We start from the raw sequence: 50,915 nt of genomic DNA on the forward strand, positions 1-50,915 counted from the left end.
AGGGCTTGCTTGACGTCGGGCTTGTTGCTGTAGCCTTGCTTGTCCGCTTCCTGCACCATCACTTCGCGGGCGATCAGGTCCTTCTTGATCGCATCGCGCAGCTGTGGGCTGTCCGGCTGCTTGTTCTGCGCGGTGACCTGCTTGACCACGGCATCCAGGCGGGAGGCCGGGATCGCCTTGCCGTTCACGGTGGCCACGTTCTGGGCAAACGCGGGAGCGGCGGCGATGCCAATGGCAATCATTGCGGTCAACAGGCGGGCTGGCTTCAAAATCATGTCACGTCCTATAAAAAAACTCGAGTTTGCCCCCCGCGATGGAGGGCCGTTTCAAACGGTGCCGGCACCGCTTCAAGGCGCCGGGTGCAATTTACTGGATCTTGGCCTTCTTGACCAGCTCTTCCTGGTAAGCCTGCAGCTTGCGCTGGGTCAGCGCTTCCTCGATCTGCGGCTTCACTTCGTCGAGCGACGGCAGTTTGGCCTGGCGAACGTCGTCCACCTTGATCACGTGGAAGCCGTTCGGCGTTTGCACCGGCTTTTCCGTGACCTGGCCTTTTTGCAGGCCGACGAAGGCTTTCGAGAACACTTCCGGGAACGCCGACGGCGTTGCCCAGTCCAGGTCGCCGCCATTGGCGGCGCTGCCCGTATCTTTCGACTGTTTCGCCAGGTCTTCGAACTTGGCGCCGGCTTTCAGCTTGGCGATGATGTCGTTGGCGGCAGCCTCGGTCTCGACCAGGATGTGGCGCACGTGGTATTCCTTGTCGCCCGTTTCCTTGACGAAGCGGTCGTACTCGGCCTTCACGTCGGCTTCCTTGACCGGATTTTTCTTGACGTAGTCGCCCACCATCGCCTGCACGACGAGGGCCTGCCGGGCATTTTCCATCTGCTGCTTCACGTCGGCGCTTTTCGCGTAACCCTGCTTTTCAGCTTCCTGCATCAGCACTTCGCGGCTGATCAGGTCTTTCTTGATCAGGTCGCGCAGCTCGGGCGAATCCTTTTGCTGGCCCTGGGCCACCACCTGCTTGACGATCGCATCGGCACGCGCGGTGGGAATGCCCTTGCCGTTGACCACGGCGATGTTCTGAGCGATTGCGGGAGCCGAGGCAACGGCGATCGATGCAACCAGAATGCGGAACGCTGGCTTGAAAGTCATTATTATTTCCTACGGGGAAAAGTTCTTGTCAATCGCGGGAGGAGAAGGGACTTAACGCAAAGAGTTATTCATTCCTACCAAACCGCACATTTCAAATTTCCGACGGTGCCACTGCAGTAATGGCCAATGCATGAATCTCTTTATGCATCATATCGTGCACGGCATCATACACCAGCCGATGACGCGTGACGAGGTTCAGGCCCGCGAATTTTGCTGAGGTGATCCTTAAGCGGTAATGGCCGCCTCCGGACGCCGCGCCGGCATGGCCGGCGTGCAGGGCGGATTCATCTTCAAGCTCAATCTCGGCCGGGCCGAGATTGGCCAGCAGCCGGTCACGGATCTTATCGAGTCGCGGATCGTTCATGCTTCATCCTTGATGTGTTTGGACAGGTAAAAGCCTTGCGCCACGAAGAAGACGAGCATCAGTCCGGTTACGCCGAATGCCTTGAAGCTGACCCATGCACCCGTATCGGACTTGAAGAGCACGAATGCCACGAACAGGTTCAATACGCCGAGCACGACCCAGAACATGATCCATGCGGCATTCAGGCGCTGCCATACTTCGTCGGGCAGCGCGATCTGTTTTTCCATGGCCATGCGGATCAGGTTCTTGGCGAAGAAACGGGATGCCACGATCATCGCGATCGCAAAGCTCCAGTAAATGATGGTGGGTTTCCACTTGATGAAATCATCGTCGTGGAAATAGATCGTGAGACCACCGAAGAACAGGAATACCACCATCGATACCCACAGGGCGCCGTCGACCTTGCGGCCGCGCAGCAGCAGGTAGCCGATTTGCGCCGCCGTGGCGATGATGCCGGTAATGGTGGCGAGGATGATCGGTGCCTGCGACGCCGTGATCGCACCGCCCGAGATAATACCGGACAGGTTGCCGTTGATCAGGGCTTGCGCCATCTCCTCGTTGCCGCCGGCCCATTTATAACTGCCGAAGAAAACCAGCAACGGGAAGATATCAAATAAGAATTTCATCATGGTGATTACGCTTCCGAACTAAAACGAAGCGCCGCGGAATTGATGCAGTAACGCAGGCCTGTCGGCGGCGGACCGTCCGGAAATACGTGACCCAGGTGCGCATCGCAGACGGCGCAAATGATTTCGGTGCGCAGCATACCATGGGAACGGTCGACTTTCTCGATCACATTTTCCGGGTCGAGGGCTTCGAAATAACTGGGCCAGCCGCAACCAGATTCGAATTTCGCATCCGAACGGAACAGCGGCGTATTGCAGCACACGCAGGTGTATACACCGGCTTCATGGTGATCCCAGTATTTGCCGGTAAATGCCCGTTCCGTGGCGGCATGCCGGGTGACCTGGTATTGCACCGGATCGAGTTGCGTGCGCCATTCGGCGTCCGATTTCACTACTTTCTTGGTTTGATCGCTCATGATTTCACAGGGGACTAATTCAGGATGAACAGCTGACTTCGAGACCGGCAGCCCAGTCGGGCGGCAGGGCTGCATATTTTTCATGTTCCGGCTGTTCGTCGAACGGACGTTCCAGCACGGCCAGCAGGCGGTCGACTTCGGAAAAATCCTTTTGCTGCGCCTTGTCGATCGCTACCTGGGCGAGGTAATTGCGCAAGACGTATTTCGGATTGACGGCGTTCATTGCCACCCGGCGTACGGCGTCGGTGCTGTTTTCGGCTCGCAGCCGTTCACGGTACTTGCCCGCCCAGGCGTCGAATGCGGGACGGTCGATGAACAGGTCGCGCAGCGGTTCGTCACCATCCGGCGAGCCGGCTTGCAAGCCACCCAGCCGGCGGAAGAACAACGTGAAGTCGGCATGGTTTGCCTGCAGCATGCCGAACATCTCGTCCAGCAATGCGCGGTCGGCTTCGCGCTTCTCCTTCAAGCCCAGCTTCGCATGCAGCAGGTCGTCGACCGTTGCGCCGAATACGCCCTGGTAGACGTCTAGCGCCGCCTGGGTCTGTTCGACCGAACCGATCAGCGGTACCAGCGCCTGCGCCAGCGCGTAGCAGTTCCAGTGGCCGATCTGCGGCTGCATCGCATAGGAATAGCGGCCGCCCTGGTCCGTGTGGTTGCAGATGTGCTGCGCATCGAACGCTTCCATGAAGCCGAACGGGCCATAGTCGAGCGTCTGGCCGAGGATCGACATGTTATCGGTGTTCATCACGCCATGCATGAAACCGACCGATTGCCAGTGGGCGATCATCCGCGCGGTGCGGCGCGTGACTTCTTCGAGCAATGCCGCATAGGGATTCTCTTCCTCGCGCAATTCGGGGTAGAAGCGCTCGATCACATAGTCGGCAAGGATGCGCAGGCGGGCTTCGTCGTTGCGGTAGAACCAGTGCTCGAAGGAGCCGAAGCGCACGAAGGTGGGCGCCATGCGCACCACGACCGCGGCAGTTTCGATGGATTCGCGGACGATGCCCTGGTCGGAGCCGACGACGGACAGGGCGCGCGTGGTGGGAATGCCCAGCGCATGCATCGCCTCGGAACACAGGAACTCGCGGATCGACGAGCGCAGTACCGCGCGGCCGTCGCCCATGCGTGAATAGGGTGTGAGGCCGGCGCCTTTCAGCTGCAGTTCCATCGGGCCGGTGGCGGTCGGCACGTCGCCGAGCAGGATCGCGCGGCCGTCGCCGAGCTGGCCGGCCCAGACGCCGAACTGGTGGCCGGAATACACGGCGGACAACGGCTTCGCGCGTTCGGGGACGCGATTGCCGACCAGGACGTCGAGCGCATCGGCGTCGATGGACGCGGGGTCGATGCCGATCAGCCGCGCGGCGTTGCCGCTGATGGCGACGGGGTAGGGCGCCGGCAGCGGCGTCGGCATCAGCCTCGTATAGAACTCGGGCGGCAGCGTGGCGAACGAGTTTTCCAGGGGTAGGGTGAAGGCAGCGATGGCAGTTCCTGACTGGGAAATGGGGACCAGCGCAGATTTTACCCCAGCGCGGAAATACCAGCGGACACGGCACCGGCAAATAGCACGGTCGGACGATTGCGGGTATAGTTCCCGGACCCATCCAACAGAAGAGGAAGCGAGACATGAGTGCGGAATATGCCCTGCACGGCGCCGTGGCCGTCATCACGTTCAACAACCCGCCCGTGAATGGCCTGGGCCTGGCGACACGCACGGCCGCCGTCGACGGCATCCGCCGTGCCCAGCAGGATCCGGATGTGAAAGCCATCGTCATCACCGGCGCCGGCAAGGTGTTTTCAGGCGGTGCCGACATCCGCGAGTTCAATTCGCCGAAGGCGCTGACGGAGCCGACCCTGCACACGCTGATCCGTACGGCCGAGGAGTCGGTGAAGCCGGTGGTGGCGGCAATTCACGGGGTATGCATGGGCGGCGGGCTCGAACTGGCGCTGGGGTGCCACTACCGGGTGGCGCTGCCGGGTGCCCAGGTGGCGCTGCCTGAAGTGAAGCTCGGCCTGTTGCCGGGCGCCGGCGGCACGCAGCGCCTGCCGCGCGCGCTGGGCCTGGAGCCGGCGTTGAACATGATCGTGTCGGGCAATCCGATTCCCTCCGAAAAGTTGCCGGCGCTGTTCGACGAGGTCTTTGCGGCCGGCACGGACCTGGTGCCGGCCGCGGTGGCGTTTGCGGAAAGCGTCGGCGACATGCGGCCTTTGCCGAAGGTACGCGACCGGCAGGCCGGCCATGCCGATGCCGCGGCCTTCCTGCAGGCTGCCCGCACGCGCGTTGCGGCAGCAGCTGGTCCCTTCCCCGCACCGCTCGAATGCGTCGAGACGGTGGCGGCGGCGGTTACCATGCCATTCGAGCAGGGCCTGGCGTTCGAACGTGAACGCTTCATGCACCTGATCCAGACAGCCGAATCGCGGGCGCTGCGGCACGCCTTCTTTGCCGAACGCGAGGCGGCGAAGGTGCCGGGCATCTCGGCCGAAACGCCCCGCCGTGCCCTCGAGCGCGCCGCGGTGGTCGGTGCCGGCACGATGGGCGGGGGCATCGCAATGGCCTTCGCCAACGCGGATATTCCCGTCACGCTGGTCGAATCGTCGAAGGAGGCGCTCGACAAGGGCATGACGGCGATCCGTGCCCATTACGAAGGCGCCGCCGCCAAGGGCAAGCTGGCGCCGGAATTGCTGGCGCAGCGCATGGCGCTCGTCGGGGGTACGGTGAACTTCGCGGACATCGCCGCGGCGGACATCGTCATCGAGGCGGTCTTCGAAGACATGAACGTGAAGGAAGCCGTGTTCCGGCAACTGGACGACGTGATGAAGCCGGGCGCGATCCTGGCGACCAACACGTCGACGCTGGACGTGGACCGCCTCGCCGCCGCCACGCGGCGGCCGCAGGACGTGATCGGCACCCATTTCTTCAGCCCCGCACACGTAATGAAGCTGCTCGAGATCGTGCGCGGGCGCGCGACCGGCGACGACGTGCTGGCCACGGTGCTGGCGCTGGCGAAGAAATTGAAGAAGACCGGCGTGGTATCGGGCGTGTGCGATGGCTTCATCGGCAACCGCATGATCGAGCAATACGTGCGACAGGCCGGCTTCCTGCTCGATGAAGGGGGCACGCCGGCCCAGGTGGATGGCGCGCTGGAACGGTTCGGCTTTGCGATGGGCCCTTTCCGCATGAGCGACCTGGCCGGCAACGACATCGGCTGGGCGATCCGCAAGCGCCGCGCCGCGGAACGCCCCGACTTCGCGTATTCGAAGACGGCCGACCTGCTGTGCGAGATGGGCCGGTTCGGCCAGAAGACAGGGGCGGGCTGGTATGACTACCGGCCTGGCGAGCGTACACCGCAGCCGAGCGCGGAAGTGGAAGCGCTGGTTGTGGCGCATTCGCGGGAGCTCGGCATCGAGCGGCGCCCGATCGGCGATGCCGAGATCGTCGAGCGGCTCGTGTATGCGCTGGTCAACGAAGGTGCACGCATCCTGGAAGAGGGGATCGCGCTGCGTGCTTCGGACATCGACATGGTGTACCTGACCGGTTACGGGTTCCCGCTGTTCCGTGGCGGCCCCATGTTCTACGCCGACACGGTGGGCCTGCCGGCCGTACTGGCGGCGATCGAGCGTTTTGCCGCGGGACGGCACGGCGATGCATGGCAGCCGGCACCCTTGCTGGCACGCCTCGCTGCCGAGGGCACGGGATTCAACCAGCGTTGATGCGCGGCCGTTGACACCCGGCGATCCTTCTCGTGGTGATCAGGCAAGCCGCTTGCGCATTCGCGCAAGCGGCACATTGACATCGCCGGGAAGGGCAAGCTCGAATTCCTCGACCGTTACATAGCCGGCCGACCGATACAGCGGAACGCCTGGCAGGGTGGCCGCCATCTCGAGCGCTTGAAAGCCCGCCAGCTGCGCTTCGGCTTCGCAGTGCCGGAGCAGCCTGGTGCCCAGGCCCTGGCGCGGCATGGATGGTTCGACGAAGAATGCGCGAATGCGGCCGGCCTGCGTGGCCGGGTCGAGCAGCGGGTCGGTGGCGCCTTTCGCGCGGTCCGCCCCGAACAGGGTGGCGCGCCTGCTCCAGCCGCCGCAGGCTACGGGTTTGCCATCGCGCTCGATGACGAAGTAAGTGCCATCTCTGATCAATTGGGTATCGACGCCGAAGATATGGTGCGTGACCGCCTGTGCCTGTTCTTCCGTGTAGAACCCCGCGCTGAGCGCGATGCCTGAGCGGGCGATCAGCGCTTCGAGCGCGGCAACGTCATCCTGCGTGGCGCGGCGCAGGATATAGTCTTCCGGCGCGTTCACTTGAGCGTCCACCTGCGCGTTCACCGGCGGTTCGGTGTGAGGATCGTCGGCAGGGCCTTCGGCAGCGTTTCCGGATAGTCCCGCGAGAAGTGCAGGCCTCGGCTTTCGCGGCGCTGCAGCGCGCTGTTGACGATCAGCGCGGCCACGTCGACCAGGTTGCGCAGCTCCAGCAGGTCGGCCGTGATGCGGAAGTTGCGGTAATACTCGTCGATTTCTTCCTTCAGCAGCGCAATGCGGTGCTGGGCGCGTTCCAGGCGCTTGGTGGTGCGCACGATGCCCACATAGTTCCACATGGAGCGGCGCAGCTCGTCCCAGTTGTGGGCGATGACCACTTCCTCGTCGGCGTCGGTCACACGGCTTTCGTCCCAGTCAGGCAGGTAGGGCGTGCCGTTCTTTTCCTTTGACAGGATGTCCTGCGCGCAGGCGCGGCCGATCACGACGCATTCCAGCAGCGAATTGCTGGCCAGGCGGTTGGCGCCATGCAGGCCGGTGTAGCCGGTTTCGCCAACGGCGTACAGGCCGGGCAGGTCGGTGCGCCCCTGCATGTCGGTGACGACGCCCCCGCACGTGTAATGGGCCGCCGGCACGATGGGGATGGGTTCCTTCGTGATGTCGATGCCCAGTTCCAGGCAGCGCGCATGAATGGTGGGGAAATGCTCGATCAGGAAGCCGGCTGGCTTGTGGGTCATGTCGAGATGGACGTAGTCGAGACCCCGCTTCTTGATTTCGAAGTCGATCGCGCGCGCCACCACGTCGCGCGGCGCCAGCTCGGCGCGCGGATCGTGCGCGAGCATGAAGCGCTGGCCCGCCGCCGCCCCCGCTTCTGGAGGGAGTTTCAACAGGCCGCCCTCGCCGCGCATCGCTTCCGTGATCAGAAACGATTTCGCATACGGATGGTACAGGCAGGTCGGGTGGAACTGGATGAACTCCATGTTGGCGACGCGGCAGCCGGCGCGCCATGCCATCGCGATGCCGTCACCGCTGGCCGTGTCGGGATTGGTCGTATACAGATAGACCTTGCCGGCGCCGCCGGTGCACATCACCGTGTGTTCCGCGGCGACCGTGTGCACCTGGCCGCTGCGCACGTCCTGCACGTAGAGGCCGTGGCACTTGGGCTGCGCATTGCCCTGCGAAGGGCGGGGGCCGAGCTTGTCGGATGTGATCAGGTCGATCGCGCAGTGATGTTCGAACAGGCTGATGTTCGGGTGTGCACGCACTTTCTCTTCCAGGGTGACCTGCACCGCGTGACCGGTGGCATCGGCCGCGTGGATGATGCGGCGCTGGCTATGACCGCCTTCGCGCGTCAGGTGGAACCCCAGCTCGGCCGATGTATCGCGGGTGAAGGGTACGCCTTGGGCAATCAGCCACTCGATCGCTTCGCGGCCATGTTCGACGATATAACGCGTGGCGCCTTCGTCGCACAGGCCGGCGCCAGCAACCAGCGTGTCGTCGATGTGCTCGGCGTGGCTATCGCCGGAATCGAGGACGGCCGCGATGCCGCCCTGGGCCCAGTTGCTGGCCCCATCCAGCAACTCGCGCTTGGAAATGATGGCAACCCGGCGCGTTTCGGCCAGGTGCAGGGCGACCGACAGGCCGGCCAGCCCGCTGCCGACGATGGCTACGTCAAATTTCATGGTGAGGAAGGTATTTTTTATAAAAAAGAATATGACTATAGACCATTTGCAAACAGGCGTCATGCATCGGCCTGTTTTGCGCGGTCTCAACGCCAGGCAGGCGCGGGTCCGGCATCATGGCTGAGCCATCCACAGCGTGATGGCGGTTGCGCCCACCGGACGGGCGAAGGAGCCTTCACCGTGATCCGGATCTTCAATCATTATGTCTCGCGAACCGGTTTCATCCTGCTGCTGTTTGAAATGCTGATCCTGCATGCCGCCGCCAGCGCGACGGCGCTGCTCTGGAGCAGCGCACCGGGCGGCAGCACCGATGCATACCTGACCGGGATGCTGTTCGCGCTCGTCAACGTGTTTTCAATGAGTGCACTCGGGCTTTATCAGCAGCAGTTGCGCGAGGACTTGCGCGGCGCGTTGGCCCGCGTTCCTCCTGCCTTCCTGGTCGGCTTCGTGCTGATGTCGGCATTGATGGAGGTCATGCCCGCGGTCGACCTGGGGCGTGCCACGAGCCTTGCGTTCTTGTCTGGTGGCGCCTGCGTGTCGGTGACGCGCGTGTTGCTGGTCACGTCGGCCCAATCCGATATATTGGTGGAGCGGCTGATCCTCATCGGCGCGGGTGCGCTGGCGCGCGATTGCCTCGAGCTGGCCGCCACGCGCGATGGCCCGCGACGCTTCGAGGTCGTCGGCTGCGTGCCGATGCCGGATGAGGAGCGCTGCGTGCCGGTCGCCAAGGTGCTGAAGCCGGGCGAATCGCTACTCGCCCTGGCGCGCCGCCATGGGGCGAACGAGCTTGTCATCTCCGTCGGCGATCGGCGCAACGGCGCGTATCCGGTGCGCGAGCTGCTCGACTGCGCACTCGGCGGCGTGCGCGTGACGGACGCCGCGGCGTTCTTCGAACGCGAAGCCAGCCAGATCAGGGTCGATTCGCTGCAGCCGAGCTATCTGATTCACGGCGGAGGGTTCAACCAGAGCTTCCTGCGTGCTTTCATCAAGCGTTCGTTCGATCTTGTGGCCAGCGCTGCCATCTGCGTTGCCACACTGCCGGTCATGCTGGTGGCGGTGCTGTGCATCGTGATCGAGGATGGCGGCCCCGTCATCTTCCGGCAGGAACGCGTCGGCAAGAACGGCCGCGCATTCCAGGTGCTGAAGTTTCGCAGCATGGGTGCCGACGCCGAGCGGGATGGCAAGCCTCGCTGGGCCTGTGCGGGCGATCCGCGCGTGACTCGTGTCGGCTACTGGCTGCGCAAGCTGCGCATCGACGAATTACCGCAAATGTTCAATGTCTTCCGCGGCGAGATGAGCTTCGTCGGCCCGCGTCCGGAACGGGCTTACTTCGTCGATCAGCTGGGCCGGGAGATCGCCTATTACGATGTGCGCCACAGCATCAAGCCCGGTATCACCGGGCTGGCGCAGGTGCGCTACCAGTATGGCGCCTCCGTCGAAGACGCCATTCGCAAGCTGCAATACGACTTGTATTACGTGAAGAACAACAGCCTGTTCCTCGACATGCTGATCCTGATCGATACGGTACAGGTGGTCCTTTCCGGAAAAGGCGCGCGGTGATGGCGGGGGTTTCTCTGGTGGCGCTGGCCAGCCATGGGATAGGCGCTCTGTCATTCGCCGTTTTTTCTCTTCTCCTTCTGGGGCGCCAAGCACGCGGCCAGCATCGCTCGCTGCTCGGGGCCTGCGCGCTCACGGCCCTGTGGGCGGCCGCAACGGCCTTTCACGACTGGCGCGTGCTCGGCGTGGACATGGCGCAGTTGGCATGGGTGCTGGAGACGCTGCGCAGCGCGGCCTGGCTCGTCTTCCTGCTGTTGCTCCTTGCGCCTGCCGGGATCCCGGCAAAGCGCCTGCTGGCGATCGTCGCGCTGCTGACGATGGCGCAGCTGGCAGCCGGCGAACTGGCGCCGGTGGCGGTCGTGCTGGCCGAAGGCGCGTCGCACCAATCGGCTGATCCGGCACTGATCGTGTCGGTCACCTCGAGCCTGCTGCTTGCCGTGGTGGGCATTCTGCTGGTCGAACACCTGTTTCGCACCACGCCGGCGCGCGAACGGTGGGGCATCAAGTTCGCGTGCCTGGGCCTTGGCCTGCTGTTCGTCTACGACTTTTACCTGTACAGCGATGCGCTGCTGTTCCGCCGCATCCAGCCGGATATCTGGGCTGCCCGGGGGCTGGTTGATGCGCTGTGCGTTCCGCTGCTGGCGATTACCGCCGCGCGCAATCCCGGCTGGAAGCTGGGCCTCGCACTGTCGCGCAAGATCATGTTGCGCTCGGCGGCGCTGATCGGATGCGCGATTTACCTGCTGGCCATGGCAGCTGGCGGCTGGTACCTGCGCAGTGTCGGCGGCGCATGGGGGCCCGTGATGCAGCTGATATGCCTTTGCGGCGCTGGCTTGCTGCTGGCGGGGATCCTGTCGTCCGGCGCTGCGCGGGCAAAGCTGCGGGTGTTCATCAGCAAGCATTTTTACCAGGCGCATTTCGACTACCGCGACGAATGGCGCCGCTTCACGCAAGCACTTTCCGAGGGCGGCCAGGCGCCCGGGGAGCGGGCTATCCAGGCAATGGCCGCGCTCGTCGAAAGCCCGGCAGGCGCCCTTTGGACGCAACGGGACGGTGTCTTCCATCCCGCCGCATGCTGGAACATCCACCCGCAGCGTGGCGTGGAACCGGCGGACAGCGCATTCTGTACCCTGCTCGAAGACCGCCAGTGGATCGTCGAGGCCACACGGCACGATTCAGCCGATACCCGGACCCTGTTACCGGCATGGCTGCATGGCATTCCGGGCGTGTGGCTCGTGGTTCCTTTGATACTGCATGGGCAGCTGTTCGGCTTTGCCGCACTGACGAGCCCGCGTACGCCGGTTGCACTGAACTGGGAAGTATTTGACCTGCTGCGGCTGGCTGGTAGCCAGGCGGCGAGTTGCCTGGCGCATGGCGAGCTGGCCGAGCGGCTGGCCGTGGCGCGGCAATTCGACTCCTTCAACAAGATGTCCACATTTGTCGTCCATGACTTGAAGAACTTGCTGTCGCAGCATTCACTGCTGCTGGCAAACGCGGAACGGCACAAGGCGAATCCCGAGTTCCAGGAAGACATGCTGGCCACGCTCGCTCATTCGGTCCAGAAGATGACCGCACTGCTGCAGCGTCTGTCGCGCGGCGAACACACCGCGCAATGTGCATCGCACGCCATTTCCGAAGTGCTGCGCCGGGCGGCGCGCCCCTACGACTCGGCCAGGCCGCGGCCCGTCCTTGAACTCGCGGATGAAACGCTGAGCGCGCTCGCGGATGGCCAGCGATTGGAGAGGACGATTGCGCACCTGCTGCAGAACGCGATCGAGGCCACGCCGCCGGATGGCCGTATCGTGGTCAGCCTGCGCCGGCAGCATGACTGCGCCGTCATCGAGGTGCGCGATACCGGCTGCGGGATGAGTGAGTCGTTCGTTCGCGAGCGGCTGTTCCGTCCGTTTGAAACGACGAAATCGGCGGGCATGGGAATCGGCGTGTACGAGAGCCGCGAGTACATTCGCGAACTTGGCGGCAGGCTCGAAGTGGAAAGCCTGCCGGGGCAAGGCAGCGCATTCCGCATCCTGCTGCCGCTACATACAGCAATGCGAAGCGTGCCGGCGACGGCATGAACGAACAGGGAGAGCGATATGCCGAAGCGCAAGCTTATGGTCGTGGAAGACGACGCAGGGCTGCAAAGGCAGCTGCGCTGGGGGCTGGACGCATATGACGTGCTGGCCGCGGGCGATCGGGAGATGGCGTTGACGCTGTTGCGCCGGCACCAGCCCACGGTCGTGACGATGGACCTTGGATTGCCGCCGGACGCGGACGGCGCAAGCGAAGGCCTGGCGCTGCTGCAGCAGATCCTGGCCATCGCGCCCGACACGAAGGTGATCGTGCTGTCGGGAAACCGTGATCGTGCCAATGTGCTCAAGGCAATCGCCATGGGCGCGTACGATTTTCACCAGAAACCACTGGACGCGGACTTGCTGCGGCTGGTCATCGAGCGTGCGTTCTTCCTGTACGCCGTGCAGCAGGACAATCGGCGCATGCTGCAGATCGAAGCGGAATCACCCCTCGCTGGCATCATCAGCCGCGATCCCGGCATGCTGAAGGTTTGCCGGAACGTCGAGAAGGTCGCCCCTTCGTCCGCCACGGTGCTGCTGCTGGGCGCCTCCGGCAGTGGCAAGGAGCTCGTGGCGCGGGGCTTGCACCGGATGTCGCCGCGCCACGACAAGCGTTTCGTGGCGATCAATTGCGCCGCCATTCCCGAGCACCTTCTGGAAAGTGAGCTGTTTGGTTACGAAAAGGGTGCTTTCACCGGTGCGGTTCGGCAGACACCCGGCAAGATCGAGCTGGCCCAGGGAGGCACGTTCTTTCTCGACGAAATAGGCGACATGGCGATGGCATTGCAAGCCAAGATGCTGCGCTTTTTGCAGGAGCGCGTGATCGAGCGTGTTGGCGGCCGCAGCGAAATCCCGGTCGACGTCCGCATCGTTTGCGCAACGCACCGCAACCTGAAGACGCTGGTCGACGAAGGTGCGTTTCGCGAAGACTTGTTCTATCGCCTCAGCGAGATCGTGCTCGTGATCCCGCCCTTGCGCGAGCGCGTCGGAGACGCCGTGCTGCTGGCGCAGCATTTCAAGAACCGGTTCTGCGCGAGCGAGGGCCGGGCGACGATGCATTTCAGCCAGGATGCCTTGATCGCCATCGAGGCTTATGGCTGGCCAGGAAATGTCAGGGAAATGGAAAACTGCATCAGGCGTGCGGTGATCATGGCGGAAGGTTCGCAAATCAGCACGGCCGATCTGGGCTTGCCGGAAATCGATGTCGCCGAGGAAAGCATCGATTTGCGCTCTGAGCGAGACGCCGCCGAATACAAGGTGATGGTGAAGGCTTTGGGCCGCTCCGCGGGGAATATCGCGAAGGCGGCGGAAATGCTCGGTGTCAGCCGTCCAACGCTCTATGACCTGATGGCCCACCATGGCATCAAGTAGGGGGCGCCACGCCTGGAGGAGCAATCAGGCGGGCCCAATGCCGGCCTGAGGTCAGTCCCGCCACTGTCCGGCGGCGGCGAGCTTGTTTTTCAGCCCCGGCAGGGGGATACCAAGTCCATAAGCGAGCTTGGCTGCTTCCCGGGCCTTGTCAAAATCTTTCTTGCGTACGTAAACGAGGCCAAGGTTGTACTGGTTCATCGCATTGCGTGGTTCCAGCCTGGCAGCTTCCTCCAATTGCGCCAGCGCTGAGTCTTCCTGGCCTAGCGCGAGCAAATATCCGCCCAGGATTGCACGGACCCTTGCATCGTCCGGCCGGAACCGGATGGCACGGTCGAAATAGCATTCGATCGAATACTTCGCTCCCTTGGGCCGGGACGATTTCTCGCGCAGCGCCAGCTTGGCAAGCGAGATCAAGGCGCGGTGATGGTTGGCGAAATGGTCCAGTGTGTAGCTGATGTCGTCGCCGATGTAGCCGGACTGGCCTCGCTCCAGGCGTTCGACCTGAGGGGTGAAGTGGAAGCGCCCGACGACGTCCAGTTTCTGGCGATGTTCGGGGTTGGTGTAATCGCCCCCGGTGATCGTGTTGTTGAAGGACGGGCAATCGGACACGGCATGGGCAGCCCCATGCATCAGCAGGATGGCGAGAATCAGGGTTGACCGGGATGACATAGGGGCTCCTGCCTTGGCGCGTGTTCCAGCGCATCGGTGTCGAAACGCAACTGCGGGACCGAGCCCGCGCTGAACGAGATGTGGACGAACGGCGCCTGCGTGGCGAACATGCACTGCCAGCGGCCCATCGTCACGAAGGTTGCACTGCCTAGCCGAACCGCACCAAGACGGGCATGGGAACGTAGCGAATCGGAATTGAACGCCGAAATCCGGCTGCAGGTCCAGCGCACGCCGCGCGCATGAAGGCGGCGGTGCGCTTCTTGCCACAGCCTGGAGAAGGTGGGGCCGAGCCGCAGGTGGGGCTGGACAAACACGTCATAGTCCCATGCCGAATGGGGCGACATCAGGCAGTACCGCACACGTACTTCATCCTCGCGATACGCACCGAACTGGTACCAGAGGAAGCCGGCAAGTTCGTTGTTGCGCCAGGCCGCGAGGCTGTAGCCGCCTTGCCTGAAGCGTGCCGCGATCACGTCGCGTGGGCGCGGATAACCCCAGGGTACATCCATGAGCGCTGAAAGGGGCTGAACATGGATTGCTCGTCCCCAACCAGGGCGCGCCGGATTGCAGGCGACGCGTTGCGCCACGAAGTAGTAGCGATGCAGGTGGCACCGGAAGTGTGAGAGCAAGCGCGCAATGCCGTACATGACGGCATCGAGGCAGCCAAGCTCCGCGAAGGTTTTCTGAATGCGATTGTCCATCGCTTCATTTAACCTCCAGCCCGCCTTGGTTTCCTTGTGGGGACTCAACGTTGGGGCCGACGGATGGCAGACGATGGCGGGTATGCGACAGGGGAGCCGGCAACGTGCCGAGCTGCTGGCGCACCACGGCGCGTGTGGCCATGATGGCGACCATCAGGTAGTACGGCACATCCCAATACAAGAGACTGAGGAATGCGCCGCCGACGGCAAAACCGATCAAGCTGGCCTGAACCATCGCGGCCAGCGAGGCCGCCCACTGCAGCTCGGCGTACCCGCGGCTATGCCGCACGATCCAGGCCGCGTAACGCCACGTAAGGAGCCCCAGCATCAGGTAGAGGGCCAGGCCGATGAACCCGTGTTCGCCAAGCGCCTGGAAATAGATGCTGTGAGCAGCATGCACGGCCGACGGATCCGGGGCGTACATCGCAAAGGTCATCGGCTCGTACATTGAAAAGCCGCCACCGAAGAAGCGGTCGCTGGCCAGGTTGAACGCCATGTACCAGGCGTTGATGCGTCCCATTGCGGAGCCATCGGCTTGGTACTCGGCAATCGTGTCCATCCGTTCACTCCACTGTTCGGGCATGAACAGCAGCGCGAGTGGCACGAGAAGCACCAGCATCGCGGCCCCCGCCAACTTGTGCCGGCTCTTTTTCCACATGAATGCGAGCATCGCGATGATGGCCAGGAAGCCGCCGCGTGAATAGCTGCCCAGTGCAGCGAGGGCACATAACCCCATGGACACCAGCATCAACTGCCGCATCCAGCGCTTGGGCAACTCCTGCATAAGGTAGTACATCAGTGGAATCGTCATGATCAATGCCAGCGCCAGCGCGTTATTGTCGCCAATGAAGGTTCCGATCGGACCCCACACCCGCTGGCTGCCGCCGCTGCGTACTGTGAAGATCCCGCCCTTGACGCCGTAATAGCCGAGCGAAATCACCAGGACCCAGATCAGGTCCCGTATGTGTTCACGCTTCTTGATGACCATCATGACCACTAAGGTCATCAACATGATCTTCATCACCTTGTTCCACTGGCCCCAGGCCGCATTGGGGATCAAGGCGAAAAGCGTGGTGATGTTCATCCAGATGACGAATGCGATCAGCGTGGTCGTGATGGGTGTCATTGGCAGCGTGTTTTTCTCGCGTGACTTGAGCAAACTGAGAAGCGTAACGCCGGCGATCATTTGCGCAAAAGGGAAAGTGGTCGCAAATCCCCAGCCTTGGGTATGGGGGTTCATGACGCTGATCCAGACCCACATCAGGCCACCGATGACAGGGCGTTGAAGAGCAAATGGAAGGCCGCCAAGGACCAGGAGGGTGACAAAGATATCGCGCATGGCTTCCTTCTTGACGGGGCTCAACGAAGTTAAAAGGCCCGCCAGTACACTGGTTCAGCCCGGCAGTCCATCATACGTCGCAGGAGGAGCGCCCTTGTTGACCGTTCTCATGGCAACCTTCAATGGCGCAGCCACGTTGCCGAAGGTATTGGAAGCATATAGCAGGCTGACCGTGCCACCCGGCGGTTGGCGCATTGTCGTCGCCGATAATGGCAGCAGCGACGGAACGCGTGCGCTCGTCGAGCGGTACGCCGATCGTCTGCCACTGCGATATCTTTGCGAGCCACGCCGCGGCAAGAATGTGGCACTCAATACTGCGCTGGCCGTCGCGCTCGAAGGAGATGACGCCGACGGCTTGTTCGTGTTCACCGATGACGACGCTGCGCCCGACGCCGACTGGCTGCTGCGGTTCGCCGAGGCCGCACAGGCACGGGCGGACTTTGACATCTTCGGCGGTGTTATCGTTCCCGACTGGGGCGCCGCACCGCCATCCTGGATCGAACGTCTCGTACCGCTTGGCCTCACGTTTGCCATCACTCCGGGTGACACGCCCGAAGGCCCCGTTTTCCCGGGTCTGGTGTGGGGCGCCAATATGGCCATTCGCCGCAGGTTGTTCGATAGCGGCCTGCGGTTCGACGAATCCATCGGTCCGGCCGCGGGTTCTTACGCGATGGGCAGCGAGACCCAGCTGACGCGCCGGCTTGCCGATGCCGGCCGCCGGGCATGGTTCTGCCGCGGCGCCCGGGTGGCGCACTTCATCCGTCCCCACCAGATGACGTACGGCTGGGTACTCGAGCGGGCAAACCGGTTCGGTCGCGGAAAGTATCGCCAGGAGTGCCGCGGGCAGTTCGCGGAATGGCTCGGCGTACCACGGTGGATGTACAGCCGTTTCGCGGTTGAACTGCTCGGTCTGGCAGGCGCCTGGATGCGCCGTGACAGCGACGGGGCTTTCCTGCGCCGCTGGGAACTGGCCTACCTGCGGGGCTATATGCGCGAAGCGTGGCGTGCCGGCCGGCCTGAGGGCCGGGGGCGCGTGCTGATCACCAGCTATTCCGGCGAGCTGGGCGGCATGGAACTGCGCATGGCCCAGGAGGCGCAGTTCCTGCGCGCCGGTGGGTATGACGGCGTCCTTGGCATTCGCCCTTTTCCCAGCAGCGCCATGTGGACAAGCGACTTGCGTCAGCGGCGCCTCCCCGTGCATCGGTTCGCTCCACCACCCGTGCTGGAGCAATGGCGCTGGCGGCGCCTAAACAAGATACGCGCGCTGCTCGGCAGCGTACGATCGTTGCGTCGCTTCCGGGCCGACCTCGTGCACGTTGCCTTCTGCTGGAATACCTATGGCGCCACCGCCTTATGGCTGGCCGGGCGCTGTGGCGTGCCCGCCGTGATCAGTGTCCACAACACGTTCCCGCATTGCGAGTTCGGCCGATGGCACCACCCGATGTTGCATGAAGCGTTCGCCGTGGTGCGTGGCATCTACGGCGCCACGGAGTCCGCCCTGCAGCATTTTCTCGCACTGTACAAGCCGTACCTGCGGGACGATATTCGCCTTGCCGTGATTCCCAACTGCGTCGACATCAGGCGGTTCCGCCCTTCCGCGGAAGTGCGCTACGCTGCGCGGCTGCGCTGGGGCATACCGGCCGATGCGCTGGTGATCGGATCGATCGCCCGCCTGTCACCGCAAAAGCGTCCGGAAGGCCTGGTAAGACTGCTGCACGTCTTGCGTGCCGACTTCCCGAGCTTGTATCTGCTGCTGGCGGGCACCGGTCCATTGGAAGGCGCAGTGCGCAAGCTTGTGGCGGACCTGGGGTTGGACCGTTACGTGGTTTTCACTGGCTACCAGGAGCATGTCGAGGAAGTGATGCCCATGCTGGACATTCACCTGCTTCTGAGCCAACGCGAAGGTTTCGGCATCGCCACCATCGAGGCGATGGCATGCGGTGTTCCGGCAGTTGCCAGCGACGTGCCCGGCAATACCGACGTATTGTCCGGCTGCGCGGGTGGCGTACTGGTCCCCCTCGATGACGATGCGGCAGTGGCGCATACGGTGGCCGATCTGCTTGCCGACCCCGACCGGCGCGCGCGGATGGGCGAGCAGGGCAGGGCGGATACGGTGCGCCGCTTCAGTACCGAGCACGTGCAGGCAATGGTGCATGCGTTCTACGACGGGCTGCTTTGATGCCGTCCGCCCGCCGCTCTCTGCTCGTGTCATTTGGCGAACGCTACACGCTCCTGCTGATCGGCGTGATCGGCACCATGGTGATTGCGCGCATGTTGCCGCCGTCCGAAATCGGCATCTTCTCGATCGGCGCCGTGCTCGTGGGTCTGGCGCAGGTATTGCGTGATTTCGGCGTGGGCCAGTATGTGGTGGCGTCGAAAACACTGACGACCGATCAATTGCGCGCTGCGCTGGGTGTGTCGATGGGATTCGCGTGGACGCTTGCGCTGGTTGTCACGCTGCTCAGCGGTCCGATGGCGGACTTCTACGACCAACCGCCCCTGCGCGACGTCATGCGCCTGTTGGCGGTCAATTTCCTCCTGGTGCCGTTCACAGCGCTGACAATCTCCTGCCTGCGGCGCCAACTGCGCGTGTCCGCCATTTATGTCATCAATACAACGCACAGCCTCACGCAACTGATTTGCACGGTATGGCTCGCCGCACTGGGTTATGGATGCCTTAGTCTTGCCTGGGGCACCGTGGCCGCGGCGCTCGCGGCAGTGGCCGTGAGCCTGCCCTTGCGTCCCGCCGAGGTGCCATGGTTACCCCGGTTGCACGGCGCTCGCGCCGTCCTGTCGTTCGGCTTCTATGCGACCGGCGGAAACATCGTCGACGAAGCTGGCGTGGCGGCGCCCGACCTCGTCATCGGGAAATTGCTGGGCGCGGAGTCCGTGGCAATTTTTGGCAAGGCCCAGGCACTGCTGAACTTGTTCAGCCAGGCTGTCACCAGCGCGGTGTCGCCCGTTCTGTTGCCGATGTTTGCGCGTCAGGCGCGTGATGGGCGGGATCCGCGCGCCGGCTACCTGCTGACGGTGAGCTGCATGACTGTTATCGCATGGCCTTTTTTCGCTTTGCTGGGCGCATTGGCGCTGCCAGCGGTCAACATTGTCTACGGGCATCAATGGGACGCAGCCGCGCCATTGATACGCGTCATGTGTTGGTCGTCTGCACTGTATAGCATGTTCAGCATGGCTCGCTATCTGTTCATCGCCACGGGGCACGTACGCGAACAGGCGCGGCTCGATACATTGACTGTGGCGGTGCGGGTCTCGTTATTACTGCCCAGCACATTGGCAGGTCTTCAGTGGGTTGCTTTTGCTGTGGTTGTCAGCGCCTTATTCCGTTGCTGGCTTACATCGCGTTACCTGGACAGTCTCACGGCCATCAACGGCACAGCGCTGCTGCGCGCGGTCAGCCGCAGTGCCGCGGTGACCGCGTTGACGGTATTGGCGCCGATTGCCGCCCTGTGGACGATGCCGCCCGGCCACACCCAGCTGGTCGTCGCGGCGGTATGCGCAATCGGCCTTTGGTTCGCAGGCGTGCTGCTATTTCGGCACCCGCTGGCAGAAGAGTTGGAGCTTGCATGGCGCAGGCTCCGGCATCGCGATGCAGTATGAATAGGAGTAGTAGCCATGCGTGTAGGCATTTTGTCTTACCCGATGCTGTTCCAGCGCGAGGGTGGTTTGCAAGTTCAGGTGCGGGAAACGATTGCTGCCCTGAATCGCCTTGGCGCCGACTCTTCGCATCCGTTGCAGGCACAGCTCGTGGACCCGAACCGGGAACGCCTCGATGCGTTCGACCTGATCCACGTTTTTTCCGCCATCAATGGCAATCATCGCGTGGTCGAAGCCGCCAATGAGATGGGTGTGCCCGTCGTGTTGTCGCCATTGCTGTCGCCGGGATGGAATCGCGCCACCGGCTTTCGGGCACGGGTTGCGGATCGCCTGGCAGGGCGCCTGAGCGGATGGAATGTACAGACCAGTTATGCACAAACCAAACGGGCATTGCAGCTTGCACGCCTTGTGATCGCGTTGGGCGAACCGGAGCGAGAGGCCATCGTTTCGGGTTTTCTTGTGGAAGCCGGAAAAATCCGCGTTTTCCCCAACGGTATTGGTGGACAGTTCTTTACGTCCACTCCGGCACTTTTCCATCACAGGACAGGCATTACGGGACCATTCGTATTGATGGTTGGCGCTATCAATCCGTATAAGAATCAGCTCGGCCTGGTCCAGGCACTGGTGGACTCCCAGCTTCCAGTCGTGCTTATTGGTCATGCTGCAAGGCAAGACCAAGCGTATCTCGATACCGTGCTTCGTTCACCCTCGGTGCGCTGGCTTGGTGCACTGGATCACGACGATCCCCTCCTGGCCAGTGCATATTCGGCCGCCTCGGTCGTCGCACTGCCGAGCCATGGCGAGGTTTTCCCGCTGGCCGTGCTCGAAGCCTTGGCGGCTGGAACACCCGTGGTCATGACAGACGAAAATGCGCTTGACCTGCAGGAAAGTGACTTCGCACTACGCAAGGTGCCTTGGCATGACGCCGCCGGACTACGCGCGGCGATCGGCGGATTCATGGATCGATCGCCGCCGCGTGAAGGCGTGCGCGCGCTGGTTGAAAAGTACACTTGGCAGCGCGTGGCTTCCGGGATTGCCGCTTGCTATGTGCAAGTCGCCGACAGCGTGCACGAGAATAAGCCGGAGCACATCGACTTGGTGAGTTCGAAGTCATTCGAGAACGCACGGCTGGCTGCCAATCAGGTTGCCGATGAGCCTGAACGCGCATCCTCCTGAGTACCACGCCATAGGATTTACGGTTAGTGGATCAAGTTGATCGCCGGGCCGATTCACGGTCACGTCGTTTGCGTGCGCGCGCGATGTACTGCGAGGGCGCATAAACGGGTGGGAGTAATAAATCTCGGATCTCGCGTACCGGCAGATCGTGCCGGCCTGCTGCGCTGCGCAACTCGGCACAATCCCACCCAAATCTCGCGGGCCAGTCGAGCGATGTGCCGAGGTGCTACGCCTGGCGAGTCCGGCGAACACATTCGCAATGTATGGTGTCGCGTGGGCGCCGTGTCGGCTTCGGCTTGCCGGAATTGACCTGATGCGTTGGATGGTAGAGAACCGGATGGCATTGGCCCCACCGCACAGTGTAACCCTGTCGCATGGCGCGGCCGGGCCGCATGGCATGGCATGGCATGGCATGGGGGGCATGCCATGGATATGGCAATATCGCGAGGCGTGGCGCGTGGAATGACCGCGCCCTATGGCGAATGCTGGCGCCGTGCCGCTGCTCAGGCGCGTGGCCTGTAACGCAGGATTGCAGCGCCTTTTTCACATGCCAGTTGCCGCTGTTCGATTTCCGGGAATTCCGCAGCCCAGCGGCGAAGTATCTGCTGTTCGTCCGGGCGACGTGCATCGTCCAGGAAAACCGCTGCACCGGGGGACAAGCGGCCAAACAGCGCTGGGCCCGCGGGATAACGCGCAAGCGAGCGCGTCGCTTTTGGTGGGCCGTCGATAACGAGCATAGCGATTTCCAGGTCTGGCGGCAGGCCGTCGACTGCATACCAGGGCCATGTAGCGTCGGCAAACTGCTGTGCGGTAAGCGGCGCATCGAGTATTTCGGCCCAGGACGATAACCCATGCCGTTCCAGTTGTTGACGCGACTGTCGCGCAAATACCGGGTCGTGCTCCAGGCTGTACACCTTGCCGCTGCCGTTGATCTGCATGCACCGCGCCAACACGAGCGTCGAAGTGCCGCTGCTGCATTCGACCACGACGTCGGGTTTTTCCGCCAGCGCGTGCCGCGTCAGTTCGAGCAGGAAATCCGGTGAGGCAGCCCAGCCGCGGGTATCGGGCAGGCTGTGAGACAAGCCCAGGTCCGTGTACAGACCCTGCAGCGCCTCGAGCTGGCGGAACAGGCTGGAACTCTCATGTTGCGACTGGTCGCGCACGTCGTAGAGCAGTATGTGGATCATGCGCACCTTGTGCAGGGTATAAGCGCACAACAGCAATGTTGCGGTTATGAACAGCAGAGACGTCAATGAGAACATGTCACACCTGGTCGTAGTAAGCGTAGTGGTCACCGCACGTGAAGGGTTTGGTCTTGTTATAGATGAGGTTTACGTTCGGGCAAGACTCGATCTGGCGCAGGGCCTCGCGCACTGAGCTGTGGGTGGTACGTTCCGCTTCCACAACCATGACGACTTGGCCCATCTGGGAAGCCAGCACGCTTGCTTCCGATGTGATCAGCAGTGGAGGCGAGTCGAAAATCACGATGCGGTCGGGATAGCGGGTGGCGATGTCATCAAGCAGGCGCGACATGCTGCGGCTGGCCAGAAACTCGGTCGCATGTTTGTTACGGCGACCAGCAGGAAGCAGGCTGAGCGCTGGCACATTGGTTTTCAGGATCACTTCCGACAGATCCAGTTCCTCGTCGAGCAGCACATCCATCAGCCCTGGCCGTGCTGCAAGGCCCAGCACATTGAGCAGGGAGGGGCGGGCTACGTCGGCATCCACCAGCAAGACAGTGGTGTCACGCTCCATCGCCATGCTCATTGCCAGATTGATGGCGCAGTAAGTCTTGCCTTCGCCAGGCAGCGCGCTCGTGACGATGATCAGATTGCCATGATGAATCGACGGTCCGTCGATTTCGCGCGCGCTGCGCAGCAGTGGGCGTTTGATGCTACGGAAATCTTCCGCGACACCACTACGGCCACCCTCGTGTGTAATCATGCCCAGCTGCTGCAAACGCAGCAGATCGATGTCGGCAAAGCGGCCTTCCGGGCTGACGAGAAATGGCTCCATGCGCGGACCGGTGGTATTCGGAATCATCATCGTCTCCTGCTAGAACTGAAGCATAGAATGGGCCATTACGCCGCCGTAGGACATGAACAGGCATGCCATGCCCGCACCAAATCCAATCTGCCCCCGGCGCCTTTTCTTGCGTTCGGGTTCCGTCCAGTTCATGGCGACTGAACCCAGCACACGCAAGCCCGTTGCTTCGCGCAATGCAGCCGGGCTCAGGTAGGTAGGGCGCACTTGGCTGATCAGCAGGGCAACTGCGGCGCCAGCCAGGACGGCCACGCCGAGCACGACGCTGTAAAGCAGTGCCCTGTTGGGGCCGGTTGGGCGGAGTGGTGCCGTCGGCGGATCGATGATCTTGAAACTCAACATGTCGGTGCTGGTGCTGAGGTCACCCGACAGTTTCGCAGCTTCCCGCCGCTCGATCAGTTTCTCGTAGTTATCCTTGTTGATCAGGTAATCGCGGTTCAACTGTGCCAGTTGCGATTCAACTTCCGGCACCGCCTTGCTCTGTTCGACAAGGCCATCATGCCGCTGCTGCATTTCTGCCGCCCTTGCACGGATGGATGCCACCCGGGCGTCGGCTTCGGCCAATGCGACTTTCAACTGTTGCAACATCGGGCTATAGCCTCGACCCGGGTCGGTAGGAGCGGCACGGGTCTTGGCCTCCAGTACCTTGCGCTCCTCAAGCTGCGCGATCAGGCGACGTGTCGAGATAATGTCGGGATGAGCCTCGGTGTACTGCAACAGCAGTGCATCGAGTGACTTGTTGAGGGCCAGGATGCGGCCGTCGAGTTCGGGGTTGTCGATCGAGGCTGCCGTAAGATCGGTGCCGAGGATCGGCTCGTCGCCCTGAATCTGCGCATTGATTGCATTGCGGGCCTGCTCGGCCTCGACAAGCTCGAGCTTTGCGGCATTCAGTGCATCGGTTGACATCAGCAGTTGCGATCCATAGTCAACGCCTTGCCTTGGCAACAGGGTGTTGTTCTTCAGCTTGAACTCCTTCACCGAGTTCTCCGCAGCCAGCAGCTTGTCTTCATATGCGCGGATCTGGTCATCGATGAATTGCACGGCCTTGTCCGACTCGCCTTTCTTGCCCTTCAAACCGCCTTCGACAAAGATCGTGAGCAGCGCTTGCACCACGTCGCGCACGAGACGCGGATCGCTATTGCTGTAGCTGATCGTATAGATGTCATAGGTGCTGGTGCCACCGATGCGGATCTTCTGCATGAGTTCTTCGACCTGCTTTTCGTGTTCGCGCGGCGTGGCTGCCTTGACATCCAGGTCGACCATGCGAATGACGCGCTCCACGTTCGGGCGGCTCAGCAGGGTGCGGCTCATGATCGCCACCTGCTGGGTAACATTCGGCATCGAGGTCATGCCCGAAAGTAACGGCTTCAGGATACTCTGCGTATCCACAGATACACGGGCGGTCGTCTGGTAGTCGTCGGGCAACAGGTAGATCTTGATCCAGCCGCAAGTTGCCACAAGCCAGGCAACGAGTATTGCGCTCCAGCGGTATTTCCAGATTCCCTTTAACCCGGACTGTAGCTGGGCGATGATTTCTTCCATAACCGGTTCTCCGCGTCAACCTAGTCCGATCGATTATATGGCTGGGTTTGGACGGTCGGGTCCGTACCTGCTGAGCTCTTGCGTCCTGTCAAAAAAAAAGCGTACCGCCAGTGACCTCGGCGGTACGCTCACCAGTAACGCGATCAGTCGCTCAGGATTTGCGACGGCGGTTGACCAGCGACATGCTGAGCAGGCCTGCAGCCAGGATGGCCAGCGTTGCCGGTTCCGGTACTTCCTCCTGCAGCGCGTCGGCAAACGTGTTGTGTTGAATCGTCAGCTGGTAGGTCCTGCCCGCAACCAGGACATCGCTGGTGGCCGTCAGGAAACCAGCGAAATCGTACTCCGACGTGCCTGTCAGGGCATGCGTGCGGCTGACGAGCGAGTCACCATTGATTTCCTCCGGTGAATAGGACAGCACGGAAGCGCCGGTCTCCAGATCCTGAATCTGGATGCTCCACGACAGGCGTGCGTTGGCCACGGACAGGTCGCTGGCACCCGCCGGGGTATGCGCCAGGGTATGCGCATCGGCATCGAAATTGACGGTGATCGAATCCGCCGCGTCGAGAGCGAACACGAACGACGTCGTCGTGCCGGTGTTGGCATTGCCCGATGCGGTATCCGAGCCTGAGCCAACCGAGGCGGTTGCGCGGGTATTCGCCGTCGCGCCGCCGGGGGTAATGGCCGAACCGGCCAGTTCGGTGTCACCGTAGCCGAACGTGCTGAGGACGGCGGGCACGGGGATCTGGCCAAAGCGTGGCACCAGCGGCACCGACGGGCAAGCCCCGACGCAGATCGGGCCAATTGCACTGCTCAGCGGCGGGGGCAGGCTGCCAACGGTTGCCGTTGCAAGGCGGGTGTTGTTTACGACCAGCGTCGAGAAGTCATTCGCCGCATACTGGGTTCCCCCGGAATTCACGAAAATCAGGTTATTGATGTTCAGGATGGAATCCGCATAAGCATGTGCCTGGGCGCTGCCGGCGGCGCTGAACGCGAGCGTTACAGCGGCGGCCGTGACCAGAAAGCCTTTCCTGATGATATTCATGGCTTGCTACTCCTTGATAAGTGGTTATGGCCAGAGAATCTGTGCCGACGAGCCACTACTCAGCAGCATTCGTGCCACTTGCTGATACGTATGCAGAATCAAGACCTTACGAAAATGCGTCGCGGCGTCGTCGTCGATATGCAAAAAAGTCCGACGTTCCACGGAACTCACTGCCCGAACAGCGGTCTGATGTGCATCGACCTTCAAGACTTCAGGAGCAGACGTGCAACACGACGACACCATCATTTCCTTCGAAGCTGCCGCGAAATTGCGCGATTTGGTGATTCGGGAGCAGGAAGCCGGCGTGGCCCACACCCATTCGATCGACATGCAGCTCTTCCATATCCGCATGGCCAGTACCGACGGTCACCGTGAGGCCGCAAACTTGTTATTACGCAAAATGTACGGCTGGCGGGGCTATGATATCGATGCCGACAGCGAGCACGCGCCCAACCGCATTACGCTCTATGCGGAGACTGCCGGAACCACGGTCGGCACCATGTCGCTGTGTCTCGACGATCCCGAAATCGGCCTCCCGGCGGATGAAAACTTTCGCGACAAGCTCGACGAGCTGCGGTCGGAAGGAAGGCTTCTCTGCGAGCCTTCCCGGCTGGCCATCGACAAGGACGTCACAAAACGCGTCTTTGCATCGCTGATCCATATTTCTTATATTTATGCGCACAACATTCATCACTATTCGGACTATGTCATCGAAGTCAACCCGCGCCACGTGATGTTCTACAAGAGAATGCTGGGCTTCCGCGATTTCGGTGGAGAGCGGCCCTGTACCCGGGTGAGCGCGCCGGCCGTGCTGTTGCGCCTCGAACTGGAATACATGAGAGAACAGATCCGCGCCTTTGCGGGCCAGATGGAGCATGCTCCAGGCGAGCGATCGTTCTACCCGTATTTCTTCCCGCTGCGCGATGAACCCGGCATTACGACACGCCTCAAGCAGGGGCGTGACTGACATGGGCGGCACGGTGGAGGCGCTGGCGGCATGGCGCCGGCTGCTGGGGCAGGACCGCGTGCTGGACGATGCGCCGACACTGGACCGCTACGCCGCCAGTACGTCATCCTGGAGCACGCGGCCGCTCGTCATTCTCAGGCCGGGCAGCACCGCCGAAGTGGCGCAGGTGGCCCGCACGGCCACGGAATACAGGGTACCGCTGTACCCGATCAGCGCCGGCCGCAACTGGGGCTATGGCGACGCCTGCGCGCTTGCCGACGGCCACGCGATTGTCGACCTGTCGGGCATGAACCGCATCCTCGAGGCCGACGCGACCCTTGCGTACGTGGTCATCGAGCCTGGCGTCACGCAGCTGCAGCTGTCGCAATACCTGCGGGAACAAGACCTGCCGCTGTGGATGGACTGTACCGGCGCTGGTCCCGACACGAGCCTGATGGGCAATATCCTCGAACGCGGCTTCGGGCATTCGCCCTATGGCAACCGGTTCCAGAACGTGGCAAGCATGGAACTCGTGCTTGCCGACGGCAATGTCGTGCGCACGGGCTTCGGTCATTACCCGTCGTCGGTCAACCACCGCGTCTATCCGTATGGCGTGGGCCCCTACGTGGACGGGCTGTTCACGCAATCGAACATGGGTATCGTCACGAGCCTGGGTCTCTGGCTGATGCCAAAAACCGAGGCGTTGAACCATTTCCTGTGCATGGTGCACGCGCACGACAACATCGCTCCCATCATCGACGCGCTGCGTCCGTTGCGGCTTGACGGCACATTGCGCAGTATCCTGCACATCGGCAATGATCTGCGGGTGATTTCGGGCGGCACCACATTCCCACGTGAACTGGCTGGCGGCAAGGTGCCCTTGCCTGACGACATACGGGTGCAACTGCGAAGAGCGGCGGGGGTAGGCGCCTGGACTGTATCGGGCGCGTTATATGGCAGTAACGACCAGGTGGCGGCTGCCCGGCGTGCGGTGCGCCGGGCGCTCGCACCGACGCGCGCCAAGATCCAGTTCCTCGATGAACGCAAGCTCGACCTGGCTGCCACTGCCGCCCGGCTGCTGGGCAGCACCGGTGCGGGAAAGCGCCTGGCGGCAAAGGTGGCGCTGGGGCGTTCGCTGTTCGAGATGAACCGTGGCATTCCAAACGGCCGCTTCCTGGCGGGCGCCTATTGGCGCCGTCGGGGCGGCCTGCCGGCTGAATTCCCCGTCAATGCCAATCCTGCGCTGGATCGCTGCGGCATGTTATGGGTGTCGCCCGTGCTGCCGATGCGCGGCGAGGATCTGCTGCGCGTGCATGCGCTGGCCGCGCCGATCTTCCTCCAGCACGGATTCGATCTGTTCGTAACATTCAGCATGATCAACGAGCGCGCGCTGGGCGGCGTACTGACGGTCGCCTACGATGCCGAAGATCCCGCCGAAGTGCACCGGGCTCGCCTGTGCTATGGCCAGATTTTTGAAACCATGATGACTGCCGGCTATATACCCTATCGCGTCGGCCTGCAGTCGATGGCGGACCTGGACAGCGGCGACGATGGTTACTGGCGCATGGTGGGCCGGATCAAGGCCGCGCTTGATCCGGCGAATGTGATTGCGCCTGGCCGATATTCGGCGCGCGAACGGCCGCATGAATGAGGCGGCCCAGCGCTCAGTGCAGCCGCCAGGAAGGCAGCACCTGCACTCGCTGCAAAGATCCGGCCAGGGCACATCGCCGCTGGCCGCATCGGGGCCGCCTCAAAGTTTCGCCATCAGCGCGCGCACCTCGGCCTGGCGCTTGAAGTCAGGCACTGCCAACAATTTTTCGCATTGCGCCCTGGCACCGCTGCGATCGCCCGACATGAACAACGCCTGTGCGAACCGCAGCCGGATATCGTTTTCCGCAGGCGCCTGTTCCATCGCCGATTTCAACAGGGGCAAGGCTCGGGCCGGCTCTCCCTTGTCGAGCAGGATCGCCGCAAGCGTATCGGCAATGACCGGGCTTTTCGGTGCCAGCTTGTACGCTTTTTCCGCGTACTCGAGCGCGCGGGCATCTTTCAGTTGGAGCAACGACCATGCGTAATCGTTCAGCATTGCGGGATTGTCCGGAGCGCTGCGCAAGATGTGCTGGTACTGCTGGCTTGCTGCCTTGTGATCGCCGTCACCCATCAACATGCTGGCGTAGTAGGTGCGCATCTGTAGATCGTTCGGGTGTTTGTCCAGCCATTGGCGCACCTGCGTCACCGCCTCCTGCTGTTTTCCGGCTGCCACCAGGGCGCGATGCAGGGCGATCACGATCGTGCCCGAGGGAACGACCTGCAAGGCGCGCTGGTAGCGTTGAATCGCGTCGCCAGGCTTTTGCTGGGCCATCAGCACGTCGCCCTCCAGCTTGAATCCAAGCGGCCAGTCGGCATGGCGCGCTTGCAGCGACTGTGCGGCCGAGAGCGCTTCACTGTATGCTTTCTTTTCGATCAGCAGGGCATGCTGCAGCACAATCGCGTCCGCGCTGTCCGGATCGGCCTTCACTGCCTTGCGCGTCGCCAGCAATGCATTATCGAAACGCTTTGCAGCCAGGTGGATACCCGCAATCCGCAACTGCACGGCCGCCGACTTGGGCTGCATCGACGCGAGCCGTTCCCAGCTCTCCAGGGCAGCCTCGTTCTGGCGATCGAGTTCCTGCGCCTGCGCAAGCAGGGCCAGCGCGCGGGTATCGGCCGTATCGGTAGCCTGCAGTTTCTGGGCCAACGTCAAGGCCTTCTGTTTTTCGCCTGTCTGCAGGTAAAAGTCGGCCAGTTGCTGGGCTGACTCCTTGTCGTTTGGATTGTCCCTGGTGGCCTGTTCCAGCCAACGCGTTGCTTCGGCTGGCTGGCCGATACGTGCCTCCAGCTTGGCAAGGGAGGTCAACAGCACCACGTTTTTTCCGTCACGGGCGAGTGCCGCCTCGTAGCGCTTGCGTGCTTCTTCCGGTTTTTTCTCCACGATATCGAGATTGGCCAGGTTGTCCAGGGCGGGCATGTACAGCGGATCCAGCGCGAGTGCCTGCGTGAAACCCGCGCGAGCGCCATCGACATCGCTTTTGGCCAGCAGCACGCCGGCACGCAGGTTCTGCGGGATGGGTAATTGAAGTAGCCCTACTGCTTATTGGCTGTCTACGAATCCGAGCCAAATATACAGTGGTTTGAAGGCCACGAGAAAATGCGGCCTTCAGCGTAGTTTGCGCTTCGATATTTGGCAGCAGAATCGCGTCATTCGGACGCTTTTGGAGATCCCCAAGGCAGGTCCACGTCGAGGGACGAAACCTTCGGGATGGCGCGCTTGATGTAGATGTTCGTGGTCTTGGCGGACGTGTGCGCGAGCCGCGTCTGGATCGCTTCGTGCTGCTGGCCACCGGTGGCCGCGTCCGTCGCGCCGAGTGAGCGAAGATCCTTGAACTGGATGCTCGGCCCGAACTCCCGGCCTTCGGCCTTTGCCTCCGCCATGGCACGCTTGCGGGCTTCGATCCACATTTCGATCAGGCTGTCCCCAGAGTACGGACGGCCGACGTTCTTGTTGCTGGTGGCCGGGAACACGTAGATGCTCACCACGCCGCGACGACGCTTCTCCGCACGTGCGCGCTCGATTACCTCCGCCATGGCCGCCGTGATGGTCAGGTCCACGACGATACCGCTCGTGCGCTTCGTCTTGCCAGGTTGGAAGGTAATGGAACCGCCAGCCAAGCCGGCGGGCCCCGGGCGGATTTGCGATTCCTGCAGCAGTCGAATCTCCTGCGCGCGCTGCCAGCAGAGATAGGCCATATCAACTATGCACACGAACATGAAGCCGGTCGGCGTGCGCTTCCCGTGACTGCCCACCAGGGCCGCCGCGCGGATCGCCGCAACTTGGTCATGGCTGGCCAGCACAGTGCGCACCTTCGTGCGGTAGGCGGACATGTCCAGCTGGTCGATCGGGTTGTCCTGGCGCAGCCCCAAGTCACTGATGATGAACCGAAACAGCTTACCGCCCAGCGCCGTGATCTTCTGCGCCGTATTCGCCTTACCGACGTATTTCGCGCGCAGGAAGTCAGCCCAGTCCTTCGTCGTCACCTGCGTGGCGTGGAATTCGCTGAACACGTCGGCGATCAGATCTAAGTGCCGGCCGTAGGTAACGATGGTTCGCGGCGTGTACTCCCCCAGCATGCGGGCCTTGAACTCGGCGCAGCACCACGGCATCATGCCCTCGGCATTCACCGGGCTCCCCAGCACCGTCGCCAGCGCCTGGAGCATCGCCGGCTCGCCATCCTCCAGCGTGCACAGCTTGATCCACTTCTTCGGCCCGGCTTTCGGGCTGCGCGGGTCAATCGTCGCTTCCGTGGGCACGAAGTAATAGGCGCCGTGGTTCACGTACACGCGGCGGGGGAGGCCGCGGTTGGTCTTGCGTTTCCGGTTCATTTACAGTTTCAGTTTCGGTCGAATGGTTGGTACGTTCGAAGCGGCCGGGGCCATCAGGTGCATGCGCAGCACGCACACGGTGTTGTCGCGCATGCGGCGCGCCGGCACGCCCAGCTCCTTCAGCGCGCGCAGTTGCTCGGCGGCCCGCCGGTACCGGGTCAGTTCGAACAACTCGGCGTTGGACAGGATTTCTTGCATCACGCCTCCTTCCCGGCCTGCTTCGCAGCAAGGGCGGCGAAACACATCCGGATCTGGTGAAGGTAGCCCAGCGTGCTTTCCTTGCTGTAATTGCCGTGCTTCTCGATAGAGTCGATCAGTTGCCCCAGCAGCTCGACACCTTCGGCCGCATCCTCTGCCTCATCCGGCAGCGCGCCCGCCAAACGCTTTTCAAACTCGCGCCGCACCATGCCCAGCACAGCGAATGCCACGTCCCACACGCCTTGATCGCTGTCTGGTAGTTCCGTGATTCCCAGCATCCGGCAAATGAGCCGCAGACGTGCGCCCGTGTCGGCTTCCAGGGTGCTGATCGATGACGGCAGCGCGCCCGGTTGGCGAAGGGCGGCGCGGGCTTGCCATGCTTCCCAAGCTGACTGCACATACGGATTTGCGTAGTCCGTTGGGCAATCGTCATCCCTGCTCAACTCCGACGCACGCTCGTAGTGCTCAAACGCTGCCCGCTCGTCATCCGGCAGTGTCGGCTGTGCTGTGGGCGCTGTGCTGTACTTCGTCAAGAACACGCTGCGCTTCCATGCCGGCCAAGTCGCTACGATGGCAGCAACGCGCGCGAAGTGGTCGCCGTCATCCGCCTGCGCTGCTGCCTCTGCCACTGGCTCGCCAATGACTCCCAGCGCTTCGAGGATGTAGCCGCTCCGGTGCGCGTGCTCGGGCGCCTTCGCGCCGTACTGCCAGCCAGTGCCAGCCTCCCAGCCCTCGAAACGCCAGCGGTATGCCACAGCACCCCCGCCCGCCGTGCGCTGAACGATCCGCTCCACCTTCGCATACAGGGCTTCCTTTTCGGCCCGCGTTTCTTCGACCATTTTGGCCCACTTCGCTTCGTACTCGGCACGAACCTTGTTCAGTTCTACCGCCGCTTCCCGCCGCGCCTCTTCCGCAAGGGCGTCGCCGTGATCCCTTGCATGCTGATCAGCGATACCTATCAGCTTGTGTACATCCTCAGGCGTCCAGTTATAGTGCAGGGCCATTGCGGTAGCCTTGAATTCTACGTTCGCTGCAATGGAACGCAGCTTCACAGACGCGCCCTTCGCCGGGGTTCCGGCTTCGGTGGCGCGTACAGCCGTCCCCGCAGCGCTTGCGGTGGTGCCCGTGCCAGGGGATGGGGTGGCGCTTGGCAATGCAGGCACACGGGCAAGCGTTTCTTCGGCAACGGCGTGCATGAGGTTGTAGATGCGGTGGCGCTCATCCTCGTCCACCGAGTTCACGAGGTAGCGGTAGGTCGAGCCTGCAATGAGGCATTCCAGCACCTTGTCGGTCATCCGCTCGACGCGCGGCATGCCTTCGGGACCGTTTTCGTATGTGTTCATCGTGTTCTTTCTGCTGCTGGGTGGATGGTGGGGATCAGGACCGGCCTTTTTTCTTGCGCTTCAACCACGGCTGGCTGTTGATCCAGGGCGGTGGCGGCTCGTAGCGGACTGCATCAAACACAGGAAGCGTGACCGCCAAGTTGCCGAAACGCTCGGCCAGCGTCAGCGTGCGGTCGTCGGGCGGCTCGGCCTTCAACACCACTTTGCACCCGCCTTGTTCCAGCCGCTGCCGCAGCGCCTCGCTAAGCAAGACGCCAGCGCCGATAACTAACAGCCACGGCTTCATTGCCCATTCTCCCGCTCGATAGGCGCAGCAGGGGCGGCGCGCAGCATGTTGTCCATGGCCTCGATGCACTCGTTGATACCGTTGTTGTATGACTCCCATTCGCCGCTGGGACGGTGCTTGTCCACATGGGCGATCAGCGCGCGGCATTCCTGCATGGCCTCGTGCAGCACGAAGTCGCGTGTTTCCCGCTCGCTCGGCGCTGCCGTTACTGCCGGGGTGGCGGCAACAGGCAACGGCGAGTGCTTCGGCTTGGCGGCCTGCTTGGCGCGGATCTGCTCTACCTTCGTCCAGATGCGCGCCAGCTCCACCTCACCGCACTCGTGCATGTCCAGGCCGTTTGCGAGGCACAGCGCGGCCAACGTAACCATGACGCCGCCCACTTCCTGCGCGGGCTCGCCCACCGGGCGGCCATACACGTAGTCCACGAGCTGGTGCGCCTCGTGCGCCGTGCAGCCGGTGGACTGCACCAGCTCTAACGACTCTTCCAGGAAGCGGTGGTTTCGCTCTTCGCGATCACCGGCGATCATCTGCCCGAAGCACGCCATCATCCACGGCTGCACACGCTGCTGGAACGGCTCTGCCTGTGCCATCGGTGCAGAGGAAAGAGCGGCGATAACTCGGTCCATGCGGTTCAATTTGCCGATCGTGGCGCGCGTGCCTTCGGGCACCTCGTCGTGAATCCACTGACGCACATTCCGCGCATCGGCCAGCGCGTCGGTGATCGCTGCTACTGGTGCAGGCGATGCTGCAAACTCGGCTTCTGGCGGGTGAACTCGGCAAGGCCAGCGCAGGCTACCGCTACCGCTCGGGCAGGAGCAATTCTCATCGTCGCTGTAGTGATCGTCAGCGGCGGTCGGTGCAGGCGATGCTGGAGTGCTGACGGCGCGCTCGGCGGGCATGCACGTGTATTCGACCAGGCGCAGGGCAGGGTAGTCGGAAGCACTCGGCTGCTTCGTGAAGAATTGCGCGACCTGGCCGGCGTCATTCAGGCCCAGCCAGATACGCGCGGCGCCGGCCATGGCGGAAAGGGTGGCCGCTTCGCGCGGCAGGTTGGTAGTGGTCATGCTGCAGTCCTCATAAATTGTTCGTGGGTGAAGTTCGCGCGGATCAGCGCCTCGGACAGCGGCGGGCAGACGCTGTTGCCGCACATGCGCACCTGGGCCGATTTTGTCAGCGGCACACGCGGCAGCGCGAGCACGTCGCCGGCCACCTGCACGCCGTCGGCGAACAGCCGGGCCGGGTCCGGAATTTCTCTGATGACGTAGCCGCCTGGGAAGCCTTGCGCGAGGTACAGCTCGTGCGGCGCGAGCATGCGCAGGCCGATGTCCACGATCTGGTAGTCCTGGCCGTGGATTGTCACCAGGCCGTAACGGTCCTTCGTCGTCACCGTGTGCAGCGGCCCGGACAAATTCTGATCGTGGCCGGCGCCGTAGTATTTCAGCAGGAAGGCGCGCACCTCCGCGTGATGCTGGCCACCGGCGCTGATCGTGTGCAGCGGTTCATCGACCGGTGCCGCGGTGCTGGTGCCACGCAGCTTCACCACGTGGCTCGACACGATGCCGAGCGCGTGCGGCGCGCCGGCGGGGTTCTCCTTCGGACCCGCGGTAATCGTCGGCACAGGCTCGGTGAGCTCGCTGCCAGTCGAGCCGGTGCGGAACTTCGTCAGGTGCGCAGTGACCAGGCTGTGGTGGTCGCTACTGGTCACCGTGCCGATCGGGTCCACCAGCGCGGAGCCGACGACGCCGGTGTAGTGCTTTGCGAGGAAGGCGGTGGCAATCGCCGTGTCCGCCTTCGCCGTCTGGGTTGCCGTGGGCTCGTCGGCGCCGCGTGGGCGGCTGTCGCCGGCCCGGCCGCCCACGCCCACCAGTGCTGCCGAGACCAGACTGAAGTGGCCGCCCTTCACCTGGGCGCAGATGGTGCGCAGCGGCTCGTCCGCCGCCATGACGCGCTGGTTCGTGGCGTTGGCATGCTCGTTCAGGAACGCCGTGACGAGCGCATGCTTGCCGCTGGCGACCAGCGTGCCCACCGGTGCGCCGATGTCCAGCGCGCGCGGCGCCTGGCCGGCGCGTTCGCCGTAGCCGACCTGCACCAGGGTTGCCGATGCCAGCGCCTTCTCTCCTCGCTGCGCACCGGTGACCGTGCGCATTGGCTCGTCGATCGATTCGACGCGGTCGGAGCCTTGGTGCGTGAGCGGCACGATGAACGGCCGCTCCGCGTCGATCACGTAGCGCATGATGCCCTTGGCGATGCGGCGCATCGTGGCCGGCGCCAGTTCGCGAGTGCGCTCGAAGATGCTCGGGCAGGGCAGGGACCAGTCGATACACTCGGCGGCCGTGCGGTACGGCAGCAGCTTCCCGGCCAGCACGGCCGGCGACGTCGGCGCGCCGTGCGTCGGGGTCGGCCAGCGGATCGGCAGGCCGTCGCGGCGCGCCACCATGAAGAAGCGCTTCCGGATCGTCGGCGTGCCGAAGTCGCAGGCGCGCAGCTCACGGAAGTCGACCGTGTAGCCATGACCTTCCAGCTGGCGAACGAAGCTCTTGAACGTCTTGCCGCGGCGCGCCGGGTCCGGCTTTGCGCTGCCGTCGGCGGCGACCAACAGCGGGCCCCACGTCTGGAACTCCTCGACGTTCTCCAGCATGATGACGCGGGGCTTGCACTTCGCCGCCCAGCGCAGCGCGACCCACGCCAGGCCCCGGATACGCTTCTCGACCGGCTTGCCGCCCTTCGCCTTGCTGAAGTGCTTGCAGTCGGGCGACAGCCAGACCAGGCCCACCGGCTGGTTTTTCGTGACCTCGATCGGGTCCACGTCCCACACGCTCTCGCACAGGTGCTTCGTGTGCGGGTGGTTCATGGCGTGCATGGCCAGCGCTTCCGGATCGTGGTTGATTGCGATGTCGACCGGGCGGCCGAACGCAGCCTCGAGGCCCGTGCTGGTGCCGCCGCCACCGGCGAAGTTATCGATGATCAACTCGCTGCCCAGATCCAAGGCCATGGTGAACAGGTCTCGCTTCACGTTGCAGCTCCTGGCAGGGGCGGCAGCGGCATCCAGTGCGTGACGCGCTCGGCGTCGATCGGCGTCCGGTCCGGGTAACGCCAGATGCCGGCGTCTCGGTAGCCAGTCCAGACATCGTCATCGTTCAGCGCTATCAGCACCAGGGTTTCGTCATCAGGCAGGCGCACGTCCGCCGGCGTCCAGTCCGCGAACGGCGACGTATGGATCGCGGTGCGGCCTGGGCCTGCCTTCTTGAATACCACCAGGCCGACGCTGTAGGCGTGCTCGTCGCGCAGCTGCGCGAGCGCGTCGGTGCGAACGTAGCCGGCAGGTGCCGACGCGGCGGCGGGGGCTGGCAGCACACGCTGCAGATCGCGCGCGCCGGCCAGGTGGTTTTGTTCTTGTTCCATCATGCGTTCTCCATTTCTTCATTCGGTGCGCCGGCCTGGGCCGCCGCGTCTTCGGTGTCCGGCGAGTCGCGCTGCGTGTTGCGGTGGTGCGGGCAAGGCGTCAGCGCTTCGGCTGGCACCGGCTCAGAACTTCCGACCAGGTAGACCACCACCTCGGGTGCGCCGCCTGGCTTCTGGAACTGCAGCGTGTGCAGGTGATGCAGTCGACCCTCGTACAGCACCGGGTGCGCCGTCTGCCAGGCATGCAGCAGCACGCGGTTCTGGCGTTCGGCCGCGTCGCGCCGCGACGGCGACTCGGAAGGCGCCTCGACTGGCGCACGATCTTCGGCCCGGCGCCGCTGGTTCATGGCAGCCACGACACCACCACGGCGGCCAGGGCGCCGAGGATCACGGCGATCTCGGCGACGTCCGCGAGCAGCGGACCGATGTCCTCGGGCTTCATGCGCCCACCCACAGACGCGCCGCGACAACGAGTGCGCCAGTGAAAAAGCCGAGCGGGGGCATCAGGAGCCATCCCATCGGGACGCTCCAGCAGTTCATCTTCGTCATGGTTTCCTCGTTAGAGTGGGGCGGTGCGGCGTTCGCTCGAGGCCGGCAGCGTGCGGTGGACGATCGCGGTGACGCCCAGGGCGCCGCGGTCGTACGCGGCGTTGATCAGGGCGACCAGGCGGCCGATCGCTTCGTTCTTCTCGATGCGCCCGTCAGCAAAGCGGGCAGTGATGATGTAGCTCACGTGGTTCTCCTGGCGGGTTGTCGGTGCCGGGTGTCCATGTCCGGCTGGGCCTGTGCGTCGTCAGGCTGGCGTTGGGAGAACCACACGTGAGACCCCTCATGCTCTCGCTGCACCGGTCGATCCCGGCTACGAGGAGGCTCATGTCTGGTCACCGCTTGCGGCGGTGAATCGTGACTTTCGAATTAGTCTGCGCAGTCGCGGCGCGCAGTGCATGCATACGAACCGGCGCAGATCGCGGGCTGGCGGCAGTAAGCCGGACCAGGCACCAGGGTGTTGAGCCGCGGTTCCGCAGGGTTCGGCAGCTGCGCGCACCTGGCGACGGCCTGGCCTCGCAGCAGCTCGCCACCCTTCATCGCTGCGGTGCTGTTCGCCGCGTCGATGCATGCGGCGGAGTCGTCGCGGAAGGTGAGCCAGTAGCTGTTGAGGGTCGAGGTCGTCATGGTTTAAACAAAATTGCAGAGCCGATGACGTATTAAACACCATGTTTAAGATCGACGTCAAACATTTTGTTTAAACTTCCAAATTTTTCTGGTACAGTGCGTTCCGTTAGGTGACAGACTCAACCGCCGCACGCTCCGGGTAACGACAGGCGTGCGGGGACAGGCGTACTGTGGGAAGGTCTGAGATACGCATATGGGTGGCGAAGTTAGCGCCCTAGACCGAAAGGCTGATGGGTCGCGCGCTCTATGAACAGAGCTGCGCGTGAAGGTCAAAGGATGCCGTTGAGGTAAGGGAAAGGCTGGTGGAGAAAAAATCAAACACCCAAGATGAAAAACGTCGTAGCGAAGCGGAGACACCACTGCAATGTGAAGCTACTGGTGCGCGAGTGCGCGAGAGTAGTGTGTCAACGATGCCGGAAGTTTTGGCGAAGCTCGCAGAGGGATGGGAGGTCAGCGCGCGCGAACAATTTGCGTGCGCTGACCGAACCGACGAACTTCTCGGTAAGCGTGTGATGGAACACGGAGCCGTGATCTACGCTAACTGCGCACGTGCGCTCAGGGCAGTCCTAGCCGACTCTTTGCCTCAGCGATAAGCCAGTCCTTCAGAACGGTGAAGGCGACGCCACCGGCCGGCTTGAGTACTTTGTCTTTCGCTTGGGCCCATATGGTGTCGTCCTTCATGGTGTCCAAAAACTCATGGCCCTGCCAGGTCAGCGAACGAGGAATTGCGACCGGTAGCATATCGCTGTAAGTCGTAGCATCTATCGCCAGTATCAAGCCACCGTCTGCCATCAGGTGGCAGTGGTGCCCGATCGTGCTGTGGTCATAGCCCTCGATGTCTGGATAGGTTCCAGATGGGGTTGCGGTTTCTAGGGTCATTAGGATCTTGCGGACAAGATCCATGTCACGTTTCATGGATTAACTCCATACTTTTCCTGGAACCTGCGCTCCATGAGCTCGCAAGCTCCAGCAATGAACTGGGCGTTGGCAGCGCCATTCGATTTCCGGCCTTGCTCACCCCAACAGAGTTCGATTGCGCTTCGCGCGTGGGCCCGTTCCTTCGCATCTGGACTATTGCCGACAATGGCGCCGAAGCCCAAAAAAAGCACGGGCAAGGCCACGAGCACCCAAACCCAAGTTTTCGATTTCGGCACCTTTGCGCCACAGCCAGGGCAAGCTGCCGCTGTATTGCTGATTTCCTTTTTGCATTCAGCACATGCAATCATCGCCATCCTATCCTCCGGAACCCGACCATTCAGGCATTAACGGATTATAAAATGAGTTGATATTTGGAAATCTAACAAAATGTCACGTAACGTGGTATGTCTGCCTCAACACGATCTTCCCGATGATTTCGACCCTGCCATCAGTGACGAGAACCTTGTGGTAGCGAGGAAGCGGGTTGTCGGAGTAGAGGTACCAGAGCGCCCCTTCCTTCACCAGGCGCTTGATGACAGATTCACCTTCGCAGTTGACGGCGTAGACGTGGCCACTGACCAACACCCGGTCGGCGGTGTCGATCACTACGACATCGCCATCGTAGTAGTTCGGTTCCATGCTTTCGCCATGGACTTCGATCGCATACAAGCACTCTCGCACGTACTTGCCCTTCTCGAGCCACCGACGTGGCACATCCCAGACGCCATCATCGCGCCGGTCGTAATCTACACTCACTCTGCTAAGTCCTGCTGATAGGCGTATGCCCATTACCTTGGGGATTCGAACTCGGGTCGGCAGCGGCTCATCGTTACCGTCCGTGCCCACAACTGGAAGCGCACCTGGGAACACCGGGCCATCGGGAATCATCAGGCGCATCTCACCCTCACCTGTGGCGAGCCATGTCGCCGAGCATCCGATGGATCGCTGCGCCTCAAGCATGCCCGACTTGGATATCCCCCGAGCCTCCCAATTTTTGACCGTCTGCGACGACTGGTTCAACGCGCGCGCGATCTGCGCCTGCGTGTCGATGCCGCGCAGTTCCTTTGCTGCTGTGTAAAGCCTTTTCATTTGTTCATGCATGCGCGGGATTCTCGGCCCAACTAAACAAAATGTGTTACACGCGTTGTTGACATCCAAAGTAAACATAGTGTTTAATGAGGCTTCTGAAATTAACGAATGAGCGAAATGGCTGACGACAGCAAAATCATTGACGATCTTGGCGGGGCGGCGAAAGTAGCGGAGATGCTGGGCTACGACAAACAGCACGGCGGCGTCCAGCGAGTGCAGAACTGGAAGACTCGTGGGATCCCTCCAAAAGTACGCCTGGAGCGTCCTGACCTGTTCGGCACCCCTGCTGCTGGCCACGCTCAGCGGCGCGCCACTGATCCTGCGGCGCCGTCCGTGCCAGATCGTCCATACCGGAAAGTGCCGAGCCGTCGAAACGTTGCTGAGGTGCGCAAGGCGAGGCCGCGGATGAAGGACGCATTGCCACCGCCGCGCTTGCTCCCTCGGAAAAAGTAAAGGGCCAGACAGGCTCTCGGGGATTTTAACTGTATTTCTGAGTCGATTACCTTTTTTGTAAGTATGAACTTACCACAAGGAATCACCTCATTTTTTTGCAAGGTTGATCAAATGGACGTCCACGACGCGCTCTACAAAGCAGCACACGAATACCCAGGCGGCGTCGAAGCGCTGGCCGTCCGAATGGGGAAAGTGCCGCAGGTTATGCGGAACAAGCTGAACCCGAACACTGCAACGAACGTGATCTCGCTGGCCGAATTCGACATGGCTCTGCCGATCCTCGGCTATGAACCGCTGCGCGCTCTGGCGGCAGCGCATGGATTCGCACTGTTCCAGGTAAGCGAAGGCCAAGCCAGCGACCAGGCCGTGCTGGAAATGTTCGCTGCCCTGGTGGGCTCGCACGGCAATGTCGGTACCGAGATCTACGCCGCGCTCGCCGACGGCCGGATCGAAGCGCACGAAATGAAGCGCATCAATGACGCAGCCCGCGCCGTGCACGGCGACCTGCAGAGCCTCGTCGCCCGCCTGGCCGGCATGATGGAGAAACCGGAATGACCCGCACCGAACAAGCCAACTACTCGCTGGCCACGCTACTCGGCTGGTGCAACCTCGCTCTCGTCGGCGGCGGCGCTATCCTCGGCACGCCTCCGGGCGGTGCGCAGAACAGCCGCGGCCAGGCCATGGTGCCGGACTGGTGCGGCGACTGGGCCGCCGCCGGCCCGCTGATGGTCGAGCACGGCGCTTACCCAAAGCTGCACTGCCCGGATGCCGGCCAGATGTATGTGCGCCACGAGTTCGCCGCGGCGACGTTCCTCGACCTGCGCACCTTCCCGTCGCGCGAGGCCGCCGTGCGCTTCGCCGTGGTGGCGATCGTCATCGACATGCTGCGCGCCAAGCGGCTGTCGCGGAGGCGCAAGTGAGCATCAGCCTGTTCCGCTCCGGGAAATCCAAGATCTGGCACTACCGGTTCCAGGTCGCGGGTCAGCGCATCCAGCGCAGCACGCGCGTCGCTCGGAAAGGCGAGGCCGAAGCGATCGCTGCGCGGGCCCACACGGCGGCGGTGCTGCGCGCGAACGGCGGGCACCCAATGCCTACGCTGCGCGATCTGTTCCGGGAATGGGCGGAAACGCGGGGCCCGGTCGCCAGCGAGCACCACCGCCGCTCCGTCGACGTGGTGCGCCGGCTGCATCTGTACAAGTTGGGCGAACTGCCGATCAGCGAGCTGACCACGCTGCGCATCGAGCAGGCCCGCAACGAGCACCTGGTCGATCACGAGCCGGCCACGGTCAACCACTGGCTGCGCGTCATCAAGCTGGTGGTGAACTGGGCGGTGAAGCGCGAGGTGCTGCCGCAGCTGCCGTGGAAGGTGGCGATGCTGAAAGTGCAGAAGAGGCCGCGCGCCATCCTGCCGCTGGACGTGGCCATGACGTGGTTCGCCGAGATCGATGCGGCTACGAAGCGCGAGCCGGGCATCGCCACCGCGGTGCGCATGCAGTTCGGAGCGGGCCTGCGCGAGGGCGAGTCGGCTTCCGCGCGCTGGGAATGGATCGACTGGGAGCGCCGCACGTACACGCCCGGGATCACGAAGGGGCGCGAGGCCGAACCGGTACCGATGCCCGGCTGGCTGCTCGAGCACCTGGCGCCGCTGCGAAAGCATGAGGGCCTGATTGCCACGAAGGCGAACGGCGACGAGCTGCCACCCGGCTTCGCCCGCACCGCGATGCGCATCGCCAACGCGAAGTGCAGGACGAAGGGCCTGACGCCCCACCGGCTGCGCGGGTCGTTCGCCACGCTGCTGTCAGAGGCCGGCGCGAACATCCAGACGATCCAGGCGGTCATGCGGCACAAGTCGCCGCTCACGACGATGGCTTACCTGGAGAAGGACTTGCGTCGGGTGAGCGCGGCGCAGGAGGAAATCGCCGCAAAAATGGGTTCGCAGCGGCGCGAAAGTGGCGCGAGCCTGTGAAGTAGCCCTTATGGGTATTGGATCACACGATTATCAACAGTCATCGGCAACTCACACGCCGATCCAGCGGAGAACGCAAATGCAAACGCAACTGCTCAAACTGAACCCCATCGTCACGGCCGGCCCGCTGACCATGACGAGCCGGGAAATCGCGGAGCTGACCGGCAAGCGGCACGACAACGTGATGCGCGTTTGCCGCGACCTGGTCGCTACCGGGACCTGTCCTCAAATTGAGGAATGCAACGTAATCAACGAGTTAGCGGGCGGCCGGTCGTTTGCCGAGTGCCGTTTGACCAAACGCGACTCGCTGGTCCTGGTGGCACGGCTGTCGCCGGAGTTCACCGCCCGCGTCATCGATCGCTGGCTGGAACTGGAGGCGGAGGTGATTGCCATCCCGGCCGTGCCGCGCACCTTTGGCGACGCGCTGCGCCTCGCCGCCGAGCAGGCCGACACGATCGCGCTGCAGCAGGCTCAACTGGAGGCCGCGGCGCCGGCCGTCGAGTTCGCGCAGCGGTACGCCGACAGTACCGGCCTGCTTGGCTTCCGCCAGGTGTGCAAGGTGCTCCAGGCGAAGGAGAACGCATTTCGCGCTTTCCTGCTTGAGCAGAAGATCGCTTACCGCCTCGGCAGCGAGCTCATGCCGATGGCACAGCACATCGACGCCGGCCGCTTCCAGGTGAAAGCAGGCACGAGCAACACCAACGGCCACGCCTTCAACAGTATGCGCTTCACACCGAAGGGTGTGCAGTGGGTCGCTGGCGAGTTCGCCAAACACCAGCTGCGCAACCACCACTGACCACGACAGGAGAATAGGGATGTCCGACAACACTCGCCCGGCGACGGGCAAAGACAACAGCGGTTTGCTGTTCGACGAACTGATCGTGCGGCACAAGCTGCGCAACGATGCGGGGCTGGCTCGCAAGCTGGGGGTCTGGCCGCCATGCATCAGCAAAATTCGGCACGGCCGGATCGCGGTAAGCGCCGACATCATTCTGCGCGTGCACGAGACTCTGGGCATGCCGGTCGCGAACATTCGCGCCTTGATGGCACTGCAGGCGGGGGCGTGATGGAGCAGACACTGGAACACGACCCCGGCCATGTGCGCACGCGCGAGCACTACGAGGCGATGGTGAAGGAACGTCAGGCGGAGCTCGATGCCGTCGCGGCCGGGCGCTACCCGGCGGTGTCAGAGTTCCGCGCGCAGCAGGAGCGCGTGCAGGCTGCTCTCACCATGGGTACTCGGATCACCATGAAGAGGATGCCGCTGTGATGTACGACCTCGCGCGCGTTGAGCGCATGCATCGGGCGATCAAGAACGAGTCGTCGGTCGGCGCCTGGAGCGGCATGCGCTCCTGCACTGGTGGCTGCAAGCGCCGCCGCTCAGTCGGTCAGTTCAAGGGCGACAGCACGGTATGCATCCGCTGCGCCCCGAGGCTGAAGTGATCGCCTCGCAGATTCAGCCAGTGGCCGCAATGCTCTCGACGTGCTGCTGGCCAGCCAGCCACGCCGCCTCCAGCGCGGCGGACCGATTGTCATGTCCGGCGAGGCGGCCGGCGTGCACGGTGGCGCCGCCGTAGGCAATACGGTAGCAGCCGACGTAGTCGAAGTCGTCGCCGTCCTCAGGCCACAAATCGACGTCATAGCCGCGATAACAATGTTGAATGGAAAAAGTGCATGCCATATGGAAATGGTAGCACAGGGCCTCTTATTGCCTGAAATTTTGTAAAGGAGAAATGTCATGGGTGCGTTTTGTGTTTTCGGCATCAGCCGCTCGGCGTGCCGAAAAAGGGCTGAGAGCAAGGTTCCAGTGCAGATCCCGGGCGGTGGCGGGAAAACGTACTCGGTCATTGAGTGGGGAGCGCAGGTACGCGCCTTGACCGAGGCCCTGTTCGCCGAGGCAACGCGCCGCGAGCGAGTTTCACCGGAGCTGGATGCGCCGCAGTTCTGCCGTGATTGGCTGGCAGCCCAGCCGGCCGAGGTTCGCCAGCCTGTGATCATGTGCCGTACGCAGAAGGTCGACAAGCATGGCAATCCAGTGAAGCGCAACGGAACTGTGGTAATGACCTGGCGAGAATTCGACGAACGCACAGGCGCGCCCAAGCAGGAAAGCGTTTCAGCATGAAGGGCATGGTGGATCTGTCGGAGTGGCGCGATGCCGCCCGGCTCGATCCGGCCGCGCTGCAATTCACGACTCGGCCCGCAAAGACCTGCCGCGGTTGCATCTTCGAGCGGCAGTGGTCGGACGTGTGCGGCCAGGCGCAGGCGGTCGCGAGCCGTGTCGACCTGAAGAGCTGCGAAAAGGGATTCATTTACGTGTTGGTGCCTGGCGATCCGTGCCAGCACCCATTGTTGGGAGGGACTGAGAATGGACAAGACTGATTTCGCCGAGCTGCGTTCGGCTGCCGCCATCAAGGCGCCTCGCGTATTCGTTGACAGGGCATTGCTGGCAGCGCTGCTGCAGCTGCACGATGCGCGCCCAGCCGCCGCGCGGCCGATCGCAATCAAAGGCGAGTATCCGGACGATTTCGAAGAATGCTGGGCCGCGTACCCGAAACGTCCTGGTGCATCGAAGGCGGCCAGCTTCAAGGCATGGGCAGCGCGCCTGAAGGCTGGCGCCACGGCGGTAGAGATGCTGGCCGGCACTCGCAAGTATGCCGCCTACGTCATAGCAGCACGGATCGAGCCGCGGTTCGTCCTTCAAGCTGCAACGTTTTATGGCCCGAGCGAGCGATTTTCAGCCGACTGGACCGTGCCGAACGGCCGGGCGGCCGCGAACGACGAGGCGAAGCGCCGGCTGTTCGGCGGGCCTGGTGAAATGGGAGCGCTGGCATGAAGCAGGCCGACTATGACGAGTTCGCCCGGCTGATCGACGACGTGTACGACATGATCAGCTGCGGCCAGAAGAGCCTGAGTGGCGCGGCCAAGGCGATCTACTTTCGGGCGGTTGCTCGGTTTCCGCTCGACGTGTTTCGCGCGGCGCTGCACGCTCACGTGATGAGCCCTGCGGGGAAGTTCTTGCCGCAGCCGGCGCACATCGTCGAACAGGTCGAATTGCTCAAGCAGGCAGACGGCCGGCCCGGCGCCGAGGAGGCTTGGGCGAATGCTCTGCAGGCCGAGGACGAGCAGAACACCGTCATCTGGACGAAAGAGGCCGGCGAGGCGTTCGCGTTGGCGCGGCCGGTTCTCGTGACCAGCGGCCCGATCAGCGCGCGGATGACGTTCCTCGAGGCATACAACCGACTCGTGGCGGCCGCGCGAGCAAATGGCGAGCCGGCGCAATGGTCGGCATCCGTGGGGTGGGACAAGTCTCACGCGGCAATTGTGCTGCAGCAGGCGGAGCAAAAAGGGTTGCTGCCGGCGCCGAGCGTTGCCGCGCTCCTGCCTGGCCGGGCCAGCGATGTGCCGGCTGACGAGAACGGCCGCGCGCAACTGGCGAAGATCAGGGAAATGCTAAAGGGTGCCGACGAGGTGCGCGAGGCGAGGCGGGTGGCAGCCTGGGAGGAGCGCGAGGCCGCAGACCGGGCGCGCCGACAAGAGATTGCCGAGCAGGTGCATCGGTACCAATCACGCCATTGCGCTATAACGAATGCAGTGGTTTGAGCAATTGGGCGGCAGCGAACGCCGCCTATACGTCCGCTTCCGCCCCAAAGCAGACTGTCACGGGCCATGAGGGTTAAGCGGGTTTACTCGGAACTAGAACCGTCGAATAGGCGTTCGAGTTGCCAAAGCTTATAGTCAATGCCAGCACTGACAGCCCATTCTGGCGCGCCCTGCAATCCGCCCCGAAGCGGACACCGCTACCTATCTGTCGTGGCTAATCAAGCAGAGTTGCGATTGCTGCAATTCGATGTCGCCGCCCTCTTCAAGCTCGACTAGGAATCGGGGTTCTGTTCCGATAGCGAGTAACGACACCAGAGAACCGCCTTTACCTCGATGTGGCCCGTCAATTATCCGAACATAATCGTTATGCTGGTACTCAACACCGGGGACACTCTCGCGATTGAGGAATGCTTGGCATAGGTCGTTGTTGTTCATGGCTTACCCTTGTCGTTATCTGGCTGGTCAGTCTCGCTAAAGGTCCGCTTGTGGCCGAAAGCGGACGGTCGGAACGGCTCAGTGTACGACGTTGTTGCTAGTGGAGCAAGCATCCGTGTGATGCGAGCTTTGAACTAGGTGGCGCGAAAGTGGCGCGGACCACCTTCGCAGCCCGCATGGTTAAGCCATTTGCAGATTATTTGGAATCATCCGTAACAGGAAAAGCGATCATGAAAAAACGCAAAGCCTACCGCCCGAAGCCGTGCGTGCTGCCACTGGGGATGCGCCGCGCGGCCAGCATGGAGATCCCCGGCTACTTGGCAGCAGCTGCGCTCGGCACGGCAAATTTCGGCGAACAGCACGTGTACGACATGCTGTCGAATGCCGACTACACGCGCCGGATTGCGCCCAACGGGCACGAGCTGTTGCCGATCGCCGAGGCCATGGTCCAGGCTTGCGCGTCGATTCAGGATCGCGCGCAGCGTACCGGGAAGCACGGTGTCACCGGCGACGAGATGAAGGTGCTGCGCGAAGGTCTGGCACTGACGATGGACTATCTCCGCTCCGTGCCGAACGTAGCGATTGCGCGCGCTGGGCTAGCAGCCGATCGCGAGTTCCGAAAGACCGGGACGTTGCGTGTTTAAATGGTAAATCCTTTCCCGCTGACAATCTTCATTTGTTCTTGCCGGGATAAAATGAACGCGGTTTAAACGGGGAGGAAAACCATGGATCAACTATTCAGAAACGCGCACGAGGCGCTCACGTTCGCCTTCAATTATTCGTCGCAGCAGTACGCGCTTTCGCCGATGGCCAAGCTGTTTTGTGTAGGCATCGGCTCGGGTAAAGGACTCGTCGGCAACGACGGTGCCGGCCAGGCTGGCATTGTTTCAGCGAGGGTCAAGAGGCTGCCAGCGTTGCAGGAGGCCTGCATCGTTGCTCGCTATGCCCCACGCTTCGAAGAATGCCCATGCTGCCAGAGCCGCGACAAGATGACCGACGCATACCGCGAGGCAATCGCGACTCTGACAGAATGGGCAATCTCGCAGACGACGGGCATCACGATCCGTAACATGCGGGCTGCCATCATTCGCTCTTTTTATGAAAAAGGTGTGTCGATATCCACAGCCGCCAAGGAGCTGGGCGTTCCGAAAGCGACTGCATATGACCAGAAATCGCGTGTCTACAAGGGACTGAAGGAACTGGACTTGCAGGCGCAAAAAGCAATTCACGATCTGCTAAGCACGCTTCTCAACGATTCCGATCAGCCAGTCAATTTTGTTGCAACGCCAGATTGCCTCGACTATAGTCGTCATGCAGATCTTATAACCGTATAGCAGGCAGAATAAATGTCGAGGACCCCGAATATTGAGTTTCACATAGGCGAAGTGTTGAACCAGGCATCCTACGCACTAAGCGCCATGCAGGCAAAAGTTGGGGCACTCCAGTACGTACTGAGTTTCAGGAGTGTTCCGGACGATACGTTTCTGCGCGCGCGAGACGAGGTGTTCCGCAACTTGCACAGCTTCCTTGCGCATGCATGTAACGTTTCTCAACTGTTCTGGCCAGCAAAACCTATCGTCCCAAGAGACCTAAATCTAACCAGTGCTGAAAAGCAGGCCTGGCAAGATGCTCAACGGTGGGAAGAGCGTGGACAGGAATTGCGAAGAGTGTTTGGGGTGGACGAGAACGTAGCTTTCAGAGACAAGCGGCTGCGAAATCACTTGGAGCACTTTGACGCACGCATCGACGAATGGCTGTCTGACACAACGATGAAAAATTTCATCGATCTAAACATTGGGCCGCTGGAACTGGTTGGGGCGCATGCGACGGATCCACGGGATGTGCTTCGGAATTACGATCCATATAAAGGAGAATTCACATTCCGCGGCGAGTCGTATGACCTGGTGCCAATCCATGCGGCTTTAGAGCAGGTCTATGCAAAGGCCTCTGAGTTGCGCAAATAGCTTGCGTTGGACTATTCCGTCCGGTATAGTCGCAAATTAGATACACGTGATAAGTGTATCTAGCTTCAGACCGACCCGCCTTGTGCGGGTTTTTTGCGTTTGGCGGTAGATTTCTCCCCGTTGATGTCGCCGAGCGCACCTATTGATAAAGCCCGCCCCGAAAGGTCGCGGGCTTTATTGCATTTCACAACAGGAGGCGTCATGAAAGACGGCATCGGCGGCGCATAGCCCCACCTGAACCTGGTCCTCACGTAGAAGCGCGACGAGATGCGCACGGGATCTGACTTGCCCGATGAGCGCCGGAGTGCCCGCCCGGCCATGCTCAAGAGACGGCCAAAAACTGATGCCGAGAACAAGCCCTGGCATCGGCCAGAACAGGCGAGCGCAACCGCGTGCATCGCCGCCGGACGCTGTAACCGGCCCTATTCCAGCAAGGCTCCAATGACCACTACTACGCACCCGGCGAAGGAATTGGTTCGCGAGTTCATGGAGCAGCGCATCTTGTCGCCCGACCCACCGCCCACGCCGGACGAGATCCGCCGCCAGCTCGGCTGGGATCTGATCCCTGAAGCTAGACGCCCTGGCGGCGCCGGCAATCTGAACGATATCGACCACTGAGGAAGCCATGCGCCTGTCCGCATATCCCGGCCACCCGGACTACAACCGGGAGTGGCTGCCTTGCCTCGTCCTCTTGGACGGCCAGCCAATGAGGGACGTTACCCACGCTGACGAGGAGCGCGGCCAGATCGCTGTGTATACGCGGGACCGCCGAGGCGACTTGGTTGCCGACGGCGACCAGCTGGTGACGAAGATTTTGACCGGCCGTGTGGAGCTGCGCCGCGACTGGAAGCACGTGGAAGCGATTGGCTTCGACAACTGGATGCGCAACCGCATCGAAACCGCCCACCGAGATTTTATGAAGAGGACCTCCGCATGACCGTCAAACTGCTCGCCAAGCATGGCATCTACACCGCGAACACCATCGTCACGCTCGATGCCGCTACCGAGGCAGGCCTGGTCGCCGCGAAGCTGGCCACTACCGATCTCACGGGCGGCGTCGCGTACGTAGCGCCGCCGGCACCGCCGAATCAGCGTTACCCGGTCATGGTCGAGGTTGACCAGGCCGGGAACTCGGTCTCGGTAGTGAGTTCGCAAAACGGCCAGCAGCTGTCGATTGGTGGCGGCGCGCCAGCCGGCAGCACGATCATCGGCGGCCTGGGCGATTCGATCACCGCGCAGTTCACGACCTCGAATGGGGCGGGCGCGCAGATTGAATATCGCAGCAAGGGCTTCCTGACTTGGCTCATGATCCTGTCCGATGGCGCCTTGTACACAAACCGGGCCTTGAATCATGGCGTGAGCGGCCAAACGTCGAAGCAGATTGCCGACCGCTCTGCTGCCGCTGCTGCTGACATGAAAGCTCGCGGCGCGCGGTTTTGCACGGTCCACATGGGCACGAATGACCTCAACGAATCGAGCGTTGACGAAAAGCAGATCGTCGACAACATCACCGCCACGTGTAGCAGCCTACTGAAGGAAGGTATCACGCCGATCGTGCTCCCGATTCTGCCGCGCTTCTACGATTCGGGCACCATCGGGACCGCGCTCACGCCGGAGCGCCGTTTGACATTGCAACGCTGGGCGCGCGCGCAACGTAACTATGCGCGCAGCACCCCCGGCGTACTACTGTGCGATCCGACCATCCCGTTCACCGATCAATCCGATGCCCTGGGCTATCCGATCGGCCGCGAGGGTTCGACGAACAGCGCGCTCGCATACACGAACGACGGCCTGCACCCGTCGCCGCGCGGCGCATTTCTGATCGGTCGCATGCTGCTCGACTTGCTGAAGCCCCGCCTGTCGGCCATCGCCCCGCGCATCACCTCGCAGGCTGATGTGTACGACGCCACCTACAACCCGAGTGGCAACCGCTTCAGCAATGGCTTCATGAAGGGCTCGGTTGCGCAATCCGGCACCGCTGCCGGCGTGGCGGCAACCGGTGTCACTCTGACGCGGCAAACTTCTGGCGCCTCCGGCGCGACCGGCATCGTCACGGGCAGCAAGGGCACGCGTACAGTGCAGGGCGTGCCCCTCGAAACACAGGTCTGCCTGACGTCCGGTACGTCCATCGTCGAGCTGTACCGCGCTTACATCACAATCAACGGTGTGACTGTGGGCCAGCAGGTTGATATCGATTGGGCGATCGCCGTGTCCAACGTCACGCCGGGCAGCCTGACGAAGGTGGAAGTGTTCGCATCCAACAACAGCAAGAACTACTATGCCAAGCGTGACGAAACGGGTCTGTACCAGCCAGACGATAGCTGGTCCGGCACGCTAACCGTCCCGCCGTTTATTGCGGAGGCGGCGCAAGTGCTCGTGATCCTCGAATGGGGCATCAACGGTGCGGTGGCAAGCGCGGGTGCTCAGATTGAAACCCTGCGCATCGGCGTTCGCACTACCGACATTGCATGATCCGCAGACTGATCGTGCTCGCCCTGCTGGCCACCTCGCCGGCACGGGCAATTGAGCCGCCCACCGCTGTCGAAATCGTGGAGCAGCAGCGCATCGTGCAGCACGTTCTAGCCAAGCCAAACGGCCGCCGGGACCTGGTGCCGCAGATGGCCGCATGGTTCGGCCGCGAATTCCAGCTGGAGTGCGACCGCGACCTGCAGGATTGCGCGCTGTATGTTGTCCATCGCAACAAGGGCCGCGAGATCACGTACATGCAGGTGGTCGCCCTACTGATCGAGCCGAAGTGATGCGACTGAAGACGCTCAAGCCCCGCCTGCAAGCCATTGCATCAGCACGAGTTCCGACCCTGCAAGTTCAGCCGGGTCGCGTAGAGCGGAAGCGCGGCAGTGCGGGCGTAAAAGACCGGAACGAGATCAGGGAGCGTGACTGCGGCTTGTGCCAGGAGTGCAAGCGGCAGGGGAAGACGACGGTCGGCAGCGCGGTCGACCACATCAAGCCGCTGTGGGCTGGCGGATCCGATGAGCCCGAGAACAAGGAACTGCTCTGCATCCCGTGCCATGACACCAAGACGGCGCGCGAGGCAGTCGAACGAGCAAGGGGCTACTGATGAACCTGGACGACATCGACGTGACGATCACGAAGCTG

Annotated in this window: 58 protein-coding genes (1 of these 58 running past the window's edge); 28 read left to right on the forward strand and 30 right to left on the reverse strand. The window is 62.6% G+C overall.

Annotation, left to right across the window (positions count from 1 at the left end; all coding sequences use genetic code 11):
• From ACY65G_RS22305 to ACY65G_RS22330, 6 genes are all read right to left on the reverse strand, one after another.
• On the reverse strand, positions 1-275 hold the 5' portion of the coding sequence (locus ACY65G_RS22305) for a peptidylprolyl isomerase (protein WP_464999480.1). 511 nt of this gene lie to the left of the window's left edge; only the first 275 of its 786 coding nucleotides appear in the window; it begins with the start codon at positions 273-275; its stop codon lies beyond the left edge, outside the window.
• 91 nt (positions 276-366) lie between these two features.
• Positions 367-1,149: a peptidylprolyl isomerase gene (locus tag ACY65G_RS22310; RefSeq protein WP_464999481.1), complete on the reverse strand. Its 783-nt coding sequence runs from the start codon at positions 1,147-1,149 to the stop codon at positions 367-369.
• A 91-nt stretch (positions 1,150-1,240) separates the two neighbouring features.
• Positions 1,241-1,513, reverse strand: a complete 273-nt coding sequence (locus tag ACY65G_RS22315; RefSeq protein WP_464999482.1) for a BolA family protein — start codon at positions 1,511-1,513, stop codon at positions 1,241-1,243.
• On the reverse strand, positions 1,510-2,139 hold the full coding sequence (locus ACY65G_RS22320) for a septation protein A (protein ID WP_464999539.1): 630 nt from the start codon (positions 2,137-2,139) through the stop codon (positions 1,510-1,512). The genes ACY65G_RS22315 and ACY65G_RS22320 overlap by 4 nt, the downstream gene beginning before the upstream one ends.
• Before the next feature lie 8 nt (positions 2,140-2,147).
• The gene (gene msrB / locus ACY65G_RS22325; protein WP_464999540.1) at positions 2,148-2,555 is read right to left on the reverse strand and encodes a peptide-methionine (R)-S-oxide reductase MsrB; all 408 of its coding nucleotides are present in this window, start codon (positions 2,553-2,555) and stop codon (positions 2,148-2,150) included.
• 19 nt (positions 2,556-2,574) lie between these two features.
• On the reverse strand, positions 2,575-3,966 hold the full coding sequence (locus ACY65G_RS22330; protein ID WP_464999483.1) for a protein adenylyltransferase SelO: 1,392 nt from the start codon (positions 3,964-3,966) through the stop codon (positions 2,575-2,577).
• A gap of 212 nt (positions 3,967-4,178) precedes the next feature.
• Between ACY65G_RS22330 and ACY65G_RS22335 the strand changes: the two genes are divergently transcribed.
• The gene (locus ACY65G_RS22335; RefSeq protein ID WP_464999484.1) at positions 4,179-6,263 is read left to right on the forward strand and encodes a 3-hydroxyacyl-CoA dehydrogenase NAD-binding domain-containing protein; all 2,085 of its coding nucleotides are present in this window, start codon (positions 4,179-4,181) and stop codon (positions 6,261-6,263) included.
• 39 nt (positions 6,264-6,302) lie between these two features.
• Here the strand turns inward: ACY65G_RS22335 and ACY65G_RS22340 are convergent, their stop codons facing one another.
• Positions 6,303-6,851 carry a GNAT family N-acetyltransferase gene (locus tag ACY65G_RS22340; RefSeq protein ID WP_464999485.1) on the reverse strand — a complete coding sequence of 183 codons (549 nt, stop codon included), beginning with the start codon at positions 6,849-6,851 and terminating at the stop codon, positions 6,303-6,305.
• 20 nt (positions 6,852-6,871) lie between these two features.
• On the reverse strand, positions 6,872-8,485 hold the full coding sequence (gene nadB / locus ACY65G_RS22345; RefSeq protein WP_464999486.1) for an L-aspartate oxidase: 1,614 nt from the start codon (positions 8,483-8,485) through the stop codon (positions 6,872-6,874).
• Between the two features lie 180 nt (positions 8,486-8,665).
• Between nadB and ACY65G_RS22350 the strand changes: the two genes are divergently transcribed.
• Genes ACY65G_RS22350 through prsR form a run of 3 tightly spaced genes read left to right on the forward strand, consistent with a single transcriptional unit; the run spans position 8,666 to position 13,482 of the window.
• Positions 8,666-10,045, forward strand: coding sequence for a TIGR03013 family XrtA/PEP-CTERM system glycosyltransferase (locus tag ACY65G_RS22350; protein ID WP_464999487.1), 1,380 nt, complete (start codon positions 8,666-8,668; stop codon positions 10,043-10,045).
• Positions 10,045-12,117, forward strand: a complete 2,073-nt coding sequence (prsK, locus tag ACY65G_RS22355; protein ID WP_464999541.1) for an XrtA/PEP-CTERM system histidine kinase PrsK — start codon at positions 10,045-10,047, stop codon at positions 12,115-12,117. The genes ACY65G_RS22350 and prsK overlap by 1 nt, the downstream gene beginning before the upstream one ends.
• 18 nt (positions 12,118-12,135) lie before the next feature.
• On the forward strand, positions 12,136-13,482 hold the full coding sequence (gene prsR / locus ACY65G_RS22360; protein ID WP_464999488.1) for a PEP-CTERM-box response regulator transcription factor: 1,347 nt from the start codon (positions 12,136-12,138) through the stop codon (positions 13,480-13,482).
• Between the two features lie 51 nt (positions 13,483-13,533).
• On the opposite strand, the gene ACY65G_RS22365 is transcribed toward prsR, so the two are convergent.
• Genes ACY65G_RS22365 through ACY65G_RS22375 form a run of 3 tightly spaced genes read right to left on the reverse strand, consistent with a single transcriptional unit; the run spans position 13,534 to position 16,191 of the window.
• Positions 13,534-14,151, reverse strand: a complete 618-nt coding sequence (locus tag ACY65G_RS22365) for an ABC transporter permease (protein ID WP_464999489.1) — start codon at positions 14,149-14,151, stop codon at positions 13,534-13,536.
• Positions 14,130-14,852, reverse strand: a complete 723-nt coding sequence (locus ACY65G_RS22370) for an N-acetyltransferase family protein (protein WP_464999490.1) — start codon at positions 14,850-14,852, stop codon at positions 14,130-14,132. Before ACY65G_RS22370 ends, ACY65G_RS22365 begins: the two co-directional genes overlap by 22 nt.
• Before the next feature lie 4 nt (positions 14,853-14,856).
• Complete coding sequence (locus ACY65G_RS22375; protein ID WP_464999491.1) at positions 14,857-16,191, reverse strand: putative O-glycosylation ligase, exosortase A system-associated; 1,335 nt, start codon at positions 16,189-16,191, stop codon at positions 14,857-14,859.
• A gap of 94 nt (positions 16,192-16,285) precedes the next feature.
• On the opposite strand from ACY65G_RS22375, the gene ACY65G_RS22380 reads away from it, so the two are divergent.
• From ACY65G_RS22380 to ACY65G_RS22390, 3 genes are read left to right on the forward strand one after another with little or no spacing between them, the layout of a single operon-like run.
• Positions 16,286-18,370, forward strand: coding sequence for a glycosyltransferase (locus ACY65G_RS22380; protein WP_464999492.1), 2,085 nt, complete (start codon positions 16,286-16,288; stop codon positions 18,368-18,370).
• Positions 18,370-19,806 (forward strand): oligosaccharide flippase family protein, encoded by a 1,437-nt coding sequence (locus ACY65G_RS22385; protein ID WP_464999493.1) that lies wholly within the window; start codon positions 18,370-18,372, stop codon positions 19,804-19,806. The genes ACY65G_RS22380 and ACY65G_RS22385 overlap by 1 nt, the downstream gene beginning before the upstream one ends.
• A 15-nt stretch (positions 19,807-19,821) precedes the next feature.
• Complete coding sequence (locus tag ACY65G_RS22390) at positions 19,822-20,979, forward strand: glycosyltransferase family 4 protein (protein WP_464999494.1); 1,158 nt, start codon at positions 19,822-19,824, stop codon at positions 20,977-20,979.
• A 503-nt stretch (positions 20,980-21,482) separates the two neighbouring features.
• On the opposite strand, the gene ACY65G_RS22395 is transcribed toward ACY65G_RS22390, so the two are convergent.
• From ACY65G_RS22395 to ACY65G_RS22410, 4 genes are all read right to left on the reverse strand, one after another.
• Positions 21,483-22,241 (reverse strand): class I SAM-dependent methyltransferase, encoded by a 759-nt coding sequence (locus tag ACY65G_RS22395; protein ID WP_464999495.1) that lies wholly within the window; start codon positions 22,239-22,241, stop codon positions 21,483-21,485.
• Between the two features lies 1 nt (position 22,242).
• Positions 22,243-23,025, reverse strand: a complete 783-nt coding sequence (locus ACY65G_RS22400) for an XrtA-associated tyrosine autokinase (protein WP_464999496.1) — start codon at positions 23,023-23,025, stop codon at positions 22,243-22,245.
• 9 nt (positions 23,026-23,034) lie between these two features.
• The gene (locus ACY65G_RS22405) at positions 23,035-24,564 is read right to left on the reverse strand and encodes an XrtA system polysaccharide chain length determinant (protein ID WP_464999497.1); all 1,530 of its coding nucleotides are present in this window, start codon (positions 24,562-24,564) and stop codon (positions 23,035-23,037) included.
• A 151-nt stretch (positions 24,565-24,715) separates the two neighbouring features.
• Positions 24,716-25,606: an EDSAP-1 family PEP-CTERM protein gene (locus tag ACY65G_RS22410; protein ID WP_464999498.1), complete on the reverse strand. Its 891-nt coding sequence runs from the start codon at positions 25,604-25,606 to the stop codon at positions 24,716-24,718.
• A gap of 223 nt (positions 25,607-25,829) precedes the next feature.
• Between ACY65G_RS22410 and ACY65G_RS22415 the strand changes: the two genes are divergently transcribed.
• Complete coding sequence (locus ACY65G_RS22415; RefSeq protein WP_464999499.1) at positions 25,830-26,573, forward strand: N-acyl amino acid synthase FeeM domain-containing protein; 744 nt, start codon at positions 25,830-25,832, stop codon at positions 26,571-26,573.
• A gap of 1 nt (position 26,574) precedes the next feature.
• Positions 26,575-28,203, forward strand: a complete 1,629-nt coding sequence (locus ACY65G_RS22420) for an FAD-binding oxidoreductase (RefSeq protein ID WP_464999542.1) — start codon at positions 26,575-26,577, stop codon at positions 28,201-28,203.
• 99 nt (positions 28,204-28,302) lie between these two features.
• Here ACY65G_RS22420 and prsT read toward each other — a convergent pair whose 3' ends face one another.
• The 14 genes from prsT to ACY65G_RS22490 all read right to left on the reverse strand — a co-directional run bounded on the left by prsT (position 28,303) and on the right by ACY65G_RS22490 (position 39,578).
• Positions 28,303-29,658, reverse strand: a complete 1,356-nt coding sequence (gene prsT, locus ACY65G_RS22425; protein WP_464999543.1) for an XrtA/PEP-CTERM system TPR-repeat protein PrsT — start codon at positions 29,656-29,658, stop codon at positions 28,303-28,305.
• Positions 29,659-29,789: 131 nt separating this feature from the next.
• A complete protein-coding gene (locus ACY65G_RS22430; RefSeq protein ID WP_464999500.1) occupies positions 29,790-30,971 on the reverse strand; it encodes a tyrosine-type recombinase/integrase in 1,182 nt (393 codons plus the stop codon).
• Positions 30,972-31,169, reverse strand: coding sequence for a DUF4224 domain-containing protein (locus ACY65G_RS22435; RefSeq protein WP_464999501.1), 198 nt, complete (start codon positions 31,167-31,169; stop codon positions 30,972-30,974). It lies immediately after the preceding gene.
• Entirely contained in the window at positions 31,169-32,512 is a 1,344-nt protein-coding gene (locus ACY65G_RS22440) for a hypothetical protein (RefSeq protein ID WP_464999502.1), read from the reverse strand. Before ACY65G_RS22440 ends, ACY65G_RS22435 begins: the two co-directional genes overlap by 1 nt.
• A gap of 34 nt (positions 32,513-32,546) precedes the next feature.
• Positions 32,547-32,798: a hypothetical protein gene (locus ACY65G_RS22445; protein WP_464999503.1), complete on the reverse strand. Its 252-nt coding sequence runs from the start codon at positions 32,796-32,798 to the stop codon at positions 32,547-32,549.
• Positions 32,795-33,862 (reverse strand): hypothetical protein, encoded by a 1,068-nt coding sequence (locus ACY65G_RS22450; protein ID WP_464999504.1) that lies wholly within the window; start codon positions 33,860-33,862, stop codon positions 32,795-32,797. The genes ACY65G_RS22445 and ACY65G_RS22450 overlap by 4 nt, the downstream gene beginning before the upstream one ends.
• Positions 33,859-35,811 carry a DNA cytosine methyltransferase gene (locus tag ACY65G_RS22455; RefSeq protein ID WP_464999505.1) on the reverse strand — a complete coding sequence of 651 codons (1,953 nt, stop codon included), beginning with the start codon at positions 35,809-35,811 and terminating at the stop codon, positions 33,859-33,861. The genes ACY65G_RS22450 and ACY65G_RS22455 overlap by 4 nt, the downstream gene beginning before the upstream one ends.
• The gene (locus tag ACY65G_RS22460) at positions 35,808-36,203 is read right to left on the reverse strand and encodes a DUF551 domain-containing protein (protein ID WP_464999506.1); all 396 of its coding nucleotides are present in this window, start codon (positions 36,201-36,203) and stop codon (positions 35,808-35,810) included. Before ACY65G_RS22460 ends, ACY65G_RS22455 begins: the two co-directional genes overlap by 4 nt.
• Positions 36,200-36,547, reverse strand: a complete 348-nt coding sequence (locus ACY65G_RS22465; RefSeq protein WP_464999507.1) for a hypothetical protein — start codon at positions 36,545-36,547, stop codon at positions 36,200-36,202. The genes ACY65G_RS22460 and ACY65G_RS22465 overlap by 4 nt, the downstream gene beginning before the upstream one ends.
• Positions 36,548-36,759: 212 nt before the next feature.
• On the reverse strand, positions 36,760-36,933 hold the full coding sequence (locus tag ACY65G_RS22470; protein WP_464999508.1) for a hypothetical protein: 174 nt from the start codon (positions 36,931-36,933) through the stop codon (positions 36,760-36,762).
• A gap of 182 nt (positions 36,934-37,115) precedes the next feature.
• On the reverse strand, positions 37,116-37,373 hold the full coding sequence (locus ACY65G_RS22475; protein ID WP_464999509.1) for a hypothetical protein: 258 nt from the start codon (positions 37,371-37,373) through the stop codon (positions 37,116-37,118).
• Positions 37,374-37,928: 555 nt separating this feature from the next.
• Entirely contained in the window at positions 37,929-38,288 is a 360-nt protein-coding gene (locus ACY65G_RS22480) for a DUF2513 domain-containing protein (protein WP_464999510.1), read from the reverse strand.
• Positions 38,285-38,605, reverse strand: coding sequence for a hypothetical protein (locus ACY65G_RS22485; RefSeq protein WP_464999511.1), 321 nt, complete (start codon positions 38,603-38,605; stop codon positions 38,285-38,287). The genes ACY65G_RS22480 and ACY65G_RS22485 overlap by 4 nt, the downstream gene beginning before the upstream one ends.
• Before the next feature lie 76 nt (positions 38,606-38,681).
• Positions 38,682-39,578, reverse strand: a complete 897-nt coding sequence (locus tag ACY65G_RS22490) for a LexA family transcriptional regulator (protein ID WP_464999512.1) — start codon at positions 39,576-39,578, stop codon at positions 38,682-38,684.
• 366 nt (positions 39,579-39,944) lie between these two features.
• Here ACY65G_RS22490 and ACY65G_RS22495 point away from each other — a divergent pair, with 366 nt between their 5' ends.
• The 7 genes from ACY65G_RS22495 to ACY65G_RS22525 all read left to right on the forward strand — a co-directional run bounded on the left by ACY65G_RS22495 (position 39,945) and on the right by ACY65G_RS22525 (position 43,242).
• Positions 39,945-40,388, forward strand: a complete 444-nt coding sequence (locus ACY65G_RS22495) for a phage regulatory CII family protein (RefSeq protein WP_464999513.1) — start codon at positions 39,945-39,947, stop codon at positions 40,386-40,388.
• Complete coding sequence (locus ACY65G_RS22500; protein ID WP_464999514.1) at positions 40,385-40,753, forward strand: hypothetical protein; 369 nt, start codon at positions 40,385-40,387, stop codon at positions 40,751-40,753. Before ACY65G_RS22495 ends, ACY65G_RS22500 begins: the two co-directional genes overlap by 4 nt.
• On the forward strand, positions 40,750-41,799 hold the full coding sequence (locus tag ACY65G_RS22505) for a tyrosine-type recombinase/integrase (protein WP_464999515.1): 1,050 nt from the start codon (positions 40,750-40,752) through the stop codon (positions 41,797-41,799). Before ACY65G_RS22500 ends, ACY65G_RS22505 begins: the two co-directional genes overlap by 4 nt.
• 79 nt (positions 41,800-41,878) lie before the next feature.
• A complete protein-coding gene (locus ACY65G_RS22510; protein WP_464999516.1) occupies positions 41,879-42,595 on the forward strand; it encodes a phage antirepressor KilAC domain-containing protein in 717 nt (238 codons plus the stop codon).
• 19 nt (positions 42,596-42,614) lie between these two features.
• A complete protein-coding gene (locus tag ACY65G_RS22515) occupies positions 42,615-42,866 on the forward strand; it encodes a helix-turn-helix domain-containing protein (RefSeq protein WP_464999517.1) in 252 nt (83 codons plus the stop codon).
• Positions 42,866-43,069, forward strand: a complete 204-nt coding sequence (locus tag ACY65G_RS22520; RefSeq protein ID WP_464999518.1) for a hypothetical protein — start codon at positions 42,866-42,868, stop codon at positions 43,067-43,069. Before ACY65G_RS22515 ends, ACY65G_RS22520 begins: the two co-directional genes overlap by 1 nt.
• The gene (locus ACY65G_RS22525) at positions 43,069-43,242 is read left to right on the forward strand and encodes a hypothetical protein (RefSeq protein ID WP_464999519.1); all 174 of its coding nucleotides are present in this window, start codon (positions 43,069-43,071) and stop codon (positions 43,240-43,242) included. Before ACY65G_RS22520 ends, ACY65G_RS22525 begins: the two co-directional genes overlap by 1 nt.
• 13 nt (positions 43,243-43,255) lie before the next feature.
• On the opposite strand, the gene ACY65G_RS22530 is transcribed toward ACY65G_RS22525, so the two are convergent.
• Positions 43,256-43,480, reverse strand: a complete 225-nt coding sequence (locus tag ACY65G_RS22530; RefSeq protein WP_464999520.1) for a hypothetical protein — start codon at positions 43,478-43,480, stop codon at positions 43,256-43,258.
• A gap of 57 nt (positions 43,481-43,537) precedes the next feature.
• Here ACY65G_RS22530 and ACY65G_RS22535 point away from each other — a divergent pair, with 57 nt between their 5' ends.
• The 12 genes from ACY65G_RS22535 (at position 43,538) to ACY65G_RS22590 (ending at position 50,877) form a co-directional block, all read left to right on the forward strand.
• Positions 43,538-43,921: a hypothetical protein gene (locus ACY65G_RS22535; RefSeq protein ID WP_464999521.1), complete on the forward strand. Its 384-nt coding sequence runs from the start codon at positions 43,538-43,540 to the stop codon at positions 43,919-43,921.
• Entirely contained in the window at positions 43,918-44,178 is a 261-nt protein-coding gene (locus ACY65G_RS22540) for a hypothetical protein (protein WP_464999522.1), read from the forward strand. The genes ACY65G_RS22535 and ACY65G_RS22540 overlap by 4 nt, the downstream gene beginning before the upstream one ends.
• On the forward strand, positions 44,165-44,632 hold the full coding sequence (locus tag ACY65G_RS22545) for a hypothetical protein (protein ID WP_464999523.1): 468 nt from the start codon (positions 44,165-44,167) through the stop codon (positions 44,630-44,632). Before ACY65G_RS22540 ends, ACY65G_RS22545 begins: the two co-directional genes overlap by 14 nt.
• Positions 44,629-45,399, forward strand: coding sequence for a hypothetical protein (locus tag ACY65G_RS22550; RefSeq protein WP_464999524.1), 771 nt, complete (start codon positions 44,629-44,631; stop codon positions 45,397-45,399). The genes ACY65G_RS22545 and ACY65G_RS22550 overlap by 4 nt, the downstream gene beginning before the upstream one ends.
• A gap of 665 nt (positions 45,400-46,064) precedes the next feature.
• Complete coding sequence (locus tag ACY65G_RS22555) at positions 46,065-46,478, forward strand: hypothetical protein (RefSeq protein WP_464999525.1); 414 nt, start codon at positions 46,065-46,067, stop codon at positions 46,476-46,478.
• Positions 46,479-46,559: 81 nt separating this feature from the next.
• Positions 46,560-47,168, forward strand: coding sequence for a hypothetical protein (locus tag ACY65G_RS22560; protein ID WP_464999526.1), 609 nt, complete (start codon positions 46,560-46,562; stop codon positions 47,166-47,168).
• Between the two features lie 54 nt (positions 47,169-47,222).
• Entirely contained in the window at positions 47,223-47,798 is a 576-nt protein-coding gene (locus ACY65G_RS22565) for a hypothetical protein (protein ID WP_464999527.1), read from the forward strand.
• Between the two features lie 441 nt (positions 47,799-48,239).
• Entirely contained in the window at positions 48,240-48,416 is a 177-nt protein-coding gene (locus tag ACY65G_RS22570) for a hypothetical protein (RefSeq protein ID WP_464999528.1), read from the forward strand.
• 7 nt (positions 48,417-48,423) lie between these two features.
• The gene (locus tag ACY65G_RS22575) at positions 48,424-48,735 is read left to right on the forward strand and encodes a hypothetical protein (RefSeq protein ID WP_464999529.1); all 312 of its coding nucleotides are present in this window, start codon (positions 48,424-48,426) and stop codon (positions 48,733-48,735) included.
• Positions 48,732-50,270 carry an SGNH/GDSL hydrolase family protein gene (locus tag ACY65G_RS22580; protein ID WP_464999530.1) on the forward strand — a complete coding sequence of 513 codons (1,539 nt, stop codon included), beginning with the start codon at positions 48,732-48,734 and terminating at the stop codon, positions 50,268-50,270. The genes ACY65G_RS22575 and ACY65G_RS22580 overlap by 4 nt, the downstream gene beginning before the upstream one ends.
• Positions 50,267-50,557: a hypothetical protein gene (locus ACY65G_RS22585; protein ID WP_464999531.1), complete on the forward strand. Its 291-nt coding sequence runs from the start codon at positions 50,267-50,269 to the stop codon at positions 50,555-50,557. The genes ACY65G_RS22580 and ACY65G_RS22585 overlap by 4 nt, the downstream gene beginning before the upstream one ends.
• Entirely contained in the window at positions 50,557-50,877 is a 321-nt protein-coding gene (locus tag ACY65G_RS22590) for an HNH endonuclease (RefSeq protein ID WP_464999532.1), read from the forward strand. The genes ACY65G_RS22585 and ACY65G_RS22590 overlap by 1 nt, the downstream gene beginning before the upstream one ends.
• The last annotated feature ends 38 nt before the right edge of the window (positions 50,878-50,915 follow it).

It is taken from the genome of Pseudoduganella sp. jia 12 (assembly GCF_055502675.1).

Excerpts from the sequence above, each read along its gene's own strand:
- ACY65G_RS22310 (WP_464999481.1), bottom strand. The coding sequence starts at position 1,149 with ATGACTTTCAAGCCAGCGTTCCGCATTCTGGTTGCATCGATCGCCGTT.
- ACY65G_RS22315 (WP_464999482.1), bottom strand. The coding sequence starts at position 1,513 with ATGAACGATCCGCGACTCGATAAGATCCGTGACCGGCTGCTGGCCAAT.
- ACY65G_RS22320 (WP_464999539.1), bottom strand. The coding sequence starts at position 2,139 with ATGAAATTCTTATTTGATATCTTCCCGTTGCTGGTTTTCTTCGGCAGT.
- msrB (WP_464999540.1), bottom strand. The coding sequence starts at position 2,555 with ATGAGCGATCAAACCAAGAAAGTAGTGAAATCGGACGCCGAATGGCGC.
- ACY65G_RS22330 (WP_464999483.1), bottom strand. The coding sequence starts at position 3,966 with ATGCCGACGCCGCTGCCGGCGCCCTACCCCGTCGCCATCAGCGGCAAC.
- ACY65G_RS22335 (WP_464999484.1), top strand. The coding sequence starts at position 4,179 with ATGAGTGCGGAATATGCCCTGCACGGCGCCGTGGCCGTCATCACGTTC.
- nadB (WP_464999486.1), bottom strand. The coding sequence starts at position 8,485 with ATGAAATTTGACGTAGCCATCGTCGGCAGCGGGCTGGCCGGCCTGTCG.
- prsK (WP_464999541.1), top strand. The coding sequence starts at position 10,045 with ATGGCGGGGGTTTCTCTGGTGGCGCTGGCCAGCCATGGGATAGGCGCT.
- prsR (WP_464999488.1), top strand. The coding sequence starts at position 12,136 with ATGCCGAAGCGCAAGCTTATGGTCGTGGAAGACGACGCAGGGCTGCAA.
- ACY65G_RS22365 (WP_464999489.1), bottom strand. The coding sequence starts at position 14,151 with ATGTCATCCCGGTCAACCCTGATTCTCGCCATCCTGCTGATGCATGGG.
- ACY65G_RS22370 (WP_464999490.1), bottom strand. The coding sequence starts at position 14,852 with ATGGACAATCGCATTCAGAAAACCTTCGCGGAGCTTGGCTGCCTCGAT.
- ACY65G_RS22375 (WP_464999491.1), bottom strand. The coding sequence starts at position 16,191 with ATGCGCGATATCTTTGTCACCCTCCTGGTCCTTGGCGGCCTTCCATTT.
- ACY65G_RS22385 (WP_464999493.1), top strand. The coding sequence starts at position 18,370 with ATGCCGTCCGCCCGCCGCTCTCTGCTCGTGTCATTTGGCGAACGCTAC.
- ACY65G_RS22390 (WP_464999494.1), top strand. The coding sequence starts at position 19,822 with ATGCGTGTAGGCATTTTGTCTTACCCGATGCTGTTCCAGCGCGAGGGT.
- ACY65G_RS22395 (WP_464999495.1), bottom strand. The coding sequence starts at position 22,241 with ATGTTCTCATTGACGTCTCTGCTGTTCATAACCGCAACATTGCTGTTG.
- ACY65G_RS22400 (WP_464999496.1), bottom strand. The coding sequence starts at position 23,025 with ATGATGATTCCGAATACCACCGGTCCGCGCATGGAGCCATTTCTCGTC.
- ACY65G_RS22405 (WP_464999497.1), bottom strand. The coding sequence starts at position 24,564 with ATGGAAGAAATCATCGCCCAGCTACAGTCCGGGTTAAAGGGAATCTGG.
- ACY65G_RS22410 (WP_464999498.1), bottom strand. The coding sequence starts at position 25,606 with ATGAATATCATCAGGAAAGGCTTTCTGGTCACGGCCGCCGCTGTAACG.
- ACY65G_RS22420 (WP_464999542.1), top strand. The coding sequence starts at position 26,575 with ATGGGCGGCACGGTGGAGGCGCTGGCGGCATGGCGCCGGCTGCTGGGG.
- ACY65G_RS22430 (WP_464999500.1), bottom strand. The coding sequence starts at position 30,971 with ATGAACCGGAAACGCAAGACCAACCGCGGCCTCCCCCGCCGCGTGTAC.
- ACY65G_RS22435 (WP_464999501.1), bottom strand. The coding sequence starts at position 31,169 with ATGCAAGAAATCCTGTCCAACGCCGAGTTGTTCGAACTGACCCGGTAC.
- ACY65G_RS22440 (WP_464999502.1), bottom strand. The coding sequence starts at position 32,512 with ATGAACACATACGAAAACGGTCCCGAAGGCATGCCGCGCGTCGAGCGG.
- ACY65G_RS22445 (WP_464999503.1), bottom strand. The coding sequence starts at position 32,798 with ATGAAGCCGTGGCTGTTAGTTATCGGCGCTGGCGTCTTGCTTAGCGAG.
- ACY65G_RS22450 (WP_464999504.1), bottom strand. The coding sequence starts at position 33,862 with ATGACCACTACCAACCTGCCGCGCGAAGCGGCCACCCTTTCCGCCATG.
- ACY65G_RS22460 (WP_464999506.1), bottom strand. The coding sequence starts at position 36,203 with ATGATGGAACAAGAACAAAACCACCTGGCCGGCGCGCGCGATCTGCAG.
- ACY65G_RS22465 (WP_464999507.1), bottom strand. The coding sequence starts at position 36,547 with ATGAACCAGCGGCGCCGGGCCGAAGATCGTGCGCCAGTCGAGGCGCCT.
- ACY65G_RS22475 (WP_464999509.1), bottom strand. The coding sequence starts at position 37,373 with ATGACGACCTCGACCCTCAACAGCTACTGGCTCACCTTCCGCGACGAC.
- ACY65G_RS22480 (WP_464999510.1), bottom strand. The coding sequence starts at position 38,288 with ATGAAACGTGACATGGATCTTGTCCGCAAGATCCTAATGACCCTAGAA.
- ACY65G_RS22485 (WP_464999511.1), bottom strand. The coding sequence starts at position 38,605 with ATGGCGATGATTGCATGTGCTGAATGCAAAAAGGAAATCAGCAATACA.
- ACY65G_RS22495 (WP_464999513.1), top strand. The coding sequence starts at position 39,945 with ATGGACGTCCACGACGCGCTCTACAAAGCAGCACACGAATACCCAGGC.
- ACY65G_RS22500 (WP_464999514.1), top strand. The coding sequence starts at position 40,385 with ATGACCCGCACCGAACAAGCCAACTACTCGCTGGCCACGCTACTCGGC.
- ACY65G_RS22510 (WP_464999516.1), top strand. The coding sequence starts at position 41,879 with ATGCAAACGCAACTGCTCAAACTGAACCCCATCGTCACGGCCGGCCCG.
- ACY65G_RS22515 (WP_464999517.1), top strand. The coding sequence starts at position 42,615 with ATGTCCGACAACACTCGCCCGGCGACGGGCAAAGACAACAGCGGTTTG.
- ACY65G_RS22520 (WP_464999518.1), top strand. The coding sequence starts at position 42,866 with ATGGAGCAGACACTGGAACACGACCCCGGCCATGTGCGCACGCGCGAG.
- ACY65G_RS22525 (WP_464999519.1), top strand. The coding sequence starts at position 43,069 with ATGTACGACCTCGCGCGCGTTGAGCGCATGCATCGGGCGATCAAGAAC.
- ACY65G_RS22530 (WP_464999520.1), bottom strand. The coding sequence starts at position 43,480 with ATGGCATGCACTTTTTCCATTCAACATTGTTATCGCGGCTATGACGTC.
- ACY65G_RS22535 (WP_464999521.1), top strand. The coding sequence starts at position 43,538 with ATGGGTGCGTTTTGTGTTTTCGGCATCAGCCGCTCGGCGTGCCGAAAA.
- ACY65G_RS22540 (WP_464999522.1), top strand. The coding sequence starts at position 43,918 with ATGAAGGGCATGGTGGATCTGTCGGAGTGGCGCGATGCCGCCCGGCTC.
- ACY65G_RS22545 (WP_464999523.1), top strand. The coding sequence starts at position 44,165 with ATGGACAAGACTGATTTCGCCGAGCTGCGTTCGGCTGCCGCCATCAAG.
- ACY65G_RS22550 (WP_464999524.1), top strand. The coding sequence starts at position 44,629 with ATGAAGCAGGCCGACTATGACGAGTTCGCCCGGCTGATCGACGACGTG.
- ACY65G_RS22555 (WP_464999525.1), top strand. The coding sequence starts at position 46,065 with ATGAAAAAACGCAAAGCCTACCGCCCGAAGCCGTGCGTGCTGCCACTG.
- ACY65G_RS22560 (WP_464999526.1), top strand. The coding sequence starts at position 46,560 with ATGGATCAACTATTCAGAAACGCGCACGAGGCGCTCACGTTCGCCTTC.
- ACY65G_RS22570 (WP_464999528.1), top strand. The coding sequence starts at position 48,240 with ATGACCACTACTACGCACCCGGCGAAGGAATTGGTTCGCGAGTTCATG.
- ACY65G_RS22575 (WP_464999529.1), top strand. The coding sequence starts at position 48,424 with ATGCGCCTGTCCGCATATCCCGGCCACCCGGACTACAACCGGGAGTGG.
- ACY65G_RS22580 (WP_464999530.1), top strand. The coding sequence starts at position 48,732 with ATGACCGTCAAACTGCTCGCCAAGCATGGCATCTACACCGCGAACACC.
- ACY65G_RS22585 (WP_464999531.1), top strand. The coding sequence starts at position 50,267 with ATGATCCGCAGACTGATCGTGCTCGCCCTGCTGGCCACCTCGCCGGCA.
- ACY65G_RS22590 (WP_464999532.1), top strand. The coding sequence starts at position 50,557 with ATGCGACTGAAGACGCTCAAGCCCCGCCTGCAAGCCATTGCATCAGCA.